This window comes from Cellulomonas sp. P24 (assembly GCF_024704385.1).
Classification (GTDB): Bacteria; Actinomycetota; Actinomycetes; order Actinomycetales; family Cellulomonadaceae; genus JAJDFX01.
In genome coordinates, this window is the sequence record NZ_JAJDFX010000002.1 from 4356576 (window position 1) to 4397451 (window position 40876).

The window sequence follows — 40876 nt, forward strand, 5'->3', positions numbered from 1 at the left end:
CGCACAGCCTAGTGCCGAGTTCCCACGGACGGGAGTCGCCGCGTCGATCGGCGCTGACCAGGGACGATGGCGCCGCGGGAAGCCGCTGGGTTGCACACCCCGAACGAGACACGCGTCACAGGGTCGGCAGCGACTAGAGTACGGAGGCGCACCAGGCCCCGATAGCCCAACCGGCAGAGGCGTTCGGCTCAAACCCGATCCAGTGTGGGTTCGAATCCCACTCGGGGCACCCTGGTGACCTGCGAAAACGCAGCGGCGTGGAATATGCGTGGAATAAGGCACGGTGCGCATCCCCGCTGAACTGCGCTGAACCGTGTCCCTCGAGGCCTCACGCACTGGTGCGTCGGGGGCGTCCGGGGCGGTTGGCGAGGCCCCCCCCCGTCCGCTCCGTCTCGGTTGTGATCACCCAACGGCTCAGCGGAACGCGACACCGGTGACCGGGTGCAGGACATGCTCAAGGTCACTGCGCCTCACCCGCACGATGCGGTGGCCAACGCGGACGGCGGGCAACTCCCCGTCCGCGATCAATCGCCGGACGAAACGGTCCGTCACGTGCAGCTCGTCAGCAACCTCACCGACGGAGAGGAAGTCACGCGACGGGTCGGGCGTGGGCTGCATCAACATCCGTTCACCTCCGGTCAAGTCCGTGCGCCTCGGCGGCGCCCGCCAGCTCCCTGGTCATCTGGGAGCATCGCGGTTCACCCCCGCAGGCATCGGAAGCTCCACCGGCGGTCACTAACCTCGCCCTTTCATGGCGGTAGCGTGCCGGAGATGTGAAAAGTGCCCCTGAACTGGGGAGGCTAAGGTGCGCTCGTGCACTGCCGATTCATCTGGCGTGCCACATCGCGCGCTCGACACCACCCGCCATCGAAAGGGCATCATGACCACCGCGACATCCGCGACCGACCCTGCCGATGCGCCGACATCCGCAACCCGGCGTCTGTCGCGGCGCACCGCGGGACGGGTTACCGGTGTTCTTCGGCGACCGCCAGTCATGATCGGGTTGGTCGCTGTGCTCCTGCTGAGTGCCACTGGTGGCGCGTGGGCCATCATCGACGCCCGCAAACTCACCGTCCCACACCTGGTCGGTCTTCCACTGTCGAATATGGACCAGGCGTTCGACGGTCTTGACCTTAAACCGGTCCGGCAGGGCGACCTGCCCGACAAAGCGCTCCTGACGTTCACCACTGTCACAGGGCAGACGCCCCCGGCCGGTTCCCGTGTCTTTCCGGGCCGGGAGGTCGCGTACACATTCAAGTTGTCGAGCGTCGACATCCCGGATGTCACAGGTGACACGCTCGCTGCCAGCCTCGAGAAGCTGCGTAAGGAGGGCCTGACCGGTGAAGCGACAAGCGCCCAGATCCCTATCGTTGCCGACACCGATACCAGTGGCGCTGGTCTGCAGGCCACAACCGACCCCGCCATGATCAGAGCGGCGGTCAGCGGTCTCGGTCTGACGGGCGACATCGACGTCAGCGGTGCGCCGTTCGTCTTGCACGGGACAGCGAGTGACGACTGGACCGTCGTCGCGACGAGGCCCGCCCCGGGCAAATCGACCAAGGCTGGGTCGACGGTAGAACTGACTGTGGTCCTGCCGTTGGGAGAGATGCCCAACGTCGTCGGGAAAACGTACCGCGACGCATCAACGATGCTGTCCATCGCTGGTGCGAAAGCAACGCTGGACGGGACACCGCTCTACGAGGGTGTTGTCCCGGACGGGTTCCCGTTCGACGTCAAAGAGCTCGCGTACTCCTGGTGGGGCGGCGCGGAGAAGGGCATGATCGCAGCGGTAGTGGGCACACCCGACGGTTGGCCTGTTCGCTCACAGTCCGTCCCGCCCGGAACCGTGATCACGCGAGGGAGAACCACTGCATCCCTGGTTGTCGAATGGCCGACGACAACGGTCCCGAACATCGTGGGCATGAGCAAGCCTGACGCCCAGAAAGCTCTCAACGACGCCGGGTTGGCCGGCCACGACATCTACGGTGACGGGATCACACGGGCACAGTCTGTCGATGCCGGGACGGTCTTGCCGATGGGCGCGAAGGTTGACGCTGCCGTGACGCACGAGGTCACGTTCAGAGTCACGGCAACGTCAGGCAGGGCGACGATTTCGTGGGCGGCACCAGGGTCGTTCTCCATCGCGCAAGCGGGCGGCGCGACACTTCCGTGGTCTAGGTCCTGGTACCCGGGCGCTGCGCCGGACCGATACGACCGCGGCAACTTCAACGCGCAGTTGTCCGGGTCCGGGTCGATCACGTGCGAGATCGTCATTGACGGTCAGATCGTCGTGACACAGACGTCCACTGGTGCCTACGCCGTCGTGTCCTGCGGCTAGCAACCCGGCCGCCTGCGCTCGACCACCCCAAGCCCGCCCGGTGTGACCGGCCGGGTCATCCAGGCCCAACGCGCGCCGAGCCGCTATCGTCGCCGGACGTCCTGGGCGGCCAACCAGACGCCCAGGACGGGCCAGCGGATGTCTCGGATCGCCACGAGGACGTCTCGACCAGCCCACGCCTGCGCCGCGGTCTGGATGATCTGCAGGCCGTCACGCTCCCAGACGATCCACGCAGTGACGTCGATGGGGGGCTTGGCGGCAATCTGCCTCCCGCTCGCCGGGATCGGCCGAGCATTGAGGATTGCCTGCTCGTGGTGCTTGTGGACGTCCGGGCCCAACACTTGCTGGCTACGGAGGTACGCGCCAAGGTCCTCGTCCATATCGAACAAGTGTACGAGTCTGACCGGCAGTCAAGACCTTCCCTGGCGCACCCCCCGTCAGGACGCTTCTTGATGCTGACCGCCGTCAGCTCCCCCACCCGTTGCGGCACTGGCGAACTCGAGAGCGTACGAAGGGACCGTCGGGCCGCGTCCATTGGAGCGTCTGTTGCTCAATGGCCGAGCCCCACCCCTTCGGTGCCGGGTCGCTCGGTGTACGCGACGGTGTTCGCTCGCTCTGCATACATGCGGCCCGCGAGGGGCGCGGCCTTCGCGGGACTGGCACCCGCGGGGCCGGCCTCGGCGTGGCCCGGCACGGTCTGGAGAATCCGCTGCGTCGCGCTGCGTCGGGCACTCTCGTGCAGCTCGTCGAGCAGTGGGTCCCACTCCCCGACGTGTCGATCGGTGGGTCGACAAACTCGACAGCGATGGTCACGCCGCGTGCGGAGAGCGACTCGCGGATGCCGTCGGCGTAGGCGGCACGGTAGGCGGCCTTGTCGTGCTCCCACAGATCGTCGACGGCGTCGCACGCGGCCAGCGCCTTGGCATGCGCGTCCACCACCGGGCCACCGGAGATCTGGGCGCGCTCAGTGACCGCTGTCACGATCACCCACGCTTCGACCGCAAGCTGTGCGGCACGCTCACGCTCCAGCTCGCCCGCGCCGCCCTCGCCGAGCAGTTCGACGGTTCGCGAACGGATTTCCGCGATCCTCGTCTTCTCCTCGGGCGTGGCGGAGTCCATGATCATCGTCTCGTGAGCGTGGTTCTCGCGCCGGGCGGCGGCGTCCGCAGCGTCCTCGTACTGCTGCTCCAGGCCGAGGTCGGCGAGCTCGGACTCGGTGTCGAGGACGAGTCTCAGGGGTTCGGTGCGCCAGCGCAGCAGGTCCTCGATGCTGTCGCCGGCGGTGCTCAGAACAATCTGGCGGACGTAGTCCGCCTCCCACGAGTTCGGCCGCCCGGAGAGCAGGGTCTCCACGCCACCGACGTTGGCCGCCGCGGATGTCAGGACTTGGCAGGCGATCTCTGCGAAGTCGACCGGCTCGGCGTGCTCATGCGCAGTGCCTGCTCCCACGGTGCGCCGGCTCCGGGCGATGGCGGTGAAGGCAACAACCGCAGCGTCGATCAGTTCGGTATCCGTAGGCATCGCAATTCCTCTCGGTTGTTCATCTCCGAAGGCGTCCGGGCGTCGTCTCGTGCTCCGGCATCGGGCGTTTCGACAGGTCGTCTGGCCACGAGGCGGCCTGGCCTCCCGTCGGCGCTTCGAAGAGCACGGCCGTCACCGCTCGCAGCCGTAGGCCGGTCCGGGCGCCGGCGGGAGGCTCACCGCGCGCTCCTCGTGAGCGCGCCCGGTCAGCTGCGGTCCAGCTGGGCTGATCTCGCGGTTTGCGCCCAGGAATGCGCCAGCCGAGTCGACCAGGGCGGCCGCCGCGATGACGTCGACACTGCGCTCGACCAGCGACTCGCGGAGCGCTTCAGGGAGGGTCACTGGACTGTTGGCGTGCAGGTCCCGGGGGTCGACCCATGCCGCGTCGTCGGGCTGGGCGCGCAAGCGTGCGCATGCGGCCTGCACACCGCGGGCGGGGGCGGTCAGCTCGGGATCGGTGACCACGTCACGCACGACGTAACCAAGGTCGACCGCGGCGACCAGGCCCCGGCGCACCTCCAGGCTCGCTGCTGGCAGGTCGGCGCGCTGCGCCATGGTCGTCGGGCCTGCATGCCCGCCGAGGTCGGCGGTGATCTCCCGCAGGGACGCGCGCAGCTCGGCGCCAGAGCGCAGGAGGTCGGGGTCGACCCTGCGGGCGCGTCCGGCGATCTGCTCAAGGTCGCCTCCCAGCCGCGCCCAGGCATCGTCGAGCGAACCGAGCGCCGGCTGCATGCGCTGCGCGTGCTGGTCGGCGTCGACGGCGCCAAGCTGCGCGGCCGCGGCGACGATCCTTCCGCCGGTCACGGTGAGGTCCCGTTCGACCTTGACCGTGAAGAGCAGGTGCGCTGCGGTCGGCGATGCCGCCAGCGTCCGACGGGCCTGGACGTCCCAGCGGGCGACGGCTAGTTCCAGGCGCGCCGGCTCGACGGGGTCGCGATGCTGCCCCGTCAGTCCGGCCGGCCAGCGACCCTGCAGATACGACGCCGCCAACTGTTCGGCGGTGCCGACGCGCACCATGAGGTTGAGCGACTGGTCTGCCGACTGCCCCGGGCTGAGCCGGTGCTTGGCGTCGAGCACGCGGCGCATGTCCCGGTTGTACTGCCACAGCGCCTGGCCGACGCCGTGGGACGCGACGTACACGACGTGCATGATCCGGGTCCGGGCGGCCTCGGAGTCCAGGTGTCCCGGCTCGCTGAGCGGCGCGGTCGGGTGCCGGCGGACGGCGATCATCTCGGTCGCCCGGGACAGGTTCTCCACGACCCGCTCCAAGTGCGGGTCGCCTTCGCCGGTGCCCGGCCAGCCGGTGCGACGCTGGTTGAGGTGCATCCCCAGGGTCAGCTTGTGGATCCGCTCCATGCTCAGGTTGCCGGTGCGGTCCGGGAACGAGGACCACAGGTCAGCTGCCGCCTCAACGACCTCGCCCCACGACCGCGCTTTGGCCTTGGCGGTGTCCGGCGGTGCGTCCCACAACAGTTCGCGCGCGGCGACGTCGGCGTCCAGCAGCAGGTCCCCGACCGTCCACTGGTCGTCCCCCTCCGGCAGTCTCGAGGTATGCGACGGGCCGGACATCGCCGTCACGAGAGAGCCTCTGCCTCAGCGACCAAGACGTCGAGCTCGGCGATGACCGCCGCGCCACCGGCGGGGAACGCTGCGGCCGGGTGCGTACGAGCGGCGCGTCGGGCCGCCCGGATGAGGTCAACCAGAGTTGAGGACGCGGCGACGTCTAGCAAGACATCCTCGAGGTCGCCGTCGGCGTCGATGGGCAGCAACGCGACGGCTCTCGACGCGACGATCTGGGCACCCAGGGCCAGGGAGTGGAGCTCAGCATCGACTGCGCCCCTCGTCTGCGGGCCGTCTGACGCGGCCGTCAGGAGCGCGACGATCTGCATCCACGTGGTCGTCGGATCGACGGTGTTCGACTCGTTCATCGTCCTGCTCCTTCCTCTGGGTGGGTCGCTCCTATGGGGCCACGCCTGGCCGTTCGCGTGGGGTCGATGGGGCTGGTTGTGGATGACGGGGTCGTGTGGGTGGCGCGGTGGACAGTTGCTTCACAGGCCGAAGGCCGGCCGACGGCGCGTGGGTGGTCAGCTGGGATCGACGGGCGTCGTCTCGCACTCGTGCGGATGGAGGCACCAACCATGCCGATGTGGATGGTGAAGACGCTGGCGGTCGGTCCCGGGGTGGTCGTCAGCGTTGTCGCGGTCGCACTCACGCTCGCCGCCGAACCTGCGCCGGCCGTAGCAGGCGCGACGGTAGTGCTGGCGGTGTTCCTCTGGGCGGCTGGCCACGGCGCATGGGAGGGGCCCGCGGCTGCGGTCGTGCGGGGCGCCCGCCGGCTGCGGCCGTCCGAGCGCGACGAACTGGCGGCGGTGCTGACCCAACTGTGCCGCGTCGGGCTGGGACCGCCGCTGGTGGAGCTCCGCGTGAAGCGGTCTCGGGTGATCGGGGCCGTCGGCGCCGGTCGACGGACCGTCGTCGTGTCTACAGGACTGATCGAGGCCGTGGTTCGCGGCGATCTGCCGAACCGTCAGGCGGCCGCGGTGGTGGCGCACGCCGCCGTCCTAGTCCGCGAAGGGCTGACGCGCGCGGATCTGCTCATCGGCTGCGTGTCGGCGCCGTGGCGAGCGACGCGGGCCGCCGTCCACCGAATCTGCGGTTGGGCACGCGAGGTGCCGTTGACCCAGGCCGCGTGGCGGCTGCGAGTCGTCGTCGTGGCCGTGGCCGTCGTGCAGGCGGTCCAGGGTGGGCGGGTGGGGTTCGCGGTCACGATCGCCGCGATCGGAGCGTTCAGCTACGCGCTGCCGGTGTGGGAGCGCCGGTGGCACGACGTGCTCGTCCGGGCCGGCGACGGGGGCGTGGCGCGTGCTGGCTTCGGTGACGACCTCGTCGCGTTCCTGCGCACGTGCCCGAGAACCGACGCCACGGGGGCACGCCTTCGAGCACTGGTCCCGTCCGGCACGCAGCGACCGGCGTTGGGCCTGGCGACGCGCTGACGATGGTCGAGGCAGCCGGTCGAGCAGTCGACCAGGACAGCGGCGACAATCAGCGTGACACGCCGATCGCACCGGCCGGATTGCTTGCTGGCCGACGACCCTGCTGCTCGGCCCGCAGCCGCTGCGCCACGGGGTCGGGCGTGACCGAAAGTGCCCGCCGTTGGTCAGCCGCGAGCTCGGCGGCCAACCGCCCTGCAGCCTGCGCGCTCAACCGCACCTGCCCAATGCTGCTCAGGTCTACCAACAGGCCGCGGCCCTGCTCCTCCGGCGTGGCGGCGTCCTGCGACGTCGCGGCCAGATTCCGCGCGGCCTGCCCGCTCAGCTCGTCCACCATCGCGCACAGCCGCTCGAGCAGGCGCAAGTCTTCCCCCGCCCGATCGATGGACCCGCGCGCGACGTCGTCGGCGACGTCACCGATCGCTTGCTGTGCAGCGCGCAAGTAGGTGCGCGCGCGCTCCAGGCTGACCGAGGCCGGCCGCAGGTGCTGCGACCCGGAGCGCCGGGCGAGGGCCTTGTCGCCAGCCGCGGAGGGTGTGGTCAACGTCGGGTCGACCTTGTCGAGGTGAAGCCTGGCCCGATCCAGGTAGGCGTCCGCGACGACCAGTCCGTCCTCTATGAGCATCGGTCCTCCCTGGCCTTCACGCAGGACGCCCTCGGCACCTGCCTTCCCAAGGCGGCGACGACGTGGGGGGTGGTCACGGGCTGGCCCCGACGGCGAACCCACTGCCGGCGTCGAACACGATGCACCGATACGCTGCCCAGGTGGCCGCGAGCGAGACCCGGTGGCTAGGCAGCGCAACCACCCGGTAGCCGATGTGCGTGCCCGTAGCCGCTGCGCCGACCGCGGCGCTCCGCCTCTGGCGTTCTCACCGCACCAGCGCCCTACGGTGGTCTCGTTGTGGTGCGTGAGCCCGACCGGCCGCGCTGGACGCCGACGAAGGAGCAGGGCAATGGAGCGTCTTGCGTGGAAACCGCTCGTCGAGGGCGATCGTGTCGCGGTGCTCTCGCCGTCGTTCGCCGCTCCAGGCTTCGCGCCGGTTGTGCATGAGCAGGCCATGAGACGACTGGTGGAGGCGACCGGTCTACTCCCGGTCGAGTACCCCACGACCCGGCAGCTGGGGGCTTCGGCCCAGGACCGTGCCCGGGACCTCAACGCGGCGTTCGCTGACCCGAGCATCCGGGCGGTGCTGGCCACGATCGGTGGTGACGACCAGATCACGGTCGTGCCGCACTTGAACGCGGACCTGGTCAGGGGTGACCCCAAGCCCTTCGTCGGCTACAGCGACAACACCAACATCTTGAGCTGGCTCTGGGGGCTCGGCGCGCCTGGGTTCTACGGCGGTTCCACCCAGGTCCATCTCGGTCCTGGTCCCAGGATCGATGACATCCACGTCGCCTCGCTACGCGCGGCACTGCTCACCGGGCAGGTGCTGCAGGTCACCGACCCGGGGCTGTCGGAGGACTTCGGGGTGGACTGGCTCGACCCGCGAGCTCTGACGCACTTCGGTGACCGCGAGCCGACCCAACCGTGGACCTGGGCCGGCCCGCGGAGGACCATCTCCGGACGAACCTGGGGCGGGTGCCTGGAAGTCATCGACCAGATGGCCCTGGCTGACCGGCTACCCCCTGTCCGCGACCTGGCCGGGGCCGTTCTTCTCCTGGAGACCAGTGAGGTGCTGCCTCCTGCGGACTGGGTCACCCGGTGGGTTCGCGGCCTGGGTGAGCGGGGTGTGCTCGGCGCGGTCGCCGGCGTGCTGGTTGCCCGCCCACCGGTCAGCGATCACGGTCACGTCCCCGACGCTGCCGAACGCGATCGGCGTCGCGCGGCCCAGCGCGACGCCGTCCTGGAGCAGATGGACCACTACAACCCCGACGCCGTCGTAGTGATCGGCCTCCCGTTCGGCCACACGCGCCCCCAGTGGGTCCTTCCCTACGGCGGCACGGCCACCCTCGACGGCGAGGAACGGACCATCTGGGCCCACTACGACCAGCCGTGACCGGTCGCGGCTGCACCAGCGGTGAGGCAGCGGGGGCTCGGCATGCGAGGCGAAGGGCCGGTCAGCCGCTGTGTGGGCGGCTACGCTCGCCCGGATCTGCCGCGTTGAGGGCGGCCGCGCTCGCCCGAGCCGCGCAAGCCATGAGAGAGCCACACGACCAGTCGTGGGCAGCCGATGTGGGAGCGCCGACCCGGGCACCTGGACCGAGCCTTGCCAAGCACCGGTCCTGGGTCAATGGAACAAGTAGCCGCTATCCGGGCGCTACGCGCTGCATACATACATCGCGGGTATACCCGTGGTGTACTACCACTCATGACGGTACCGATGGCTCTCCTTGCTCTGCTTGATGGGCGCCCGTCTCACGGGTTCGTGCTCAAGCGTCGCTACGACGACCTGCTCGGCCACGACCGTGAGCTGCGGTTCGGGCAGGTGTACGCCACGCTCGCTCGCCTCGAGCGTGATGGTCTGGCCGGCGGGGTTGGGCTCCAGCCCGGGGGGGGGGCAGACCGGAAGGTGTACGCGATCACCGACGGCGGGGTGGCGGAGCTGGACCGGTGGCTGGCCTCACCGCAGCTTCCGGGCGGGCGACCCGCGGAACTGTTCACCAAGGTGGTCTTGGCGTTGGTCGCGCATCGGCCGGCCGGCGACGTGCTCGACGCCCAGCGCGCGGTCTACCTGGCCCGGATGCGTGAGCTCACCGGGCAGCGCGCCTCGGGGGATGCGGTGGACCGGCTCGCTCGCGATTTCGAGATGGTGCATCTGGACGCGGACCTGAGGTGGATCGAGTTGGCTGTGGCGCGCCTTGCCGACGTGCAGCGTGGGGTCGATGCCGTGCTCGGAGGCGGGCCCGATGAGTGAGGTGGTGCTGCGGGGCAGGGGGATGCAGCACTCCTACGGCACCCATGAGGTGCTCGGTGGGGTGGACCTGGAGGTGCGGGCGGGTGAGGTTGTCGCATTGATGGGCCCGTCCGGGTCGGGCAAGTCCACCCTGCTGCACCTGCTCGCGGGGCTGTTGCGCCCGGGCGCGGGCGAGGTCGAGCTGAGCGGGCGCCGCATCGACAACCTCCCTGATCGGGAGCGCTCGCGGATCCGGCTGCGTGAGCTGGGGTTCGTGTTCCAGTTCGGCGATCTGGTGCCTGAGCTGACGGTGGTGGAGAACGTCGAGCTGCCGCTGCGTCTGCTGCGTACGGGGCGCCGGGAAGCGCGGCGCAGGGCGCTGGAGCTGCTGGACCTGCTCGACGTCGCCGACCTCGCCGACCGCCGTTTGCACGAGGTCTCCGGCGGCCAGTCTCAACGCGCCGCGGTGGCGCGCGCCTTGGTGGGCTCACCGGTCGCGGTTCTGGCGGACGAGCCGACCGGAGCCCTGGACACGATCGCGGGGGAACGGGTGCTCGAGGCGCTGGTCGGCGCAGCACACCACACTGGTGCGGCCGTCCTGCTCGTCACCCATGAAGCTACCGTCGCTTCCTGGGCCAGCCGAGACATCCAGCTGCGCGACGGCCGGGTCGCCGATCCCCACCCCAGCGCAACCGGACCGGCGTCGTGACCGCGCTGGTCATCCTCGGTGCCCGACTGGCGCGGGCCGGTGGCCGGTTGCGTCTATGGTCGGTCATCGGCGGGTGCGCGATCGCCGTCGCGATCCTGGCCACGGCATGGGCCCTGCCCGACGCCCTGTACCCAGTCACCGGCCCGATGACCGTCGACGCGCGCCGCGCACCGCTGGTCACCCTGCTCGAAGGCCTCACCGTCCCTGTCCTCGCCCTCGTCCTGACCGTCGCACGGCTCTCCTCACAGGTCCGTGACCGGCGCCTGGCCTCCCTACGCCTGCTCGGGGTCTCCCGCACCCACGCGGGCGTGGTCGGAGCCGTCGAGAATCTCGTCCCCGCCCTCGCCGGAGCGGGCCTGGGCGTCGGCGGGTACCTCGCCCTGCGCGCCGCCATGGCCCAGCTGATCGGAGACCAACTCCACGCCCCGATCGCCCTGCCCCTCCCGCAGCTCGCCCTGGTCGCGACCGCAGTGGTCGCGTTCTCGGTCGCCCTTGCGCTCGCCCCGCTGCGCCGGATCGGGCGCCCGCGTGACGGGCATGCGGACTCCGTGATCCGCCAACCATCGCTGTGGCGACTCGCGCCACTGGCCGCATCGGTCGCGGCGTTCGTCGGGCTCCTCTCGCTGCCCGCCGGCGGCTACGGCGCGCTGGTCACACCCCTGTTCCTGACCGGCATCCTTTCCGGAGCGCTCGGAATCGCGCTCGCGGCGCCGGTGGTGACCTTCGTGGCTGCGTCCGGCCTCGTTCGAAGCGGGCGGGTCACCGGCGTGCTCGCTGGCCGTGGGATCCAGACCCAGTCCGCGCCGATCGGGCGACGGGTCGTCGCCCTAGGCTTGGCGGTCTACATCGTCGTCGGCGGGGCCGGCCTGCTCGGCGTCTACGAGAACACGCTCTACCTCAAGGCCGCCATCCACCAGATCGAGGTCGGACCCCAAGAGATCGGCATCTCGACGTCCGGACCCCTTACCGGCACGTTGGCGGCGGACCTCGGCCGCGTCGCAGGGGTGCGAGCTGTCGTCCCGGGCTACCCGATCGACGACAGCAGGTGCAGTGTTGGAACCGTTGACGGTGGGTGCGCCAGCGTGTTCGTCGGCACCTGCGACGGCCTATCGGCACTGATGGTCGTGACCGGCTGCCGGGACGACCAGCCCGCGTGGATTGCCGCCGACCTTCGCGCCTACAAGGACAACGTGACGGCCGTGGACAGCATCAACGTCACCGTCGACGACGGCCGAGACAGGCCTACCCACACCGTCGAGCTCGCCGCCACCTTCACCCAGAACGTCCCAGCAACAACCCGGGAGTGGGTCTGGCCCGGCAGAGCGGACGTCTTCATCCCAGCGAGCCTTGCCGAGAGCTGGGGCGTGGCACCCACAGGGGCGGCCGTGATCGCCGATGCCGGTGCGCAGATCCGGGTCCAAGTCGAGCAGGTGGCGCAGCGCCATAGTGCCCAGTCATTCAGCCTGGAGCTCCGTGACTACGACCAGGTCGTCTCCATCCGTACCGCCGCCTGGACCGTCATGTCCCTCGCCATCGGCGTCGCGCTTCTCACCTACGCCCTGTCCACGATCGACCGCGCCCTCGAGACCCGCCGCGCCCGCGCTCGCCTGGTTTCGCTCGGCGTTCCGGCGCGGCTACTGCGTAGGGTTGGGAGCGTCCAGAACGCGATCCCGCTCGTGTCGAATATCGTCCTCGCCGCAGGGCTGGGTCTGGTCACGACCCTCGCGCTGTCGCACAACGCCGACCAACCGTTCGCGATCGCTCCCGGCGTGGCGGTCACCCTGTTCGGTGGGGTGGTCCTCGGCGCGGCGCTGGTCTCCGCGGCGACGATGCCGCTCACCCGAGGACGCACACGAGCCAGCGACCTCCGTGAGGAGTAGAACGTCGTCCGGGCGATCTATACGTCGGCGACATCGCCCCGCGCACAGCCGCCGTCAGCGTGCGTTCGGGTCGCTGCCCTGAAGGCGCACGAGACCGAGGCCATCACCCGGAACACAGGCGTACAGGACGAACGTCCGGTTGGTCTTCTGCGTCTGGGCCCAGGCGAGCACCTCCATGACGTCGGCGTCGAGCACCTCGTACTCGTCCTGCGCCCCGTTGGCGTCATGGAAGTAGACCCGATAGCTCGGTTGCTCGAGTTCCCACGTCTGGTCCCGCGGATCGACTGCCCTGATGGCCACCCGGCTGAGCGTGTCAGACGAACCAGTCGTGTGTCCGCTTCTGCCGCGGTCCGGGCGCGTCTGCCGATGTGCGGGCGGCGCGACGCTCGCCAGGCGCCTCACGCGGACCGACGCGTTGCCGAGCAAGTCGACCGCCCGGCGGGACGTCACCCTGGGACCTGGGTGCGGATCCGTGGCACCGGTCAGCGTTGCTTGAAGTGAACCCCTGAGTATTGCCAGGGGGTCGGTCCGCCGTCGTTGGCGGTTCGGTGTCCCCCGCTTGCCGACGCGCCCGCCGGATCGAACCATGACGGCGGGTGGGCGCAGGTAGCGTTCGTCACGGGGTGGGGTCTGTGCGCGTTGTCCGGGCTTGTCGGACCGTGATGCGGATCACCGCAGAGCAGGGGAGCTTTCGATGCCGGCAGCGCGGCGCGGCGGTGAGTCAGTGCAGTCGGGGAATCGAGGATGACGGTCACGCTCGAAGGTGACAGGGTCGCGCCGCCGTCGCGGCGGGGCACGCCGTGGAGCGGGTGGGGCGCGCGCCTGGGGCGCCTGGTCGCCCGGCTTGGCGCCACGCGGGTGGGGGTCTGGGCGCGGGGGCACCCGTCGTTGACGCTCGGGCTCGGTGCGTTCCTGCTGTATGCCGCGACGTCCCTGGCGCGGTTCGCGCGGATGGCCGCGGGCATCGATCTGGCGATCTTCACCCAGGCCGTGCAGCAGTACGCGCAGGGCCACCTGCCGTGGTCATACCTCAAAGCCGCAGGTGGCTTCGACCTGCTCGGGGACCACTTCTCCCCGGTCGTCGCACTCCTGGCACCGTTCTACCGGCTCTGGCCCGACGCGCGCCTGCTGCTGATCGCCCAGGCAGCCCTCGTCGGGCTCGCCGCGGGGATCGTGACCAGATCCGCGGTGGATGCTCTCGGCAAGCGGACGGGTGCCGCGATCGGGATGGGGTTCGTACTGGCGTGGGGCACCCAGGCGATGGCCCTGTTCGACTTCCACGAGGTCGCATTTGCGTTGCCGTTGCTCGCACTCTGCCTCGCCGAGCTCGTGCGGGGGCACGAGGTGCGGGCGATCGTGTGGGCGTTGCCGCTGATGCTCGTCAAGGAGGACAGCGTCTTCCTGCTCCTGGGGATCGCCCTGTACCTGGCCGCACGGCGCCGCTGGTGGCCGGCCGTCGGGGTGGCCGGGTTCGCGTTGGGGGGCGTTCGCGCTGATCGTCGGGCTCATGATCCCCGCGATGGGGTTCTACGGCAGGTACACGTACTGGTCGTCCTCGGCGGCGGCCGGGGGCGCGTTGACACAGCTGTGGACCAGCATCACGACGGGCAAGGCGATCGTGCTCGTCCTGGTCCTGCTCGCCCCGAGCCTCGGGATCGCCGCACGCTCACCACTCGCCCTGATCGCCCTGCCCTCGCTTGCCTCCCGGCTCACCTCGGCCAACGAGACGTACTGGGGTCCAGGATTGCACTACAACGCGACCGTGACCGTCATCATGGCGTTCGCGACCATCGACGCCGTGCGCCGCATCCGCGCCCGACGGCGGTGGAGCGACCAGTCGGTCGCCCGCGGCGCCTGGGTGCTCGTGGCGGCGGCACTGGTCGCGTCCTGCTGGCTTCCGCTGGGTCACGTCGCGTCCAGTGCGCTGCGCCCGTGCCCGGCCTGTGCCGCCAAGACCTCGGCGCTGAACGCGATCCCGGATCACGTCTCAGTGGCCGCTGACGACACGCTCGTGGCCTACCTCGTCGACCGCGACCACGTCCACGAGCTCAAGCCTGGCCTGTTCGACACCACCGGCGCGCGTGTGTTCCCCGAGTACGTCGCGCTCGACCGAAGCCAGGACGGCATCTGGGCGAGACCGGCACGTCTCGACGGGTGGCGCAACAAGCTCATCCAGCCCGCCGCCAATGGCGGCTCCAGCGCCATCTACCAGTTCGTCTGCGAGTACGTGCTTGAGGACGCCACCTCCGTGCAATACGACGTCATGATCCTCAGGACGCCCTACCCCTCAAGCCCCCGCTGAACTCGCGGCGCCGACACCCAGGCTTCGGCTGGCAACGGACAGTCGAAGGCGCCACCCAGCCGAGAAGGAGAACTGCCAGCCCAGCGAGAGGCAGATCGACGCCAGATGGAACGTCCGGTCGTACCGGTGCGTGTGAGGGGTATGAGCGTGCTTGAGCCGGATGTAGCAGGGCGGCAGTGGCTGCCGCCCGAGGCGGACGACGTCGAGGTCGTCCTCGAGCCGGCCCGCAGCCACGAGCAGGAGTTCGTGGACTTCGTGCGATCGGCGAAGGATCCGCTGTATCGGATGGCCTACCTGCTGTGCGGGGACCCGCACCGGGCCGAGGACCTCGTGCAGCAGACGTTCGAGCGGACGTGGCGGTCGTGGCGGTCTGCTCGCAACGGCGATCCGCTCGTGTGGTCGCGCCGGATCCTGGCGAACCTGCGCATCGACACCTGGCGCAGAACCCGTCGGGAGGTGCTCACCGGCACCGCGCTCGACCTGGCCGACGACGCCCGCGGCGAGCGGACGGTCGACAGCCGCGACGCCGTCGTCCGCGCGCTCCTCGCCCTCCCCGTCAAGCAGCGGCGCATCGTGGTGATGCGCCACCTGCTGGAGCTGAGCGAGGACGAGGTCGCCGCCGAGCTGGGCATCCCGGTCGGCACCGTCAAATCAACGGCGTCCCGGGCACTCGCCCGGCTGCGCGCAACGGTCGGCACGTCGGAGGGGATGGGGTCATGAGCACGGACACGGAACAGTTCGCCGGCAGGCTGCGAGCCGGTCTCGATCTCGACGGACTGCACTCGGGCCTCGAGCCCGTCGCGGTCTTGGCCGGCAGCCGCCGAGCGCGGCGTCGCCGCACCCTGGGACTGACTGCGGGGGGCATTGCGGCCGGAGTCGCCGTGGCCGTCGCTGCCCTGGCGCTGCCGGGCGCCCTGATGTCGTCGCCCACGGTCGCACCCGCGGGGCCCACGGAGGCGCCCGCAGTGTCAGCGGAGAGCGTGGAGACTCTGGCCCCTGGTGTCACGGCGGTCGGTGCGGTCACGGGCGACGGCCCAGCATGGAGCACGGGCCTTGCCGTGCGCACACCGCAGGGCACCGACCCCGTGACCCTCGCCGCCGGGACCGCCGCCGATCTGAGCGAGACGACCGCTGGGACGGGTGTGCAGGTCGATCACGCTCTCCGGATCGTCGTCGGCCCCGCGGACGCGCCCGCCGCCTCGTTCGTGGTCGCGTGGGCCGGTGTCCGCGAGTCACCCGCGCCGACGGCCCCAGCGTCCGGACGGGTCGTGGACCCGTCCGCCGTGACGCTGTACGACGTGGGCGATCCCGGCCTCGACGCTGGTGGGCTGCCCGTCGCCAACCGGGTCATGGCCGGCGTCGTCCCCGCTTGGCTGCCCGGCGCCCACGTCGTGTTCTTCACCTCCGGCGACCTGACTGACCCGTCGGGCACAAAGGTGCACGCCGTGGAGGTGCCGACGTTCGCGGACCCCGGTGGCTCGGGGGCTCGCGTCTACCTCGCCGTCGCCGACGCCCAGGTGCCGGTCGGGCAGCGGGCGCGCGGGATCTTCTACGTGTCCGACGACGGGACGTTCATCGATGCGGACGGCACCTGCGCCGACGCGCGCCAGACGCCGGCATGCGACGGCGCGCGGCCCGACGGCCTCGACCTCAAAGCAGAGCTGCTGTCCGCGATCCGGTGACAACGGCCCTGGGGCACCCCTGGACACTTCTCTTCCGTGAGCGGCCTGGTTGTGTCCATTGATGTCGAGCTCGCGGAGGCCTGCGGGGCGAGGGGATGTCCTCGCTCACCTCAAGGTTCATGCGCGTCCGCGAGGGGAGATGAGGCCCATGCCGGAGCCCGTCCTACATTCAGATGCTCGAATGAATGCCGTCAGCAGCGTCGACGCGATTCAGCGTTTGGACGTGGTCGAGGCGCCGTGTGCGTCGAGTGCGGCGACGGCGAGGATGACGCTGGCGGCCGTCCAGGCCAAGGGTGCGGGGGCGCCGGGAGTGCCGTCGGAGTTGACCTTCTCCGGGAGGCTGCCCCAGCTGGTCCGGTGCGCACTGAGCCAGTCGAGCCAGTGGCCGGCCACGAGTGGGTCGTTGTCGGATGCCGCGGCCAGGGCGACAAGGGCCGTCTCCGGGGTCCAGGAGAGGCCGTCCTGCTTCCAGCCCGCGCCGGGCGCGAGTCCACCGGCCGGCCGCATCGCGTCGACCTGGTAGCGCCGCCATGCGGTCACCACACCAGCCGAGGGCCGGTCTGTGAAGGGTGGCATGAGGAAGCAGATGGCCGCGTCGGTCCCACCGGAGGTCTCATAGCGCTGGTACCCGTTGGGCTGGAAGCCTTGTGCGATGAGGCGCTCGAGTCCGTCAGCTGCTTGATTGGACCGCGCCGCGGCAACGGGGTCGTCCAAAACTGCGTAGAGCCGCGCGCTCGCCCGTAAACCTGCCAGCAGCGGCGCCGCGGTGCCGAGCGTCAGGTTGGCTTCTCGCTGCTCCCAGTAGTCCGAGCTTGCCGGCGGTAGGCGGGATCCGTCGCTGACTTGGTCGAGCGCGAATCCAGTCGCAGACTCCAGGAGACCTTGGAACTGGGCGGCGGTCGCGCGAGGGTCGCTGCTCGACGCGGCGACCTGGTCGAGTGCCCACAGCGCCCAGCCCGCGCCGTCAGCCTGTTGGGAACGTCGATCGGGTGGGTCGTCACGGCCGAGGAGGTACCGGGCCTGGAACCCACCGTCGTCGCCCTGCACGCTCGCGAGGAAGCCCAGGATCTGCTCCGCCTCGTGAGCATGTCCGGTCTTCGCGAGGGCCGCCGCCGCGAACGCGTTGTCGCGCGGCCACGAGAACCCCCAGTTCTCGCCCGCACCTGCGGCGAGCAAACCGACGGGTTCGCTCAGCTGGTGCAGGTCGAGGAGGGCGTAGCGCACCATGTCGGCCCACGGGGTGCCGACACCCGGGATGGTGCCGCTGCTCAGCCAGCGCTGGTCAGCGGTCGGGCCGACCGTGTCGGAGAAGTCGGTGGTGATACGCCACGCCGACGTGGTGACCAGCTCGACGTGATGCGACACGCCGATCGATGTCCCGCCGCGCCGATCAACGATTGACCAGCCAGTAGCGACGCAAGCGGTCACAGCGACAGCCTCCAAGCCGGCAGTCAAACGCATGCGATGTCCCACCAGCGCGCCTCCTGGGTTGGTTCCGTCCGGTTGTCACGGGACTGTGATTCGCTGACGAACGCACCAATCGATCAGGCGCTGACGGGGCGGCTGGAGCCCCGCACCGATCGCGCGCCTCCTAGGCATTGCCGGACAGATTGCGCAGTTGCCGGCGGCCCCATTCCACGCGAGAACAGCAGGGACCGTCGGTCGGCGCGGCAAGCTCAATTGGCTGAGGCGACTACCCGCGGGGCCCGAGCCACCCGGACCGGCCCGGCGACGGCCGCCGGCTGCGCCGCCTGCCGCAGTCGCGCCGCCTCGCGCACGGTGAACAGGTCCGCGCCGCCGCACCACTCGACCGCCTCCGCCAGGGTCAGTCGCTCCTGCTCGGTCATCTGCACCAGCGCCGCCCCGGCGCGCGCCTCGCATGCCGTGACCACCGCGTCCCGCTCGGCCAGCGCCGAGACGACCACCACCCCGAGCGCGTCGCGCCGCCGCTCCTGCTCCACCCTCCGCGCCCGCATCCGCGCTTGCGCATCCAGCGCCGTCCGCCGCGCCCGCTGCCTCGCCGTCTGATCCGCCATCGGGACTCCCCTACTCGTGTGACCTCACCTCCGAAGGCCGACACGAGCCCGCACGCGCTCACCAGCACCAGCCCACGCACCGCCGACGACGTCCCCTCTACGTGACGACGACCGACGACCAGCGACCGCACCGCCCCGACACGACCCGAAGCCACCAAAGCGCTGCCCCACACACCTCTTGCATTCCCGGGAGGAAGGCGGTCAGTCAACCCAGAGTTGACCGGCCATCTCTCGATCGCCGAGGCCACCCCGGACGCCTTCGGCGGATGTGACCATGTCGATCCACAAGCTGACGGCCGGGAGCGGGTACGACTACCTGACCCGCCAGGTCGCAGCCCAGGACGCGACCGAGAAGGGCCACACCAGCCTCGCGTCCTACTACTCGGCCAAAGGCGAGGCCCCCGGCACCTGGATCGGGTCCGGGGTGGCCGGCATCGACGGGCTCCACGAGGGCGACGAGGTCACCGCCGAGCAGATGCGCAATCTGTTCGGCGCCGGCAAGCACCCGCTGGCCGAGCAGCTGCGCGCCGCAGCCGCCGGGGCCGGGCTGAGCGAGCGCGAGCAGGAGACCGCCACGTGGCTGGGCAACCCATTCCGGGTCTACGCCAACGACACCTCCGCGTTCCGGATCCGCGTGGCAAGGGAGGTCGCCGCCCTCAACGCCACCCGCGGAGTACGCTCCGCCGACCCGGTGCCGCTGGACGACAGGGCGCGCATTCGCACCCAAGTCGCGGCCCAGATGTTCCGTGAGGAGCACGGCCGCGAGCCCGCCGACGCCCGCGAGCTCGCGGCAACGATCGCCAAGCACTCCCGCCCACGCACCAACGCTGTCGCGGGCTACGACCTCACGTTCTCCCCGGTCAAGAGCGTCAGCACGCTGTGGGCGATCGCCGACCGACCGACCGCGGCCGCGATCGAACGGGCACACCAGGCGGCGGTCAGGGACGCGCTGACGTTCCTCGAGAGCACAGCCCTGTTCACCCGCGAGGGCACCGACGGCGTCCGACAGGTCGAGACCCGCGGCCTCGTCGCTGCCGCGTTCACGCACCGCGACAGCCGCGCCGGCGACCCCGACCTGCACAGCCACGTCGCCGTCGCCAACAAGGTCCAGACCCGCGAGGGCGGTCGGTGGCTGGCCATCGACGGGCGGCTCATGTTCGCCGCGACCGTCGCCGCGTCCGAGACCTACAACACTGCGCTCGAGCGGCACCTGACCGACACCCTCGGTGTGCGGTTCGAGGTCCGCGAGGGCGACGACCCGCGCAAGCGTCCGGTCCGCGAGATCGTCGGCGTCGACCCGGCGTTGGCTGCCCGGTGGTCGGACCGACGAGCCAGCATCGAAGAGCGACGAGCCGAACTGGCCAGCTCGTTCCAGGCCACCCACGGACGCCCGCCCTCCCCCGTGGAGTCCGTGCAGCTGGCACAGCAGGCGACCCTCGAGACCCGGCAGGGCAAGCACGGACCACGCAGTCTCGCCGAGCAGCGCGCCACCTGGGCGGACCAAGCACTGCAGGTCCTCGGCAGCGAGAGCGACGCGCAGGCGATGCTGCACCAAGCACTGCACCCGCCCGTGACGCCCACCCATCGCGTCGATGCCGCGTGGGTCCGCGAGACCGCCGCCACCATCCAGGAGACGCTCCAGGAACACCGCTCCTACTGGCAGCGCTGGCACGTCCAGGCCGAAGCCCAACGCCGTGTCCGCGGCGTCGACGTTCCCACCCGCGACGTCGACCGCGTCATCGGCTTCTTGGTCGACGAGGTCCTGACCCGCCGATCGGTGCCGCTCACCCGCACCGAGCAGGACATCGACACCCCCGCCGCGCTGCGCCGCAGTGACGGCGCGAGCGTCTACACGGTCGCCGGGTCGACCCTCTACACCTCCCCCGCCCTGCTCGCTGCCGAAGCACGGATCGTCGCCCACGCCGGCGAGCGGGACGGCACCCGCGTCACATCCGCCGCGGTCGAACGGGCGCTCGCCCAGTCCGCCGCCGACGGCCTGCCGCTCAACGCCGGGCAGGCAGCCCTTGTCACCGAGATGGCCACTTCCGGTGCACGGGTCCAGCTCGCGATCGCCCCCGCCGGAGCGGGCAAGACGACCGCGATGCGCGCCCTGGCCGCCGCGTGGACGGCTGGCGGCGGGGACGTCGTCGGGCTCGCGCCGTCCGCCACTGCCGCGACGGTTCTGGGTGAGGCCATCGCCGCCCGCACCGACACCATGGCCAAGCTCCTGTGGCACCTGGACCACGATCCGGAGCACCTGCCCGGCTGGGCGCGGCGCATCGGCCGGGCGAGCCTGGTCGTCGTCGACGAAGCCGGCATGGCCGACACCCTCTCCCTGGACCGCCTGATCGAGTTCGTCACCGCACGCGGCGCGTCGGTGCGGCTCGTCGGCGACGACCAGCAGCTGTCCGCGATCGGCGCGGGCGGCGTCCTGCGCGACGTGCGCGCCACCTACGGCGCCCTGCACCTCACCGAGCTGATGCGATTCGCCGACCCCTCCGAGGGCGCCGCCTCCTTGGCCCTGCGCGACGGACTGCCCGAGTCCCTCGGCTTCTACCTCGACCAGCGCCGGGTTCACGTCGGGGACCTCACCACCCTCACCGACGACGTCTTCGACGCCTGGCGCACCGACCGCGAGAACGGCCGCGACGCCGTCATGCTCGCCCCGACCCGCGAACTCGTCGGTGAGCTCAACGACCGCGCCCGCACCCACCGCCTCGACGGTCAGACCCCGGAGCGCGCCGTGCCCCTCGCCGACGGGTCGACCGCCTCGGCCGGCGACACTGTCCTGACCCGGGCCAACGACCGGAAGCTGCGCGTGACCGGCACTGACTGGGTCAAGAACGGTGACCGGTGGCACGTCACCGCCGTGCACCCGACCGGGGCGCTGACCGTCCGGCACACCACCAGCCGATGTAGCGTCGACCTCCCCCCGGACTACGTGCGCACCTCGGTCGACCTCGGCTACGCCACGACGATCCACACCGCCCAGGGCGTCACGGCGGACACCAGCCACACGCTCCTGACCGGGCAGGAGTCCCGGCAGCTCGCCTACACCGCGGTGACGCGCGGCAAGACGGCCAACCACCTGTACCTCGAGGTCGTCGGCGACGGCGACGAGCACAACGTCATCCGCCCCGAGTACGTCCACCCACTCACCGCGACCGACCTCCTCGAACGCATCCTCGCCCGCGACGATTCAGCGCAGTCGGCCCACACCACACGCCGGGTCGCCGAGGACCCCGCCACCCTGCTGGGCCAAGCGGCGGCCCGGTACGTCGACTCCCTGCACGTCGGCGCCGAACAGCTGCTCGGCGCCGAGCAGGTCGCTCGCCTGGACAGCGCCGCGGACCTCGTCGTGCCCGAGCTGACCAAGGCCGCCGCGTGGCCGACTCTGCGCGCGCACCTGCTCCTGCTCGCGGCCCAGGGAGGCGACCCCGTCCTTCGCCTCCGCGCCACGGCCGGTGCACGCGAGCTGGACACCGCGGACGACGTCGCTGCCGTGCTCGACTGGCGGCTGGACGACACCGGCCTGCGCAACGCCGGCACCGGACCCCTGCCCTGGCTGCCCGGCATCCCCGCCTCCTTGTGCGAGGACCCACAGTGGGGCCCGTACCTCGCAGCCCGCGCCGCACAGGTGCGCGACCTCACCCAACAGGTCACCGAGCAGGCGCGATCGGACCAGTCGACGCCGCAGTGGGCCCGCACCGGGCAGCGTCGCCCCGACGACGAGCTCCTCGTCGACGTCGCCGTGTGGCGCGCGGCCACCGGGGTGCCTGACAGCGACCGGCGCCCCACCGGCGCTCCCCAACTCGGCAAGGCCGCCGCCCGGTACCAGCAGGCACTGGACTCCCGCCTGGCCACCCACCACACCCCGGCCCTCGCCGAGTGGCAGCCCCTGCTCGACCGCGCAATCACCGACACCACACGGGACCCGTTCATACCGGTCCTCGCCGAGCGACTCTCAGCCCTGTCCCGCGCCAGTCTCGACGCCCCGCAGGTCGTCCGCCGTGCCCTCGCCGACGGCCCCCTTCCCGACGACCACGCCGCAGGTGCCCTGTGGTGGCGCATCACCGGTCGCCTGTCTCCCGCGGTGGCCGCGCGAGCCGAGTCCGACCACCACCTGGCCGCGTCGTGGACCCCCCGGCTCGCTGACCTCGTCGGCCAGGACACGGCCGACACGTTGCAGGCGAGCCCGTGGTGGCCTGCCCTGGTCACCGCCGTCGACCACGCGATCGCCCGCGGCAGCACCGTCGAGGACCTGCTCGTTGGTCGGATCGCCGACGACGACGTCGACCCGTGCCAGGCGCTCGTCTGGCGGATCTCCATCCTCATAGACCCCGTCATCGACGATCCCGACCGGTACGCGCCCACCCCCGCGCTCGGTGGCGACGACGTCGACCCGTTCGGGCAGGACGAACCGCAACACGCGCTCGTCGCCCCCACCGACGACGAGTGGCAGCACCTGCTGCCCGCGGTTGACCAGACCTACGACGACCCGTTCGCGCCCGAACCGGACGAGTCCGCCTCGAGGGACCCCTTCGACGACCCTGCAATCGTCGAGGCCTACCTCACCCTCGCGGCGGCTGTGCGAGCCCACGCCACCACACTGCCGCCTACCGACCGGATGATTGACGCCCAGGCGTCCCGTGAGTTCGACGCCGCCATGGCACCGGTCAGCCCTGCCCGCATCCTCGAGCTCAACCGACTGGCCACCGACTACTACGTGCGCCAGTTCCCCGGTTCCTGGGCCCAGCCCTACCTGGCCGAACGGCTCCGTACCGACCTGACCGGCGACCCGTACGTGCTCCCCGGGTACGCCCCGGCCGGTTGGACCCGGCTCGTCGATCACCTGCGCCGCCAGGGCGTCACCGACCTGGAGCTCACCGAGTCCGGCCTGGCCAGCGTCGCGCGGACCGGTCGCCTCATCGACCGCTTCCGCGATCGCCTGATCTTCCCGATCACCCGCGTCGCCGCCGACGGCCAGCTCGAACCCCTCGGCTTCGTCGGCCGCCGTCACCCCGACGCGACCGACCAGACCGGCGGACCGAAGTACCTCAACACCCCCGACACCCCGCTGTTCCACAAAGGTGCGCAGCTCTTCGCCGTGCGCCGCGATCTCCTTGCCCAGGGAGCTGCGCCGGTCCTCGCTGAAGGCCCCATGGACGCCCTTGCCATCTCCCTCGCCGGCCAGGGCACCTACGTCGGAGTCGCCCCCCTCGGGACATCGCTCACCGAGGAACAGGCCGCCGAACTTGCTGCCGCCACCCACCGCGTCGGTGTCACACCGCTCATCGCCACCGACGCCGACCTCGCAGGCCAGATCGCCGCCCAACGCGACTATTGGCTCCTCACCGCACACGGCATCAACCCCGCCGCCGTGGTGCTGCGCGCCGGCAGCGACCCCGCCGACCTGCTAGCCACCTCCGGCCCGGGCGACCTCCACGTGGCACTGAGTCGGGCGTTCCCTTTGGCCGACGCGCTCGTGCAGGAGCGCCTCCACACGCTCCATGGCACCGCGGGTCTGCGCGCAGCGGTGATCGTCCTCGCCGCCAGCTCACCCGAAGGCTGGGATCTCGGCGCGGTCCGCATCGCCACGGCGACTGGCGTACCGGACCACGTGGTTCGCCGCGAACTGGCTCGGGCGGCCAAGCGATGGACCCACGACCCTCGGACCGCCGCCGGCGCACAGATCGGCGGCCTGTCGTTGGTACGCGACCGCGCCATGTCCACCGCAGCGATCGCCGCTCCCGACGCGGAGCCGGTGCCGTCCGCTGATCGGCATGCGCTGCGCGCTCGCCAGACACCCCGTACACGCACACCACGGCGATGAGCCGTATCGACATCATCGCTCGCAAGGCTGACGACTCGCCTGCGAGCAGCGGGTTAACACGGGATCCGCGCCGCCGGCTGACGCCGTCTCCGTCGCTTGTTCGTCCAGCCCCTCCCAGAGCGGATCGGCTCAGGAGTGGTGTCGGTGCTGCTGTATAGCGTGCGCAGCATGAGAGGCGTGAGATGCCCCACGGCCCGCCCGGCTGTCGCTACCGAGGTCGAAGCTAGCGTGATCGCCTCTCGGGTTCGCAAGGGGGCGAAGGCAGAGAGGTGTAGATACTGCGGATGGTGGCACGTCGTCGGACTCGGTCCGGCGCTCGAGCGGCCGTCGAAACATCGCTCACGTCACTAGCCACGTTCCGCGGATGGTCGAGTTGAGCGCGCCAGTAGGCGGCCGCTGGTGAAGACCACTGTGAGCAGCGCTAGCCGACGACGACGGGCCCCGAACCGAGTGTCGCCGCGGGCCATCGACTGCGACTTTGGAAGTACTCCAGCGCTTCGGGGGCATCCGTGAACTCAAGCAGGCCCCCGACCTTCGCGGCTAGGAGGTCTCGAACCTCGTCGGGTGTCGCGAAGAAGAACTCCCGACGTTCGTTTACGAAGTTCACCCGCCGGTCTTCGAACGCCCTATGCAGTTCGCCCTCGAGCGTGATGGCGTCTTCGGAGAAGAACAGCGCATGTACGTCGAAACGGAACGGCACGGACGCGTCGCCCAGTTCCCGGATCCGATCTCGCGGCTCGAGGCGCCGCGTCATGCCGATCTTCACCACGTTTGGGCCGAAGGCGCCGACGTTGGAGATCACGTAGACGTAGCCGGCGCGGATGTTGGCGATCCGGTAGTCGTTCGCCTCGATTGCCTCGTCGATCTGGGCGAGGCGGCCAGCCAACTCGTCCGCCGCCGCGTCGTCGCCGCTCGCACGCAGCGACGCCATGACAATGACGTAGTGGGACTTCTCCTTCTCGAGGCGTTCCCTCTCGGCCGCAAGTTCCTGCTCCGCTCGGCGCTGCTCGCGCAACTGTTCGCGCTCCTCGCGTGCGAGTTCCCGTTCCTCCTGCACCTTCATCTGGAAGTCCGCCGTCAGTTCCAGTTCGGCCAGGCGCAGGGCGTGGAAGGCCGGGTTCACCCGCATCTCCATGATCGTGCCCAGCTTCTCGATCGCCGCAACGGCGGCCTCGAGCCGCTTCTTCGCAGTGCTGATGTTCCCGGATCGCAGTGATCGAACGCAGTTGTCGGCCTCGGCGTTGTATGCGCGAAGCATCAACTTGGAGAGGTCGCCGACCATCTTGCGGCCTTTGGCCAGGGATCCGTCGAAGGTGAACCGGTCCGCTGCCAAGACAGGCTGGCCAACCCTCACGATCGAGTCGATCTGAGTTTCGAGGTCCCGGAGTCTGTCCTTATACGCGGCCGCGTCCTCAAGCGGATGGTGGTAGCGGTAGATGCCCACGTCCTGCAGCACCCGCTGATCACTCAACTCGATGGCCTCCCCGCGGCTGGCCCGCGCAGCAGTCAAGGCCACCTCGAGCTCAGCGATGCGACTCAGAAGCGTAGCCGCGTCCGGCTGAGTCAGCAGGTCCTGGGCGGTCCCGGAGACGAGACTCGCTTCGATCGCTGTCGAAGGGACGACGCGCGACTCCCCGGCTGATGTTCCAGGCTCGTCGTCGAGCCCTGCAGCCGGTATCCAAAGCTGCCAACCGACGGGCAGGTCTGGCCAGGACGGGTCGGGCTTCCATCCCGGCGGCGGCGCCCAACCGGGCGGCGGGGTCGGCCAACCCGGAGGCGGGTTGTACCTCACTCGGCGCTCCGCGCTCGCACACCTCTGCTGGTGTCTGCTGGTGTGACGTCGAAAGGCGACTTCGACACCGCGGCCCCCAGATGCGCCAGGGTTGCCTGCGGCACGACCTTCTCCAGGTCGAAGTTGCTGAAGGACTCTCGGTCTGCCGACACGATCACCAGAGGGACGCTCTCCGGCCTTCCTGTGGCGGGCGCGATCCGGTCGACACCCACGGTCAGCGCAATGGAGTGGACCTTGCCCGCACGGTCGGCTTCGAAGACCTCATGCAGCGTGCGCACCGCGACCTGCCACACGGCGCCCGCGTAGCGGTCCTTCTGAGCCTTGACCGGCAAGGGAGTCGCCGCGATGAGGTCCTTGGCCTTCACATACTTGTACTCCTTCACTGCAGGGAGCGTTGGCGGCTCCGGCACAGTCACCGTCAGCGTGAGCTCGCGCGTGTCGAGCGTGAACTGATAGTCGTGGCGGACAGGGAACGCCTCCGGGTACACCGAGTTCGACAGCACAATCCCCACGTACTGCTGGATCGCGGACTCCACGTCGAATGCCAGCTCGTTGACGAACGTGTCCAGCTCCTGATTGCGGGCCTCGACTTCGGCTTCACGCTGTCGACAAGCCTCCGCATAAGCTGATTCCGCGGCTGCGAGGCTCGTGATCCGCCGCCGTTCGACGCCCTCACGCCGCGCTTGTGCCGCGACGTAGGCCGCGTGCAGGGCCGTCGCCTCCTCATGCCACTTCAGACGTGCGGCCTCGTAGCCGGACCGCGCACGCTCGACTGCTTCCTGATGCCGCTTCTTGCCACCGAAGGCTGCCCCTAGAGCGCTCGGACCCGACGGTTCCACGTAGGCGGGCTCCGTCGGGTAAACCAGTTCCGGCATGGCCGGCGTTGGGTTGGCAAGAACACCGGCGTCGAACGGCGGATGTTCCGCCGTGGACCTGAGACTCTCCAGGTCGATGTGGTCGTCAACCTCGAGAGTCCAGGCCAGCAAGCCGTCGATCTCTCCGTAGACCCTCGCCAGATCCGAATTCAGTGACGCAACCTTGGCGAGCTTGTACTCGGTGTAGAGGCGCGCGGCCTCGCGCTCAGCAGTCTTCTGATCCGCGAGCGAGGCACGACTGACCGCCAACCGCGCTCGCTCCGCGGCCTTTCGAGAGCGATCCAACTCACGCTCCGCGCTTGCACGCGCCCGGTCGTTAGCTACCTGCTGCGCCCTACTCCGCTTCTCAGCCTGCTGCGCCTGATAGTTCATCTCCGCGAAGAAGCCGCGCTTGGCCACAGATCCCCCTCGACACGTCTGACACCCCAGCAAGCGTGGACGCCTGCCCCCGAACACCGTATCCCTCGACGCCGACGGCGCCGGCGAATCCGAGCCAATCCCGTTCCTCAACGGAGCAGATCGCGTGGATTTAGCCCGCTGGGTCGATTGTCGCTTGGGTGGCATGCGTCCAGACGAGGACGCCATTCTGCGAGGAGCCCCATCCGTCGGCGAACTTTCAAGTCTCGAGATCAGGCCCCGGGCCATCGATGATCTGGAGTTGCGGCTGTGTCGACCGTCCGTGCCACACCGGCGTGGGTGACATTGCGGCGGGCGCGGTCAGAGTGCCGAGATCGGCGTGCTGCACGGCTGCTCGTTCTTGCACGGCCGCTTCAGCCGTGTGCCTCGCATGCCGACTCTTCGCGGGCCAGGCCTGATGGCCGGCTTCTTGGCAATGCTGGCTCATCCGCTGGCGCATCCGGTCGGCGAAGGCAGGCAGCGCGTACCTGTGCCACTCCTCAAGGCCGTCGGCGGTCAACCCGAGGCCAGCTCGGCGGCGCAGGTCGGCGAGGACAGCGAGCTCGTGCACCAAGTGGGGGTGGCTGGGCCAGCACGACGGAATCATCGCGTCGGCGTCCCACACATACTCATGGTTGAGCCAGGTGACGACCTGCTCGAGCCAGCGCCAGATCTCGGCCCGCAGTTGAGGGTCGACGCATGTCGCCGGATCCCAGGGGCGGGCCAGCAGGCGCGGGTCCCCCAGAGCGTTCTGCTGCTCGAGCATCCCGCCGCCCCCGGCCAGGTCGAGCTCGGCGTAGGCGTGCTCCACCCGACGGCCCGCTCGCGGGAAGGCACTCATCATCGCCCGGGCCGCCTGGCTCGGTGCAGGAGTGGGAGCCTCGTCGCTCACGGTCGAGTGTCCTCGCGATCATCGACGAGGCCGCGGCGTCGCGCCTCGGCGAGTGCCGCGACGGCACGAGCCTCAGGGCTGAGCTGGTCCCGGTGGCAGGCGGCTACCTCCACTCGCAGAGCGTCCTTGCCGGCCAGCAGTCGCTGGCCCGCCTTGCCGTCGATGCATCTATGCAACTTGGCAATGATCGGCGCACCGTTCTCCGCGAGGACCAGTGCGTGCCGCTCGGTCAGCTGGCGCACCTCGGCCGGGGTGAGGATCGCGATGTCCTCGCCAGACATCTGTCGACCAGCCATCTGCCCGCTCTGCCGGGAGGTGCGCGCTACGCGTACCTGACCGAGCAGGTCCGAGACCTCCTTGTTGAACGCGACGTCCTTCGATCCGCCGAACACGATCAGGGTGTTGGTCAGCCCGAGCAGGGTGCGGGTCTCCTGCTCACCGAAGATCGCTGTCAGCTGGGGCCATGCCTGGGCGGCCCAGATGAAGCTAATGCCCAGAGCGCGCTCGTTGGCCATGCGGGTGCGCAGGGTCGGCAGCGGCGCGGTCGAGGGCAGCTCGTCCAGCACGGCGTGGAACGGCGGGCACAGCCGTCCCCATGAGCTGGCGTTGGCGATCTCCAGTGCGGTATCGAGGACGTGCTCGGCGAAGGCAGTCATGAGCGGCGAGGCGGAGGCGTAGGGATCCTCACGGCCGAGCAGGTAGATGGTGCCGTGCGCCGCGATGACGTCCGCGATCGCTGTGGCTGGGTAACCCGGGCGGGGCACGCATCGGCGTCGGATGTCGTCTTGGAAGAACAGGGACATGGCCTGCTGGATGGTGGTCACGGTGTTACCGGCGGTGCGGTCGTCGCCGTGCAGGGCGCCGTGCAGCAGCCCGCCCCAGAACGACGCAGCGTGCGGGTGTTCGCGCAGGATCTCGCTTGGCTGGGTGGCGGCCAGCGGCCGGGCGACCCACCGCAGCACGTCCTCCAGGCTGCCGCCGGTCAGTGCGGCCGCGTGGAAGAAGCCCTGAAGCACCTTGGCGGCCTCGGCGGCGTAGAACCGCGCGGCGGTGTCGCCATGACCGCCGGCGACGGCGCCCTTGACCGTGCCTGCGGTGAACGCCTTCGCGCGGCGCTCGGCAACGAGCGGGTCGACGCAGCCGCGGATCGGGTCCCACACCACCTCCGGTAGGCCAGGCACGAGGCCGAACGGGTCGAGCACGACGCACGGGCGGCCGCCGGTGGACCGCGGGCCGAACGACAGCAGCAGGTCGTCCACCTTGGTGAGGGTCGCCATCGCGGCTCCGGGCGCGTCGAGGAGCGCGGGCACGAGCAGGTCCAGGGTCTTGCCCGAGCCCTGCGGGCCGATCACGCCCGCGGTGCGGTCCCACGGCACCCACAGCTCGCCCCCGCGAGGCTCGCTCGCCCTGCCGAGCCTCCAGCCGACGTCGGTGGGGTGCAGTCGTCGGTGACGGTGCGTCATCGGCGGCCGCCTCGCGGAGCGCCGTACAGGTCCGGACGGATCACCCGGGCGTGCCGACGCAGCCGGGTCCGGCCAAGCAGCGCCTCGGCCTCCGCCGCGGTGGCCATGCCACGCAGGCGGGCCGGTCCCCAGCGGTCGAGCCCGAGCTTCACCGCCCAGCCGATCACCAGGACGACGAGGAGTTCGACGACGGCGACGCATGCCCACAGCAGCCCGGACGTCGCGGGGTGACCTACGGCGGGCAGACCGGCACCGGCCTGCCCGCCCAGGAGCGGGGCGAGGGTGGTGAACAGCGCCAGGCGGTCGACGAACACCCATCCATTGCCGGCCACGAGGTTCGCGAGCGACCGTCCGGCTTGCAGGCCCAAGACAAGAGCCAGAAGCACAGTCAGCAAGGTCGCCACCGGGATCTCCCAGGTGAACGGGTACGGCGTCGTGCGACGTGATCGCTGCATGTGCCACCTCTGCCTCCCAAAGGCTGCACAGGCTCGGTCGGTGCTCACGGGGCGTCGGAGCGGGCGCCTCCTACTCTTCGCTCAGTCGCTCCAGTTCTGGATACGCAGGACCGGTTCATAGTCGCGGCCGCCGTAGAACCGCCCGCGAGGAGGCACGCGAACCCGACGGGTCAGCAGCCGCTGCCCGCCCGCAACGTCGGTGGCTCGCCGAACACGGCTCCGTCGCGCCGCGTCGAGCCTGCCGATGTCCTGCGGCGAGGTCAGGATGTGATCTCAACGACGGTGCCGACCACCTGTGCAACTGGCGTCCACAGGTCGACCTCGACCTCAGGCGACTCGATGCTCACGACGAGCGAGTAGTCGACCCCCAGGCTGCTCTGATCGTACGTTCCCCGGTTCTTCCACCAGCCGGCGACCGGATAGACGGCGATGGCTCCCTTGCTCGCCAGCGCGGCCGCTGTTCCTCGCCAGATGTCCGTGTGCAGGGAGCCTGGTGCCTGCTGCTGGTTGCTCCCGAATGTCCAGCCCTGTTCGGTGTCGAGGCCCGGCGGACGCTGGCCGTCTTGCCGTGCGCGCGTGTTGATGCGCTCACGGAATGACTCGACGCTCTCCTCAGGACGCCGGGTCGCGAATCGAAGCCCGTGCGAAGGGTAGATATACCGCCCGGTCCAGCCGCGGCTTGAGGGGTTGGGCTCCACGAAGTAGGACAGCGTGATGCGCAGCCGTACCTGGGTCTCGCCAAGATTCTCAAGTTCCTGCACCGGCCACGGCAGGTCATGCAGGTTCATCTCGCGGACCTTGCCGGCGTTGCTAGCGCCGTCTCGTTCGTACGGGTGAATACGCGCCTCGGCGATGAGCGTCAGTGCGTCGGCTGCGCTGCGCAGCGCCCGGCCAGCGTTGGGTACACCCATGCCGTAACGGCGTAGGAGGCTCACCCGGCGACCCATCGTGGTTGCAGCATCCAGGCGGACGCTCATAGCCGGTGTCCACTCGGCCGAGTGGACGATCAAGGCCCGGACGGTCTCAGGGCGGAGTGTCGGGTAGGCCGCCTGGATGTCCGCTGCGATAGCGGCGACCTGCGCTGTGGCGGCCGACGTGTCCCGGGTGGTGGTGAAGAACCCCTCCCCGGGGCGCTGGAGCCGCGTCGTGAGCAGCGCGAGGTTAGGAGGGGTGTCCACGCCGGTCTTGTCCGGTGAAGCGGCGACGTTGCCCCCGTCGGCGACCACCTCAGGCTTGAAGGGCCACTTCTTGCGATCAAAGACGACCGAGGTACGGCTGACCGGCGAGAGCTCGCCGCGCTGCGCGATTGGCGCGTAGCCGGCGAAGTCGGCTGGTGCACCGGACATGTCGTCCTGCTCGGAGTAGGCGCCGACGGTCAGCGCGTTCCACGCCTGCGCAGGGTCCTCGACCGGTTCGACATCGCTTCGATCAAGGTGATCGTCAGTCGCAGCGAGATCGCGGATGTTGCCGGCGGAGACCACAAACAGGCGCGGTCTGCGCGGCTCGTCGCGATCCAGGTAGGTGAACTTCGGGTCGGTGTCGTCGATCGCACGGCCGAACGACAGTGCGTCGATGGTTGCCGACCACGACGTCGGTCGTCCTGCGTCGGTGTGTTCGGCCGGATCCGCTTCGGCCGTCGATGAGACCGGGCGCGGCGCGGTGACTGCCAGCATGAACACTCGAGTGCGATCGGCGGACTGAATCTCGGGCAGGTCCACCGATCGCGCGATCATCGCGCCGTACAGGTCGCGGTCGTTGTCCCCGTGGTCGGGCAGGAACTTCACCGACTCGAGGCCGTGGCGCAGTCTGACTGGTTGGGTGCTGACGATCGCGCCGTGCAGGTCGCCGTACAGCGCCAGCCCGGCCATCTCGGTGCCGTGGGGGTGGAGGGGCTGCACCCGCCAGCGCGGGTCGGCCACATGCAGATCGCTCTCGTTGATCGAGTCGACGAGCAGAGGGTGTCCGGCCTGGATTCCGGTGTCCAGCAGGCATACCACTGGTGCGTTAGCGTCGGCTGCCCGCAAGCGGTTGCGTAGATCTTCGACCCAGTCGGCCTGCTCCATGGCAGGGAGCTCAGCCAGCAGGTTGGCGACGTCGTGCGGTCGCCTCAACTCGGCAATGTCGTCGAGCGCTTCGAACGCCGAGGCCAGTTGGTCGGCGGTCGCGTGCAGGAGCACGACGGTCCTGTCCCCGAAGCCCAGGTAGTGCTCGCTTGTTCGCAACTGAAATCGCGCAGTGAAAGCAGCGAATCGGTCACGCGAGTGCCCGTCGCGTCTGCGGAGCCACACTTCCCACCAGAACGTCTGCGACGCCTCGCTGGGGTAGAGGTCCTCCGGGTCTGTCCAGAGCTCTCGGGTGGTGGCTCGGCGGATCGACTGGATTCCATCGACGAGCGTGGCGTTGCGCGCTCCATCTGTGCTGGCCGTCTCGACGTACGCGGTCAGGCGCTTGGCGAAGTACTCCTTCTTGCCGTCCGGGATGTACACGGTCGCGACTTGAACGCTGCCGCTTTCCCTCTCGTCCTGTCGCACAGCTACAAGTTCGGGTTGGTCCCCCGCTCGTTGCGGGTCCAGGCTCTCCAGGGCCAGCTCAAGGCCCGGGAACGACTGGAATGTGACGTAGGTGCCTTCCGTCTCGGGCTCATCGGGCGGGGCGGTGAACGCTTGCTCGAGCTCGCGGGTGAGACGACTCCCGTGGCGTCGCCGGTCACCGGTGAAGCCCTCCTTCTCGCCGCCGCCTCCGGCGGCAGCAAGCGTGAACGGCTCGGGATGCGGCGGGGTCGGGACGAGGATGTGCGGGCGATCGCGTACAGCCATACTGCCTACGCGATCGGCTCGAGATGAGCACCAGCGCGCGGCCGCTCCGCCAGTGCTGCGACCAGATCTCCGGTCAGGATGCGGGTCCGCCCGTTGAGGACTGTGCGCTTGGCAGCGTTCTCGGTCGCCGTGGCGATCTCCGCGTGGCTAAGCCCGCGCGCCGCCGGGACCACCCGGGGCCAACTGACGTTGCCAGCATGGAAGGACGCCAGTCGGTTGCCGATGACCGCTCTGATGCTCTCGTCATCGGGAAGCGCGAAATCCATGATCGTGTCGAATCGCCGATACAGGGCGTTGTCCAGCAGCTGCGGGTGGTTGGTGGCGGCCACGATGACGCTCTCGGACGTGTCCTCTTCCAGGAACTGCAGGAACGAGTTCAGCACGCGGCGGATTTCGCCGACGTCGTTGGGGGCAGCTCGGTCGCCGGCGAGCGCGTCGACCTCGTCGAACAGGTACACCCCCCGGGTCTCGACGAGGGCGTCGAATATCAGGCGCAGCTTCGCGGCTGTCTCGCCCATGTACTTCGTGATGATGGTGTCGAGCCGGATCGCGAACAGCGGAAGCCCGAGCTCGCCTGCGATGACTCGCGCCGTCGAGGTCTTCCCCGTGCCGGGCGGGCCGATCAACAGCAGCCTGCGTGCCGGGTGCAGCCCGTGCCGGGCGAGCATGTCCCGTTGACGTTGTTCGAGCAGGACGTGCCTCAGCCGCTCGGTCAACGCTGCGGACAGCACAAGGTCCGCCAAGCGTGCCTCGGGATAGCTGACAGTCAGCAGAGAGCCCAGCTCCCCGCGTGGGCGCGCGAAGGGCACCACGGCAGCAACCCGCGCCTGCGACGTTGTTCGCTTGCGTAGTTCGTCGACGAGGTCGCGCAGCTCCTGCGCAAACCTCGACTGCCCGGCGCGAGCAGCCTTGGCGGCCACCTGCATCGCGACCGCGTAGAACTGAGAGTCGTCACCATCGGCGTGGCTCTTCACCAGTGCTTTGAGCTGGTCATTGGTCGCCACGCCGTCACCTCCTCCGCAGCTTTCGGCGCCGTGACCAGGGTTGGTCGGCGTCACGTTCAGGATATCGGTTGCGGATCGCGGCCGGCCGTCGCCTCGCTGTCGGGCTCTGTCGTATGGACGCACCACCCGGACGAGGCCGACCGGTGTGCACGGCAACCGCCTCGCGCCGCGGGCGTGCCTGGGCGCGTGGCCTGGACGGGCAAGTACAACTTGTGGCCGACGTGGTCGACGCAGACCTTCCCGCCGCGGAGGACGCTCACCGAGATCGGAGTCGTTGTTAAAAGGCATCACGTCGCAGCCCCGACCCGCCAGATCGAGAACAGGTGATGGTCGGTCCAGTGGCCGTAGTCGTAGTGGCCGACGCGTGATCCGCCGGCCTCGATGGTGAGCTGCTCAGCGGGGTCGAAGACGATCATCACGTGGCCGACGCGGTTGGGGCCGAGGTAGCTGTCGGTGAAGATCAGGTCACCGGGCCGCTCCTGGCCGAGCGGCACCCGGTAGCCGTTGCCTTGCGCGACCCAGTTCTGCTGGGCAGCGGCAGTGCGCGGCAGGGTGATGCCGATCTGCGCGAACGCGGCCCGGGTGAACGCCGAGCAGTCCCATGCGGAGGGCCCGTTGGCGCCGTAGACGTACGGCTCGCCGAGCTGGGCGGTGGCGAACGCCAGGACGGTCGCGATCTGCTGGTTCGGCAGCTCGGGCAGGGCGGGGTTGCCGACGCCGCCGATGCCGCAGTCGGACGGGTCGCCCGCGACTACCCCTCCCCCGTACGCGGCGGCGTAGTACAGGACGTCGTTCACGTACCAGTCGGCGTGGTTGTACGCGAACAACGCTCGTCGCACGCCGTCGACGCCGGCGGTGACCCCCGACGCGGTCAGGTAGTTCGCCGCGCTCATCACCGAGTCGGCGTCGTTGCCGATGTTCGCGCGCCCGTCGCCGGATCCGTCGACGCCGTACCGGGCCCAGCTTTCGGGCATGAACTGCATGAGCCCCTGCGCGCCGGCTGAACTCGTCGCGCGGGTGCGCCCGTGGGCGGTCTCCTCCATGCCGACGCCCGCCAGCAGGGTCCAGGGCAGGTGGTACCGGTCGGAGGCAGCGAGGTAGAGCACCTTGACGGCGTCGGGGATGGTCGCGGCCGGGTTGCGCAGCGACGCCAGGCGAGGTGTGCCCGGTGCCGGCAGCTCGAAGCCGAGCCCACCCTCGCCGGCCGGATCACCGTCGGTGAGGACGACCGCCTTGGCCGAGGCTGCGTCGGAGACCGTGCAGGCCGCCTGGACGGCCCCGCCGGAGACGGTGGACACGATCGCCGCCGCGCCCATCAGAACCAGCGCGACCGGCATGACGAGGGCCACCACGATCCCGGTTGCGAGGACCTTCATGACCTACGCCGCCCCGGCGATGGCCTCGTTGGTCCACGTCAGCTGCTGCTCGACCGGGTGCAGCCGCGTCTCGACCTTGTACGGGTGCTCGCCGACCATCCACAGCGCCCGGCCCTTGCGCTGCATCGCCCACCCGGTGATCGCCGCGGTCGCCTGCGGGCCAAGGCCGAGCATCGCGTCCAGGTCGCGGGCGATCTCGGGCTTCTGGCCGTGCAGGATCTTGATGTCGGCGAGGTGCATGAGGTCCCGGGCGATGTTCGCGGCCTGGGAGCCGACGTCACCGACGGTGAGCATGTCGGACGGCTTGTGCGCGTTGGCCCACTGGATGTCACCGCCCTTGCCGGCCACGCCCCGCGACAGGCGGAAGTCCTCGTCCAGCGACTTCACGGCGTCCACGCCCAGGCGCATGATCTTCCACACCTCGTCGCGCACGACGACGCGCAGGTCCCCGGCGGGGCGATCTCGCGCATGCCCCGGCCCCAGGAGTTCAGCGCGAGCAGGGCGATGCCGATCGCCTCGTCGCCCAGCGGGCTCAGCCGCGACAGCGACAGGGACTGGATGGGGGCGGTCCAGTCGACGGCGATGTTCGTGTGGTCGTCGAACAGGCCGGCCAGGGCCCCGGAGACGAGTTGGCCCAGGGCGTCGCGCAGCAGGCGGCTCTCGTCGAGGAACTGCTGGCGGGTGGCGAAGCGGCACTGGTCGACGAGGGTGTCGCTGGGCTCGTCGAGGTGGTGCCACAGCTGCGGGATCGTCGTCTCGGTGAGGGTCGATGAGGCGTGCGCGTAGCCGGTGAGGTCGCGCAGTGCGGTCTTGACGATCACCTCCTCGGAGGGGCCGAATGGGACGCGTTGCTCGCCGATCCGCTGGCTGCCGACGAGGCCGCGGACGAGCGTCAGCCAGCGGGAGAAGACGATTGCGGCGCGCTGCTGTGCCTGCCGGGCGTTCAGCCGGTCCCAGCCGTCGCCGAGGGTCCGAACGCCAGCGGGTTCACCCGTGCCGGCATGCCGGGGCCGAGGGCGATGGGGTCGACGCCGAAGAATCGGCACAGCGGCTCGTACTCGTCCTTCGGGTCGCCGAGGATGAGGATGCGGTAGCCGAAGTCGGTCATGCGCAGGGCGAACGCCTTCGTGGTGGCGGACTTTCCGGTGCCGGGCTTGCCCATGGTGATGACGTTGGCGTTGGTGACGGGGATGTCGTCGCGCAGCACCCAGCCGATCGGGTCGGCGTAGAACGCGGTGCCCGACATCGTGTCGGCGCCCATCTGAGCCCCGGTCTGTGGCAGCCCGGGGCCGGCGACGAACGGCCAGAACGCCCCGGCCTGGTCGGAGGTCATCTGGTAGGACACCACCGGCGCCGACGCGGGTGCCCAGCCTAGGCCTCGTCGTCGGTCGCCGCGCGCCCGCACGTGCCGGAATAGCCTGTCGGGCGAGGCGGCGGGCGGCGTAGCGAGAGCGGCAGGTCGTGCCCGAAGTCGGCGAGGAGCCGGGAGACGTCCCTGCCCGTCGTTGCCGGCCGGGGGCTCACGCGTCCCCCGTCCGCGTCAGGCTCACGCCGAGCGGCACGACGGAGGCGGCGAACGCAATGTCGTGGCTGACGTCCAGGCGCAGCGGGGCGAACCCGGCGCGGCGGATCGCTGCGTCCAGGCGGCGCCCATACTCGGCGACGCGCACTGTCTTGGGCACGGTGACCGTACACACCGCGTACGGGCGGGTGACCGCGCTGCCGCGGGCCTGCTTGATCTCCAGGGATCGCACCTGCGCGGCCGCGTCGTGCATCTTCGTCGTCGAGCGCATCCGGGCCCGCTCCCGCAACCCCTGACCCATGTCGGCGGCCCACTCGCGCGACGCCGTCTGCCGAGCGGCCTTGGCCTGGCTCAGGATCGGGAAGGCGACGAGGAAGCTGCGCCGCTCCCCCGGCTCGGTCGGGGTCAGGACCGGAGCGAGCGCACCCAGGACGGCGCCCTTGACCGGGAGCTTGATGGTGGCGCTGATCGAGTTCCACGCGTCGTGGCTGTAGTGCCGGGCGACAACGTCGGCGCCCGATGGGCCGGCCATGGCCCACGGGACGTCCGCGGTGACGTCCTCGCCGTTTGCCGCAGCGAGGAGCGCGTCGACGATCCCGGCGCGGTCACCGGGGGCGAACCCGGTGCGGCACGCCACGGCGAGCTCGGGGCTCGTCAGCCAGGTCACGGCTACCGCGCCGAGGCCGCCCTTGAGCTGGGCCTCGACCTCGGCCATGAGCCCGTACATGACCTGGGCGCGTCCCTCGACCCCACGGCCGGCCTCTCGGGCCGCCTTCCCGATCCGGGTCTCGGGCACGACGATCGTCACGAACGCCTGAGTGCGGACCGACGCCTGCGTCAGGACGCGCTGCAGGTCGTCGTTGATCGCCCGGACCTGCGCCGGCCCGTCGGGGCGGCGGTGACGGCGGATCCACTCGTCGCGCTCGGCGCCGTCCTCGGGGACCGTGCGCACCAAGAGCAGGACCTCGTCGATCAGCTCGGTGCGTCCCGCCTGGTCGATCAGGTCGGCCAGGCCCTTGGCCATCCGCGCCCGGTCGTCGACCCCGCGCATGCCGATACCCGGGTGGACGATCGCCGCCGTCGCCGCCCAGGTGCGCGCGACGTGGTTCTGGATCAGGGCTACCCGCGCGGCGTTCAGGCCGACGGGCGGCCCCTCGTGGATCTCGACGCCGGTCAGCGACCCCGGCAGATCGACGCCTCCGAGGTCGTCGGCCTGCCCGCGCGAGGCCTGGGAGCGAAACCGGGTCCAACCGCCGAGCCCGCCGATCGCGACGGCCGTGCTGGCCAGCAGCCAGCCCAGGGCCGAGCGGCCCCGCACCGGGACGACAGTCACCACGGCGACCACGCCGGCGACCAGGAGAAGGACGGCCGCCGACGCCCACGCTCGTCGGCTCAACGCCCAGAGGACAGGCAGGACGCAGACGGCCAGCACGGCCGCCTGCCAGCCTGTGAGCCCGAACGGGAACCAGCCGATCCTGGCTCGGGAGTACTCGCTGTAGACCTGGCTCACGGGCAGTCTCCTCTCTCAGACGACGACCGCGGCGACGGCTGCCTCGGGCGCTGCGGCTGGCGCCTCCGGCACCGCCGGCGGCGCCGGCCGTCGGGGATCCGCCGACCGGGGGCTTCCCGGTGGCGCTCGGGCTGGGACCGAAGCCGGCATCGTCGTCGGGCCCCGAGCCATTGATGTCCGGGGTGTCCTCGTCGCGCGAGCGGCCCTGTTGACCGGGCCGGGAGCGGCTGCCGGAGAAGTCCGGGATGTAGGTGTTGTGGCCGACGCCCATCTGATTCGTCAGGTCCGCACCGAGGGCGGCACCCTGGCTCCCCAGGCCCTGCGCCATGCCCCAGCCCTGCGCCAGCACCTGACCGCCCGCGCCGAGGGCGCCGAGGAAGCCGCCCGCCGAGCGAGCAAACCGGTCGTTCGTGGCCGCCTCCGTGTCGGCCTCCCTCCGGACTGCCCGGAGGCGTCGCTGCTGGAGGCTGCATCCGAGGTGTTGGCGCCGTCCGCCCGCCCGTTCAGGACTCCTTGCCAGCCGCCCTGGGCGGCCAGCCCGGCGCGCATGGCCGAGCCGGAGCTCGTCCCGGGGTCGACGAACGCGAGCAGCTTGAACAGCGCCAGCGGCGCGAAGCTGCCGACGAAGATCAGCACGACGCCCGGGACGGCAGTGCCGATCGCCGTCTGCAGGGAGTCGGTCATCGACAAGGCCACGCCGCTGGTCGCCTTCACGCCCAGACCAAGCATCAGGACCATCAGGACGGGCGTGAACGCGGCGGCCAGGAACCAGCGGAACGTCTTCCAGAACCAGGACCGTCCGCCGTCCCAGACGAGCCCGGCCGCGGACACCGGATTGGTGGCGGCCAGCACCATGAGCGCGGCCGCGCGGGCGAGCATGACCAGCAAGTGCGCCACGGCCGCGAACACGACGAAGATCCCCAGAACCCCGAGGACCGTCGCGACGGTGCCGTCCGTGAGGTCCGCGGTCGAGAACCCCGTCCACGGCTGCCACGCCGACATTGAGTCGACGCCGAGCAGCGACTGCGTCAGCGCCCTCGTGAGTCCCCGGCGGCGGCGAGGATCGCGACGGCGAAGACGATCCACATCACCCACACCGCTCCGAACTGGCCTACCCCGAGCAGCACCCGGCCCACGCTCTGCCCGTCGCGGCGCACCCCGGCGATGCCGAGCTGCACCAGGAACAGCAACAGCACCACGGCGCCGGCGATCCAGAACGTCGCGCCGTAGAGGTCCCGCATCGGGCCGCCGGCGCTCAGGTCGGGCACGAGGAACGCGTCCTCGATGGTGAGGGCGAGCTTGGGCAGCCACAGCCCGGCATTCCAGATGCCCAGCATCGCGGCGGTCCACCCGTCGGCGACGACACTGGCGGCAGCGTTGCCCAGGGCAGCGAAGGGGTTGAGGTAGTCCGACCAGTTCATACCGACCTCACTTCGCCGCGCTCGTCGTCCAGGTGCGCCACCCGGCGGCGGCGGCGAGATCGGTCCCGGGCCAGGTCGATGGCGCGGGCGCCGGGGACGCACCGGGCGCGATGACCCAGCGGTCGGCGGCCCACTGCAGGCGTTCGCAGTACCCGTACGCCGCGCGAGCTTCCGTCACGACGGTGACCGTGACGTCGAGCAGCACGCAGGCCACCACCCAGTCATCCTCGTCGCTGCCCTTGATCTGCGCGGCCACTGGGACGGTGACCACCGAGGTGCCGGGTGCGTCGATGTGCCGCCCGGCCTCGCTGGCCAGGAGGGCCTGGACCGCGGCCATCAGCGCCCACTCCTCGACTCCCGGCGCCCCGGGCGCGGACCAGTGCTCGTGCGCGGCTCGCACCTGCGGGATCGACATGCTCTGCAGAACCGTCGTCGCTATCGCGGCGAGCTGGCCGACCGCACCCTCGGGGTGCGATCGAACCCCGTCGGGACCTCCGCAGGGCCAAGACTCGTCGCCGCGGGCACCACGATCGTCGGCGCCGGGCTGGCGGCCGGGGTGCCGCCGCGGGAGTCGTGCGGGGTCACCCGCAGCATCGGCGCAGCGGCGATGGCGTCCCGGCGGGCTGGCCCGCTCGGCACGCGTCGACGACCACCGCGGCGCGATCGTCCCCGGTGCCCCTGGACGCGACGGCGCCGTGCACGGCGTAGACCAGCCCGACCAGGCCGCTCACGACGACGAGGACCAAAGTGACGACGATGGCGAGGAGCCTTCGCCTGCCCCACTGCGGGGTCTCGTCGGGAAGCGCCGACATCACACGCAGCCCGCGCCGGTGATACCCGCGACCATCGGCGGGACCACCATGTACGCGATTCCGGAGATGAACATCGCGACCAGCGAGACGATGCCGGCCTTGCTGGCATGCGGCAACGAGAACACCCGCCCGCCGACGATCGCCCCGAGCCCGACGATCACGCCGATGCCCAGCGGGATAAAGGCACCCCCCCCACATCCGTAGCCGGTCATCTGGTCCGCGTAGGCCTGGGCGCCGGGCGGCGCCACCGGGCCGGAACGGCGCGCATGGCGGTGCCGAGACTGTGCGCGGCGAGGATTGTCATGAGCTTCCCTTCTGTGGATGTCCGGCAGCGCTCACGTGGCGCAAGACGTCGCGCGCGGCCGTGACGAGCGCCGGTGGCAGCGGCGCAGAGTCGATACCGCGCAGGGCGAG

Annotated in this window: 37 protein-coding genes, 1 tRNA gene and 1 pseudogene (1 of these 39 running past the window's edge); 12 read left to right on the forward strand and 27 right to left on the reverse strand. The window is 70.5% G+C overall.

Annotated features, from left to right (window positions below; translation table 11 throughout):
- A protein-coding gene (locus LJB74_RS20310) for an ANTAR domain-containing response regulator (protein ID WP_396125244.1) crosses the window boundary here: on the reverse strand, positions 1-7 show its 5' end (the start). The gene continues 683 nt to the left of window position 1, outside the view; 7 of the gene's 690 nt are visible here — the first part of the coding sequence; it begins with the start codon at positions 5-7; its stop codon lies off the left edge, out of view.
- A gap of 148 nt (positions 8-155) precedes the next feature.
- Here LJB74_RS20310 and LJB74_RS20315 point away from each other — a divergent pair.
- Positions 156-229, forward strand: a tRNA-Leu gene (locus LJB74_RS20315).
- A gap of 185 nt (positions 230-414) precedes the next feature.
- Here LJB74_RS20315 and LJB74_RS20320 read toward each other — a convergent pair.
- The gene (locus LJB74_RS20320) at positions 415-618 is read right to left on the reverse strand and encodes a helix-turn-helix domain-containing protein (protein WP_259310211.1); all 204 of its coding nucleotides are present in this window, start codon (positions 616-618) and stop codon (positions 415-417) included.
- 394 nt (positions 619-1012) lie between these two features.
- Here LJB74_RS20320 and LJB74_RS20325 point away from each other — a divergent pair, with 394 nt between their 5' ends.
- Positions 1013-2338 (forward strand): PASTA domain-containing protein, encoded by a 1326-nt coding sequence (locus LJB74_RS20325; RefSeq protein ID WP_259310212.1) that lies wholly within the window; start codon positions 1013-1015, stop codon positions 2336-2338.
- Positions 2339-2421: 83 nt separating this feature from the next.
- Here the strand turns inward: LJB74_RS20325 and LJB74_RS20330 are convergent, their stop codons facing one another.
- From LJB74_RS20330 to LJB74_RS20345, 4 genes are all read right to left on the reverse strand, one after another.
- Positions 2422-2718 carry a hypothetical protein gene (locus tag LJB74_RS20330; protein ID WP_259310213.1) on the reverse strand — a complete coding sequence of 99 codons (297 nt, stop codon included), beginning with the start codon at positions 2716-2718 and terminating at the stop codon, positions 2422-2424.
- Positions 2719-2803: 85 nt separating this feature from the next.
- Positions 2804-3859: a hypothetical protein gene (locus LJB74_RS20335; RefSeq protein WP_259310214.1), complete on the reverse strand. Its 1056-nt coding sequence runs from the start codon at positions 3857-3859 to the stop codon at positions 2804-2806.
- A 132-nt stretch (positions 3860-3991) separates the two neighbouring features.
- The gene (locus tag LJB74_RS20340; RefSeq protein ID WP_259310215.1) at positions 3992-5428 is read right to left on the reverse strand and encodes a hypothetical protein; all 1437 of its coding nucleotides are present in this window, start codon (positions 5426-5428) and stop codon (positions 3992-3994) included.
- A gap of 5 nt (positions 5429-5433) precedes the next feature.
- Complete coding sequence (locus tag LJB74_RS20345) at positions 5434-5787, reverse strand: hypothetical protein (RefSeq protein ID WP_259310216.1); 354 nt, start codon at positions 5785-5787, stop codon at positions 5434-5436.
- Positions 5788-5997: 210 nt separating this feature from the next.
- Between LJB74_RS20345 and LJB74_RS20350 the strand changes: the two genes are divergently transcribed.
- Positions 5998-6852, forward strand: coding sequence for a hypothetical protein (locus LJB74_RS20350; RefSeq protein ID WP_259310217.1), 855 nt, complete (start codon positions 5998-6000; stop codon positions 6850-6852).
- A gap of 49 nt (positions 6853-6901) precedes the next feature.
- On the opposite strand, the gene LJB74_RS20355 is transcribed toward LJB74_RS20350, so the two are convergent.
- Positions 6902-7393, reverse strand: a complete 492-nt coding sequence (locus LJB74_RS20355) for a hypothetical protein (RefSeq protein ID WP_259310218.1) — start codon at positions 7391-7393, stop codon at positions 6902-6904.
- A gap of 409 nt (positions 7394-7802) precedes the next feature.
- Between LJB74_RS20355 and LJB74_RS20360 the strand changes: the two genes are divergently transcribed.
- The 4 genes from LJB74_RS20360 to LJB74_RS20375 all read left to right on the forward strand — a co-directional run bounded on the left by LJB74_RS20360 (position 7803) and on the right by LJB74_RS20375 (position 12275).
- Positions 7803-8849, forward strand: a complete 1047-nt coding sequence (locus tag LJB74_RS20360; RefSeq protein ID WP_259310219.1) for a S66 peptidase family protein — start codon at positions 7803-7805, stop codon at positions 8847-8849.
- Between the two features lie 312 nt (positions 8850-9161).
- Positions 9162-9707 carry a PadR family transcriptional regulator gene (locus tag LJB74_RS20365; protein ID WP_259310220.1) on the forward strand — a complete coding sequence of 182 codons (546 nt, stop codon included), beginning with the start codon at positions 9162-9164 and terminating at the stop codon, positions 9705-9707.
- A complete protein-coding gene (locus tag LJB74_RS20370) occupies positions 9700-10395 on the forward strand; it encodes an ABC transporter ATP-binding protein (protein WP_259310221.1) in 696 nt (231 codons plus the stop codon). The genes LJB74_RS20365 and LJB74_RS20370 overlap by 8 nt, the downstream gene beginning before the upstream one ends.
- A complete protein-coding gene (locus LJB74_RS20375) occupies positions 10392-12275 on the forward strand; it encodes an FtsX-like permease family protein (protein WP_259310222.1) in 1884 nt (627 codons plus the stop codon). The genes LJB74_RS20370 and LJB74_RS20375 overlap by 4 nt, the downstream gene beginning before the upstream one ends.
- A gap of 54 nt (positions 12276-12329) precedes the next feature.
- Here the strand turns inward: LJB74_RS20375 and LJB74_RS20380 are convergent, their stop codons facing one another.
- A complete protein-coding gene (locus tag LJB74_RS20380; RefSeq protein WP_259310223.1) occupies positions 12330-12575 on the reverse strand; it encodes a hypothetical protein in 246 nt (81 codons plus the stop codon).
- Positions 12576-13226: 651 nt separating this feature from the next.
- Here LJB74_RS20380 and LJB74_RS20975 point away from each other — a divergent pair.
- From LJB74_RS20975 to LJB74_RS20400, 4 genes and pseudogenes are all read left to right on the forward strand, one after another.
- Positions 13227-13676 (forward strand): annotated as a pseudogene (locus tag LJB74_RS20975) (DUF2079 domain-containing protein); the annotation flags it as partial.
- A 106-nt stretch (positions 13677-13782) separates the two neighbouring features.
- Entirely contained in the window at positions 13783-14577 is a 795-nt protein-coding gene (locus LJB74_RS20390; protein ID WP_259310225.1) for a DUF2079 domain-containing protein, read from the forward strand.
- Between the two features lie 141 nt (positions 14578-14718).
- Positions 14719-15297 carry a SigE family RNA polymerase sigma factor gene (locus LJB74_RS20395; protein WP_259306630.1) on the forward strand — a complete coding sequence of 193 codons (579 nt, stop codon included), beginning with the start codon at positions 14719-14721 and terminating at the stop codon, positions 15295-15297.
- Positions 15294-16259 carry a hypothetical protein gene (locus tag LJB74_RS20400; RefSeq protein ID WP_259310226.1) on the forward strand — a complete coding sequence of 322 codons (966 nt, stop codon included), beginning with the start codon at positions 15294-15296 and terminating at the stop codon, positions 16257-16259. The genes LJB74_RS20395 and LJB74_RS20400 overlap by 4 nt, the downstream gene beginning before the upstream one ends.
- Before the next feature lie 210 nt (positions 16260-16469).
- On the opposite strand, the gene LJB74_RS20405 is transcribed toward LJB74_RS20400, so the two are convergent.
- Both LJB74_RS20405 and LJB74_RS20410 read right to left on the reverse strand, forming a co-directional pair.
- Positions 16470-17624, reverse strand: a complete 1155-nt coding sequence (locus LJB74_RS20405; protein ID WP_259306633.1) for a glycoside hydrolase family 15 — start codon at positions 17622-17624, stop codon at positions 16470-16472.
- 311 nt (positions 17625-17935) lie between these two features.
- A complete protein-coding gene (locus LJB74_RS20410) occupies positions 17936-18295 on the reverse strand; it encodes a hypothetical protein (protein WP_259306634.1) in 360 nt (119 codons plus the stop codon).
- A 274-nt stretch (positions 18296-18569) separates the two neighbouring features.
- On the opposite strand from LJB74_RS20410, the gene mobF reads away from it, so the two are divergent.
- Entirely contained in the window at positions 18570-24128 is a 5559-nt protein-coding gene (gene mobF / locus LJB74_RS20415; RefSeq protein WP_259310227.1) for a MobF family relaxase, read from the forward strand.
- A gap of 421 nt (positions 24129-24549) precedes the next feature.
- Here the strand turns inward: mobF and LJB74_RS20420 are convergent, their stop codons facing one another.
- The 17 genes from LJB74_RS20420 to LJB74_RS20500 all read right to left on the reverse strand — a co-directional run bounded on the left by LJB74_RS20420 (position 24550) and on the right by LJB74_RS20500 (position 40674).
- Complete coding sequence (locus tag LJB74_RS20420; RefSeq protein WP_259310228.1) at positions 24550-25920, reverse strand: DUF4041 domain-containing protein; 1371 nt, start codon at positions 25918-25920, stop codon at positions 24550-24552.
- Positions 25917-27194, reverse strand: coding sequence for a hypothetical protein (locus LJB74_RS20425; protein ID WP_259306615.1), 1278 nt, complete (start codon positions 27192-27194; stop codon positions 25917-25919). Before LJB74_RS20425 ends, LJB74_RS20420 begins: the two co-directional genes overlap by 4 nt.
- A 217-nt stretch (positions 27195-27411) precedes the next feature.
- On the reverse strand, positions 27412-28083 hold the full coding sequence (locus tag LJB74_RS20430; protein WP_259306640.1) for a hypothetical protein: 672 nt from the start codon (positions 28081-28083) through the stop codon (positions 27412-27414).
- Complete coding sequence (locus tag LJB74_RS20435) at positions 28080-29546, reverse strand: type IV secretory system conjugative DNA transfer family protein (RefSeq protein WP_259306617.1); 1467 nt, start codon at positions 29544-29546, stop codon at positions 28080-28082. The genes LJB74_RS20430 and LJB74_RS20435 overlap by 4 nt, the downstream gene beginning before the upstream one ends.
- Positions 29543-30001, reverse strand: a complete 459-nt coding sequence (locus LJB74_RS20440; protein ID WP_259306618.1) for a hypothetical protein — start codon at positions 29999-30001, stop codon at positions 29543-29545. Before LJB74_RS20440 ends, LJB74_RS20435 begins: the two co-directional genes overlap by 4 nt.
- Positions 30002-30261: 260 nt before the next feature.
- Positions 30262-32817: a S8 family peptidase gene (locus LJB74_RS20445; RefSeq protein WP_259306641.1), complete on the reverse strand. Its 2556-nt coding sequence runs from the start codon at positions 32815-32817 to the stop codon at positions 30262-30264.
- A 5-nt stretch (positions 32818-32822) separates the two neighbouring features.
- On the reverse strand, positions 32823-33821 hold the full coding sequence (locus tag LJB74_RS20450; RefSeq protein WP_259310229.1) for an AAA family ATPase: 999 nt from the start codon (positions 33819-33821) through the stop codon (positions 32823-32825).
- Positions 33822-34108: 287 nt separating this feature from the next.
- A complete protein-coding gene (locus LJB74_RS20455; protein ID WP_259306622.1) occupies positions 34109-35197 on the reverse strand; it encodes a bifunctional lytic transglycosylase/C40 family peptidase in 1089 nt (362 codons plus the stop codon).
- Positions 35198-35200: 3 nt separating this feature from the next.
- A complete protein-coding gene (locus LJB74_RS20460; RefSeq protein WP_259310230.1) occupies positions 35201-35605 on the reverse strand; it encodes a hypothetical protein in 405 nt (134 codons plus the stop codon).
- Positions 35581-36018 carry a hypothetical protein gene (locus LJB74_RS20465; protein WP_259310231.1) on the reverse strand — a complete coding sequence of 146 codons (438 nt, stop codon included), beginning with the start codon at positions 36016-36018 and terminating at the stop codon, positions 35581-35583. Before LJB74_RS20465 ends, LJB74_RS20460 begins: the two co-directional genes overlap by 25 nt.
- Before the next feature lie 122 nt (positions 36019-36140).
- Positions 36141-36530: a hypothetical protein gene (locus LJB74_RS20470; RefSeq protein ID WP_259306624.1), complete on the reverse strand. Its 390-nt coding sequence runs from the start codon at positions 36528-36530 to the stop codon at positions 36141-36143.
- Positions 36531-36717: 187 nt separating this feature from the next.
- Positions 36718-38229: an SCO6880 family protein gene (locus LJB74_RS20475; protein WP_259306625.1), complete on the reverse strand. Its 1512-nt coding sequence runs from the start codon at positions 38227-38229 to the stop codon at positions 36718-36720.
- A gap of 279 nt (positions 38230-38508) precedes the next feature.
- Complete coding sequence (locus LJB74_RS20480; protein ID WP_259310232.1) at positions 38509-39231, reverse strand: type IV secretion system protein; 723 nt, start codon at positions 39229-39231, stop codon at positions 38509-38511.
- Positions 39232-39257: 26 nt separating this feature from the next.
- Positions 39258-39650, reverse strand: a complete 393-nt coding sequence (locus LJB74_RS20485; RefSeq protein ID WP_259310233.1) for a hypothetical protein — start codon at positions 39648-39650, stop codon at positions 39258-39260.
- Positions 39651-39657: 7 nt separating this feature from the next.
- On the reverse strand, positions 39658-40065 hold the full coding sequence (locus LJB74_RS20490; protein WP_259310234.1) for a hypothetical protein: 408 nt from the start codon (positions 40063-40065) through the stop codon (positions 39658-39660).
- A gap of 166 nt (positions 40066-40231) precedes the next feature.
- Entirely contained in the window at positions 40232-40462 is a 231-nt protein-coding gene (locus LJB74_RS20495; RefSeq protein WP_259310235.1) for a hypothetical protein, read from the reverse strand.
- Positions 40462-40674 carry a hypothetical protein gene (locus tag LJB74_RS20500; RefSeq protein WP_259310236.1) on the reverse strand — a complete coding sequence of 71 codons (213 nt, stop codon included), beginning with the start codon at positions 40672-40674 and terminating at the stop codon, positions 40462-40464. Before LJB74_RS20500 ends, LJB74_RS20495 begins: the two co-directional genes overlap by 1 nt.
- Positions 40675-40876 lie beyond the last annotated feature (202 nt).

Coding starts and splice junctions, on each gene's coding strand:
- LJB74_RS20320 (WP_259310211.1), bottom strand. CDS start 618: ATGCAGCCCACGCCCGACCCGTCGCGTGACTTCCTCTCCGTCGGTGAG.
- LJB74_RS20330 (WP_259310213.1), bottom strand. CDS start 2,718: ATGGACGAGGACCTTGGCGCGTACCTCCGTAGCCAGCAAGTGTTGGGC.
- LJB74_RS20335 (WP_259310214.1), bottom strand. CDS start 3,859: ATGCCTACGGATACCGAACTGATCGACGCTGCGGTTGTTGCCTTCACC.
- LJB74_RS20340 (WP_259310215.1), bottom strand. CDS start 5,428: ATGTCCGGCCCGTCGCATACCTCGAGACTGCCGGAGGGGGACGACCAG.
- LJB74_RS20345 (WP_259310216.1), bottom strand. CDS start 5,787: ATGAACGAGTCGAACACCGTCGATCCGACGACCACGTGGATGCAGATC.
- LJB74_RS20350 (WP_259310217.1), top strand. CDS start 5,998: ATGCCGATGTGGATGGTGAAGACGCTGGCGGTCGGTCCCGGGGTGGTC.
- LJB74_RS20360 (WP_259310219.1), top strand. CDS start 7,803: ATGGAGCGTCTTGCGTGGAAACCGCTCGTCGAGGGCGATCGTGTCGCG.
- LJB74_RS20365 (WP_259310220.1), top strand. CDS start 9,162: ATGACGGTACCGATGGCTCTCCTTGCTCTGCTTGATGGGCGCCCGTCT.
- LJB74_RS20370 (WP_259310221.1), top strand. CDS start 9,700: ATGAGTGAGGTGGTGCTGCGGGGCAGGGGGATGCAGCACTCCTACGGC.
- LJB74_RS20390 (WP_259310225.1), top strand. CDS start 13,783: ATGATCCCCGCGATGGGGTTCTACGGCAGGTACACGTACTGGTCGTCC.
- LJB74_RS20395 (WP_259306630.1), top strand. CDS start 14,719: ATGAGCGTGCTTGAGCCGGATGTAGCAGGGCGGCAGTGGCTGCCGCCC.
- LJB74_RS20400 (WP_259310226.1), top strand. CDS start 15,294: ATGAGCACGGACACGGAACAGTTCGCCGGCAGGCTGCGAGCCGGTCTC.
- LJB74_RS20410 (WP_259306634.1), bottom strand. CDS start 18,295: ATGGCGGATCAGACGGCGAGGCAGCGGGCGCGGCGGACGGCGCTGGAT.
- mobF (WP_259310227.1), top strand. CDS start 18,570: ATGTCGATCCACAAGCTGACGGCCGGGAGCGGGTACGACTACCTGACC.
- LJB74_RS20435 (WP_259306617.1), bottom strand. CDS start 29,546: ATGACGCACCGTCACCGACGACTGCACCCCACCGACGTCGGCTGGAGG.
- LJB74_RS20440 (WP_259306618.1), bottom strand. CDS start 30,001: ATGCAGCGATCACGTCGCACGACGCCGTACCCGTTCACCTGGGAGATC.
- LJB74_RS20445 (WP_259306641.1), bottom strand. CDS start 32,817: ATGGCTGTACGCGATCGCCCGCACATCCTCGTCCCGACCCCGCCGCAT.
- LJB74_RS20455 (WP_259306622.1), bottom strand. CDS start 35,197: ATGAAGGTCCTCGCAACCGGGATCGTGGTGGCCCTCGTCATGCCGGTC.
- LJB74_RS20460 (WP_259310230.1), bottom strand. CDS start 35,605: ATGCGCCTGGGCGTGGACGCCGTGAAGTCGCTGGACGAGGACTTCCGC.
- LJB74_RS20470 (WP_259306624.1), bottom strand. CDS start 36,530: ATGACCTCCGACCAGGCCGGGGCGTTCTGGCCGTTCGTCGCCGGCCCC.
- LJB74_RS20480 (WP_259310232.1), bottom strand. CDS start 39,231: ATGTCGGCGTGGCAGCCGTGGACGGGGTTCTCGACCGCGGACCTCACG.
- LJB74_RS20485 (WP_259310233.1), bottom strand. CDS start 39,650: ATGAACTGGTCGGACTACCTCAACCCCTTCGCTGCCCTGGGCAACGCT.
- LJB74_RS20490 (WP_259310234.1), bottom strand. CDS start 40,065: ATGTCGATCCCGCAGGTGCGAGCCGCGCACGAGCACTGGTCCGCGCCC.
- LJB74_RS20495 (WP_259310235.1), bottom strand. CDS start 40,462: ATGTCGGCGCTTCCCGACGAGACCCCGCAGTGGGGCAGGCGAAGGCTC.
- LJB74_RS20500 (WP_259310236.1), bottom strand. CDS start 40,674: ATGACCGGCTACGGATGTGGGGGGGGTGCCTTTATCCCGCTGGGCATC.